A 55,401-nucleotide genomic window follows, 5' to 3' on the forward strand; every position below is an offset into this window, starting at 1 on the left:
GACAGCGCCAGCCGCGTCCCCCGCCTTCCCCCGCCAGTAGGCGAGGTTGTTCCGGGTGGTGAGGGTGTCGGGGTGGCCGGGCCCCAGTACCCGCTCCTGATCCGCCAACAGCTGCTCAAAGGCGGTGACAGCGCCAGCCGCGTCCCCCGCCTTCCCCCGCCAGTAGGCGAGGTTGTTCCGGGTGGTGAGGGTGTCGGGGTGGCCGGGCCCCAGTACCCGCTCGCGGTCCGCCAGCACCTGCACAAAAGCGGTGACAGCGCCAGCCGCGTCCCCCGCCTCCCCTCTGAAGCCTGCGAGTTGGTGTCGGGTGTCGAGGGTGTCGGGGTGGTCGGGCCCCAGTACCCGCTCCTGGTCCGCCAACAGCTGCTCAGAAGCGGCTGCTGCGCCGTCCGCATCGCCCGCCTTCCCCCGCCAGTAGGCGAGGTTGTTCCGGGTGTTGAGGGTGTCGGGGTGGTCGGGCCCCAGTACCCGCTCCTGATCCACCAGCACCTGCTCAAAGGCGGTGAGAGCGCCAGCCGCGTCCCCCGCCTTCCCCCGCCAGTAGGCGAGGCCCTTCCGGGTGGTGAGGGTGTCGGGGTGGTCGGGCCCCAGTACCCGCTCCTTATCCGCCAGCACCTGCTCAAAAGTGCTTACCGCGCCAGCCGCGTCGCCCGCCTCCCCCCGCCAGTAGGCGAGGTTGTTCCGGGTGGTGAGGGTGTCGGGGTGGTCGGGCCCCAGTACCCGCTCCTGATCCGCCAGCACCTGCTCAAAGACGGTGACAGCACCGGCCACGTCCCCCGCCTTCCCCGTGAAGCTAGCGAGGTTATGCCGGGCGGCGAGGGTGTTGTGGTGGTCGGGCCCCAGTACCCGCTCTAGGTCCGCCAGCACCTGCTCAAGAGCGGCTGCTGCGCCGGCCGCGTCCCCCGCACTCCCCCGCCAGTAAGCGACGTTGCCCCGGGCGAAGAGGGTGTGGGGGTGGTCGGGCCCCAGATGGTGCTGGGTGTCGTTGGCTAGCTGCTGGAAGTACTGGCAGGCAGCCGTGGCCTGGCCAGCCTTGCCGAGACTTGTACCAGCGTAGCTGAGCACCACATGGGCATCGGGCTGGTACAGGGCGTCTTTGGCGTGGAGGGTCAGGATTTCGAAGTTGGCGCGCAGAGCCTGGGCAAGGGCAGTGTCGCGTTCGATCTCGGGCCACGCGGCCATCAGGGCATCGGCGGCGGCACGGGCAAGTTGGTTGTGCTGGTCATTGGGGAGAGGGTCACGGATGGCGCGTTGTAGGAGCTGGTGGACGCGGACAGTGCGGTGTGGGCTGCTGGGGGTGTGGTCGATCAGGCTCAGCCGGTGGAGCGCACGCAGAGCTTCTATGGCTTCTGGGGCCGTGATCTCTCCGGCGTGGGTTTGTCCTGGGGCAGCGATTTGGGGGTGGGCGAGGTGGTTTAGAGCTGGCAGGCTTGTCAAGACGGCGGCGGGGATGCCGTTGGGGTCGAGCATTGCGGCGAGCTGCAGCATGGGACGGGCCAGACCCGCTGGGGGGAGCTGGTTCGCGCACTCAATGGACAGGGACCAGGTGGCCGCGACGTTGTTTGCCTGATCATCGGGGAGTCCCGAGGGGGTGGGCAGCACGTTGGTGAGGGCGCTCGCGCGGTCGGCCAGTCGATGCCGGTAGGTGACACAGTCCAGGCCAACGTCGAGGAGGTACGCGGCGGCCTGGGACAGCGCCAGCGGAAGGTATCCCAGGTCGTCGGCGAGATCGGCGAGGCAGCCGGGGGATTCGTGCCGGCCGTGTGCGGTCAGGGTTGTGGTGAGGTAGGCGGTTGCCTCGTCGGCGGTAAACAGGCCCACAGGCACAAGTTGGCGGCCGTGGCCGGTGAGAGCGGCGTCGCGGCGGCGGGTGGTGACAAGGGTGCGACCGTGGATACTGGCGGCAGGCCACAGATTACGCAGGTCGGCTGGGTCGGCAAGGTCGTCGAGTACGACCAGCCAGCGGCGCATAGTGCCGGGTTTGGGCTCCAGCCAGGCCAGGAACCCCCGTGCGGCGGTCTCCGGGTCGGTGGGGTCAGCGCCGAGGATCTCGACTGCGGCTTGGGCGTAGCCGGTGACGACCGCGTCGCGGGTGGCGGCGGTGACCCAAACCAGCAGGTCCAGCTTCCCGGCCTGCCACAGGGTTCGAGCGTAACGGGCTGCGAGCTGGGACTTGCCTACTCCGCCGAATCCGGTCAGTACCTGGGCGTGCACGGCGGCGTCCTCGCCGTCTGCCGCGTGCTCCAGCTGCTGGGCGGTGGCACGGTCTTGGAAGCAGTCGGCCTGCCGGGGCAGCACGCCGACCAGGTGTGGCCAGGTCACCGGGGAGCGCGGCGCGGCGTGATAGTTGACCTTGTCGATTCGGCCGGCGGCGATGCTGTGACCGACGGCGGTGACACTTCCCGGTGCGCCGACGTAGCCGAGCGTCTGGTCGAGGCTGGCCGGTCCGCTCAGTCCTTGGGCGAATCCGGCCTCGGAGGTGATGTGCGCACCCCCTCCGATGGCCTGGGCCGCGATTGAGCTGTGCTCGGCATGGATGCTCACATTGTAGGCTGCCGCCAGTCCGCCGCTCACTCCGCCCTGCGAGGCGTACTCGGTTAGCAGAGCACGCAGCTGATCAGCGGCTTGCCTGCGGTCTGCCGCGTCCAAGTTCTCCAGCATGGCTTCGATGCGGGCCTGCCAAAATGCCTCCTGGCTGATCCGCGCTCTCTCTGCGTCGGCAGGGTTGGTGGCGGCCTGCAGGGAGGTCGCGGTCTGGGCCAGGCGCTCCAACGCTGCCTGCTCTCGCTGGGCATCACCCCGCCCGAACCAGCGCGCAACCGCCCGCCGAAACGCATTCCATGCATCAGTACCGGCAGTCTGCGCCACCGCGGTGCCGCCAGCTGTAGCTAGCTCTACCAGGGTCTCAGCCAGCATCTTCTGGCCTCCTCACCTGAGTGGCCCCTCAGGCTGTATCGCCACACCAGACGGACTGCAGGCAGCGCCTTGTGGGGATCAACCCTCAACCTCATTCTCCGACGTTGTCTGTTTGTGGGCATCCGCACCTGCCACGCGATCTTCACCACCTTGCTCGTTTGCGGTTGCTGGCAGGGTTCTTACCGGCACCCCGACTACTCGCAAAAGCACCGCCGCCACGGTGTGAACGTGCAGGTCGTGACCGACCCAACCGGGCACGTGCTGTGGTCTCGCCAGCTTTGCCGGGCCGGTGCCACGACCTGCCCGCGGCTCGCACTCATCGGATCATCCGGATCTGCGAACGCCAGGGCGTCCCCATCCTGGCCGACCGCGCCTACACCGGCGCCGGACCCTGGGTCACCACCGGGCGCAAACACCCACCCGGCGGACAGCTGACCCCGGCAGAACGGACGGTCAACCGGGCACTGGCCACATCCCGAGCGCCCGTCGAACGCGGGCATGACACGACTCAAGTCCTGGCGGATCTTCCGAAGATCGCGATGCAGCCCGAATCGAATGACGTCAATCGCCAAGGCCGTCCTCACCCTGGAGCAGCAGCGCTGAAAACACTCAGTCAACCCTTCGCTGAGAATCGGTCAACCATCGGTGAGACGAGACAGGGAGCACCAAAGGGCTAGATCGGCTACTCAGCCCCGCCAAGTCGCTTGCTCAGTCCGCCAGATCGGCTGCTCAGTCTCACCCGGACATGGCCGAGCGCTCCGGTCGGCCCGCTCGGCCGACCGGAGCGCTCGGTCTCGGTCACATCGTGCTAGCGGAGCGGGTGGCGGACCCAGACGTTCGGCTCCACGTAGACCGCGTAGCCCTGTTCCGGGTGGCAGTGGACCGGGGCGAGGGCGCCCGGGACGTGGACCGGGCCGGGCGCGTCGAAGGGCAGGCCCGTCCAGTCGCGCCACTGCGCGAGCGAGCCGTTGATCGTCATCGAGAGCGGAGCCACGGAGTCGATGGCGCCGCCCGCCCGGACGTGGACGCGCAGCCAGGGGTCGTACGGGAGGCCGTCCGCGCGGGTCCGGTACGCATACTCGTGGATGGAGGTGTCCGGCTCGGCCGGTTTTCCGCTGGGCCGGACCGGCGCCACCGCCTCGACGAAACCGCGGGCACGGGCGTTCTCCCGCATCACGGCCAGCATCCGGCCGGACAGGCCCTCGCCCTGCCGGTCGGCGGCGACGCTGATCTCGATCGCGCTCACCGTGTCGGGCACGGTCCCGCGGCGCAGGTCGGAGAAGGCCCACATCAGGATCCGGTCCCAGCCCTGCGCCGGCAGCACTCCGTCGCGGCCCGGTGCGTGCTGCGCGAAGGGCACGCTGAAGCCCCGGGCGACCACCGCGTCGCCGTCCGTGGCGATCAGGACGTACTCCGGGAATTCCGCCACCATCCGCGGATACAGCAGCCAGGCCAGCGCGTCGTGCTGGGCGAACTCGGGCCACGAGTCCTGCATGTCCCAGAGCCGCGCCGTCAGTTCCGGCCGCTCCGCGAGCGTGGTGATCATGATTCCGGTCATCCCCGCAGGCTAAGAGCGAGCCCGGCCGGACTCAATCGAATTACACGGGGGCTTGGAGGGAGAGGTGCCAGCGCCCCGACCACCCCGTCAGGGTGATCGTGGACAGCGGCCGCACGTCCACGTTCCAGTAGGTCAGCGGCGGCGCCTTCAGCGCGTACACCAGGGCGGCCCGGACCACGGAGGGCTCCGCCACCGCCACGATCTCGCCCCCGTCGTCGGCGGGCCGGGTATCCAGCCAGCCGCCGATCCGGGCGATGAAGGCGAGCAGCGACTCCCCACCGTGCGGAGCGGCGCACGGGTCGGTGAGCCAGAGGTCCACCGCCCCGGGTTCGTGGGCGGTCACCTCGGCCAGGGTCAGCCCCCGCCAGCGGCCCATGTCGCACTCGCGGAGCGCGGGCTGGGCGAGCGGTGCGTACCCGAGGGCCTCGCCGGTGGCCCGGCTGCGCGGGGTCGGCGAGCAGTAGCGCAGCTCGGCCGCGCCCAGCGGTACGAGCCCCCGGGCGGCGCACTCGACCGAACGCCAGCCGGGGCCGTCCAACGGCCGGTCGTCGTCGAAGCGCTCGGCGAGCAGCGAGGAACTGCGGGCTGCGGCGACGAGCGAAACCCGAACATGCATGCGGCGATGGTGAGCCGCGCGCCGCGCGGGGTCAAGCGTCCGGACCGAGGCCGCCCGCGAACCCGTCCGCCGACCCGTCAGCCGACCCGCCCTTCAGCCGCCGGACCGCCTCCACCAGTTCGCCGGGGCCCGAAACCCCGGCGAAGCTCAGCCGTAGGTACGGGCCCGGAGGTTCGGCGCAGAAGTACGGGCGGCCGGGCGCGACCGCGACCCCGGCGCGCAGGGCCGCCGCCGTGAAGGCGGCGTCGTCCTCCCCGCCGGCCGGCCGCACCCACAACTGGTAGCCGCCGGAGGGCAGGTGCGACAGTTCCAGCCCGGGCAGCTCCCGCCGCAGAGCCCCCGCGAGCACGTCCCGCCGGTGGCGCAGCTCGGCGGCCACGGTCCGCAGGTGGCGCGGCCAGGCGGGTGCGCCGACCAGCTCCAGGGCGGCTTCCTGGAGCGGCCGGGGCACGAAGAAGCTGTCCACGACCTGGATCGCGCGCAGCCGGTCCACCACCGGCCCCCGGGCGGCGAGGGCGCCGACCCGCAGGCTGGGCGAGGTGGCCTTCGTCAGGGACCGGACGTGCACCACCACCCCGTCCGCGTCCTCGGCGGCCAGTGTCGCGGGAAGCGGTCCCGCGTCCTCGTGTGCCAGGGCGCGGGCGTAGTCGTCCTCGACCACGAAGGCCCCGGCGGCACGGGCGATCCGCAGCACCTCGGCCCGCCGCGCGGGGGCCAGCACCGTCCCGGTCGGGTTCTGGAACAGCGGCTGGCACACGAAGACCCGCGCCCCGGTGGCTTCGAAGGCGGCGGCGAGCAGCTCCGGCCGGACCCCGTCGGCGTCCACCGGGACCGGCACGGGCCGGCAGCCGGAGGCACGGGCGATGGCCAGCAGCCCGGGGTAGGTCGGGGACTCCACCAGGATCGGCGCACCCGGCGGCGCGAGCGCCCGCAGGGCGGTGGACAGCGCGCTCTGCCCTCCCGCGGTGACCAGCACGTCGGCGGCCCCGACGGATCCTCCGATCTCCCGGGCGAACCAGTCGCGCAGCTCGGGCAGTCCCTCGACGGGCGGCCGCCCCCATGCCCCGGGCCGCCGCCCGGCCCGGGCCAGCGCGGCGGCCATGGCCCGCTCGGGCTGGAGGGAGGGGTGCAGGTAGCCGCTGTTGAGCTCGATCACCCCGGGCGGCTGCGCGGCCAGCGTGGTCAGCACCCCGGTGGCGTCCACGGAACGCGGGACGACCTCCCCGGCCCCTTCCGCACTGAGGGCGACCTCCTGCCAGGACGTGTCCCCGGGCGCGGGGGCCGACGTACGCGGCCGGGCGCGGAAGACCCCGGCGCCGGGCCGGGTGACGACCAGGCCCTCGGCGGCGAGCTGGGCGAGGGCCCGGGAAACGGTCACGGGGCTGACCCGGTAGTGCTCGACCAGGGCTCGGCTCGACGGGAGCTTTCCACCCACCGAGTAGCGGTTGAGTTCAGACCTCAGGGAATCGGCCAGTTCTGCCACACTGCTACGCTCGTACATGACAGCACAGAATAGCGCTACCGCACCGATGACGATAGCGGTTGAGGGTTCTTCGGCCCGGCCGTCCGGGAGCCGCACCTCCGAGGGTTCCGCGTCCGCGGGCTACGTGTCCGAGGCCTCCGCGTCCCGGAGCCGCCCCTCCGGCCGCCGCGGTACCGCCCTCGCCCTGCTCGGCGTGATCGCCTTCTCCCTGACCTTCCCCTCCACCGCCTGGGGCCTGGAGAGCTTCGGGCCCTGGTCGCTGGTGGCCCTGCGCAGCGCCCTCGCGGCCGTCATCGCCGGCGCCTTCCTGCTGGCGCGCCGGGTCCCGCTGCCCGCACGCGAGCACTGGGCCGGGCTGGCCGTCGTCGCCGCCGGGGTGGTCGTCGGCTTCCCCCTGCTCACCACCCTCGCGCTGACGACCTCCACGACCTCCCACGCCGCCGTGGTGGTCGGGCTGCTTCCACTGACCACGGCCGCCCTCTCGGCGCTGCGCACCGGGGCCCGGCCATCCCGCCGCTTCTGGGCCGCGGCCCTGGCCGGGGCCGCCGTGGTCCTCGGCTTCACCGTGGCGCAGAGCGGTGGTTCGCTTTCCGCCGGCGACGCCTACCTGTTCGGGGCCCTGCTGGTGTGCGCCGCCGGGTACACCGAGGGCGGCCGCCTCGCCCGGACGCTGCCCGGCTGGCAGGTGATCGGCTGGGCGCTCGTGCTGTGCCTGCCGCTCAGCCTGGCCGGCTCCGCGCTGGGGCTCGCGTACGAGCCGGTGCACCTCACCGGCCACGGTGTGGCGGGCCTGGTGTGGGCGGCCGCCGGATCCACCTTCCTCGGCCTGTACGTCTGGTACCGCGGGATGGCCGAGATCGGCGCGCCGCGGGCCAGCCAGCTCCAGCTCGCCCAGCCGCTGCTGACCCTGGTCTGGTCGGTGGCACTGCTCGGCGAGCGGCTCTCGCCCGCCGCCCCGGTGGCCGCCTGCGCGGTCCTCATCTGCATCGCAGTGACCCAACGGGTCAAATAGGGCGCGAACGACCTAAACTGCTAGCACCGGATCGGACCGCCACCGAGGAGGTCAGTTATGCGCGCGACCGAGGGCGACCAGCTGGTGCAGCACGGCAGGATCGTCGGACAGCACGACAAGGTGGGCGAGATCACCCAGGTCCTGGGCGAAAACGGGACTCCCCCGTACCGGGTCCGCTTCCAGGACGGCCACGAGGCCCTGATGGCTCCCGGACCCGACTGCACGGTCCGCCACCCCTCAGAGCCCGAGCACTGAACGAGCTCGTGGCACCGGGTCAGCGCGGAGGCACCGCCGAGCCGTAGTGGTCGGCCACCACCCGGGCCATCGCTCCGTTGGGGTCCGCGGCCACCTGCTTCGCCGAGAAGTAGACGTGGCCGCGGACCTCCGGGTATCCGCGGGCCAACCGCAGGTGCTTCGAGAGCTCCGCCGGGTCGCGCCAGGCCGCGGTGGGGCTGTCCGCGTCGCAGCGGTACAGCGCCTCCCCCACGTACAGCTGTACCTTCGTGCCCGCGACGGTCCGAGCCCACCAGGGAACGAGGTCGGCGTAGTCGGCGGTCGGGTGCCCGATCTGCCAGTAGGCCTGCGGCACGATGTAGTCGATCCAGCCCTCGATGACCCACTTGCGGGTGTCCGCGTACAGGTCGTCGTACGTCCCGAGGCCCGCCCGCGTGGCCGAACCGAGGGGGTCACGGTCGGCGTTGCGCCAGACCGCGAAGGGGCTGACGCCGAACCGGACCGCGGGCCGGAGCTGCCGCAGCCGCGCGGACATCTCGCTGACCAGGGTGTCGGTGTTGTGGCGGCGCCAGTCGGCGCGGGAGCGGAAGTCCGCCCCGTGCTCCTCGTAGGCGTCGTCGTCGTCGAACTCCTCCCCCTCGACCGGGTACGGGTAGAAGTAGTCGTCCCAGTGCACCCCGTCCACCGGATAGCGGGTGACGGCGTCGAGCATGGCCTCCTGGACGAAGAGCCGCACTTCGGGCAGACCGGGGTTGTAGAAGAGCTTGCCGCCGTACTCGACGGTCCAGTCGGGATGGAGCCGGGCCGGGTGCTCGGGCGCCAGCAGGTCGAGGTCCGTGTGGTTGGCCACGCGGTACGGGTTGAACCAGGCGTGCAGTTCCAGCCCGCGGGCGTGCGCTTCGGTGACGGCCGTGCCCAGCGGGTCCCAGCCCGGATCCACCCCCTGCTCCCCCGTCAGCCACTGCGACCACGGCTCCAGCCGTGAGGGCCACAGCGCGTCGGCCGCCGGCCGGACCTGGAGGATCACGGCGTTGAGCCGTCGCCTCACCGCCGTGTCCAGGAGCCCGAGCAGCTGCGCCCGCTGCTCCTGGGCCGACAGCCCGCTCTCGGAGGGCCAGTCCACGTTCGCCACGGAGGCGATCCACATCCCCCGGAACTCCGCGGCCGGTGCTTCGCGGGCTCGCGCGGGCGCCGCCGCCCACGCGAGCCCCGCCCGGCCCGATGCCGCCGAGGCCAGCGCCCCAGCGGCCCCTGCCAGCAGCCCCCGCCGCCCGATGTACGCCATGTGACGACTCCGTTCCGTTGCGTGACATTGCCCTGTGTGCGCCCAGCATGCCCGCCCCGGCCCGCCACCGGGGGCAAGGTCGGGGGTAACGTCGGGGGGCGTGGCGGGCGCCGGAACGCAGTTACCACTGTCAGGCCCGGGGGACCCGCGATGGATGAGCAGCGAAAGGCACGAAGTGACGGACCTCTCTACCCTCCCGACCGACATCACACGGGTCGGCGTAGTGGGCTGCGGCCAGATGGGCGCGGGCATCGCGGAGGTGTGCGCCCGCAGCGGTCTTGAGGTGAAGGTCGCCGAGACCACCGGCGAGGCCCTGGAGATCGGGCGCACCCGGCTGCACAACTCCCTGACGAAGGCCGCCGAACGCGGCAAGATCAGCGAGGAGGAGCGGGACGCCACCCTGGCCCGCCTCACCTTCACCACCGACCTCGGCGAGTTCGCCGACCGCGACCTCGTCATCGAGGCTGTCGTCGAGAACGAGCAGGTCAAGACGGAGATCTTCCAGGTCCTCGACCAGGTGATCACCCGGCCGGACGCGATCCTGGCCTCCAACACCTCCTCGATCCCGCTGGTCAAGCTGGCCGTCGCGACCTCGCGGCCCGACCAGGTCATCGGCATCCACTTCTTCAACCCGGCCCCCGTGCAGCAGCTCGTGGAGCTGATCCCGGCGCTGACCACGAGCGACGAGACCATCAAGCGGGCCGAGGCCCTGGTCGGGAAGGTGCTGGGCAAGCACGCGATCCGCGCCCAGGACCGGTCCGGCTTCGTGGTCAACGCGCTCCTCATCCCGTACCTGCTGTCCGCGATCCGGATGTTCGAGTCGGGCATCGCGAGCCGCGAGGACATCGACAACGGCATGGAGCTGGGCTGCGCCCACCCGATGGGCCCGCTGAAGCTGGCGGACCTGATCGGTCTGGACACGGTGGCCTCGGTGGCCGACTCCATGTACGCCGAGTTCAAAGAGCCGCTGTACGCCGCTCCCCCGCTGCTCCAGCGGATGGTCGACGCGGGCCGCCTGGGCCGCAAGACGGGCGCGGGCTTCTACCCGTACGGATGAGCCCCGGGGCCGGCTCCCAGGACCGGGTCCCACCGCTGGGTCCCGCGCCCGGGTCTAAGGCCGGCCCAGCCTGAGGTGATGCAGGAGCAGCAGCCCGGCCGCCATGTTGGCGGCCGGGATCTCCCCCCGCGCGATCATGTCCGGCACGAGCTTGAGCGGGACCCATTCGCGGCGTGAGGACTCGAAAGCGTCCTCGGGAGGGCCGGTGTACGTGGCTCCGTCCGCCCAGTAGAGGTGGTGGCGGGCGTCGGTCAGCCCGTTGGACGGCTCGACGGTCATCAGGTGGTGGAGCGGCCCGGGGCGCCAGCCCGATTCCTCCTCCATCTCCCTCGCGGCCGCGGTCTCCACGGACTCCCCGTCCTCGACCACCCCGGCGGGCAGCTCCCACCCCCAGCTGTCGGTGATGAAGCGGTGCCGCCACAGCAGCAGCACCTCGTTGGCCTCGTTGACGGCCGTGGCGACGGCGACCGGACGCAGCCGGATCACGAAGTGGTCGAGGTGCCGGCCGTCGGGGAGTTCCACATCGGCCAGATTCACGTCGAACCAGCGGTTCTTGTACACAGTCTGCTCACTCAGGTTCGTCCACTGCACGGCTGTGCCACCTTCCGTTCGGTTGGGTGGCAACATGGCAGCAGTTCGAGCCGTCAGAGGGGAACGCGCAGCGCCCCGTCGATGAGCTGGGCGGTCTCCTCCGCGCCCGAACAACCGCTGGTCAGCAGCTGTTCGCGGACCGCCCGCAACCGGTCGCGCAGCCGCAGCGACTCCATCCCCTTGGCCCGCTCGGCCATTTCGGCCGCTGCCGCCACCGCCCGGTCCGCCTCTCCCTGGCGCAGCTGGATCTCGCACAGCATCGCCAGCCGGTGCACCCGGCCGCGATCGTGGGCGGGGGTGCCGACGGCCGCGGTCGCCTGTTCGTGCGCGGCGGCAAGGTCTCCCAGGCCGAGCAGCGCCTCGGCGACCTGGACGTTGACGAGTCCCGGCTGTACGTACCCGGTCTCGTCCGGTTCGGTGCCCGGCCTGATCCGCTCGGCCGCTGCCTCCGCGTTCCCGATGCAGGCCAACGCCGCCCGGGTGTCGCCGAGTTGGGCGTACGCCTTGGCCTGCATGGCGTACAGGTCCGCGGCCAGCGCCGGGGTGGTGTGCCGGCCCGCGGCGCGCAGCGCCGCCTCGGCGAAGGCCACGGCCTGGCGGTACTCGCGCAGGTGCAGGGACTGATTGACGATCAGCGCGATGACGTACGCCCCGAGGCCGCGGTCCCCGCTCGCCTTGGCCAGCCGCAGGGCCTGGTGGAAGTAGCGCTGGGCGAGCCCGTGGGCGTCCGAGTCGTACGCGCAGATCCCCGCCACCGCCACGAGGGACCCGGTGGCCCGGTGCAGCCGCCGGCCGAGGGCATCGGGGTAACTGCCGCGCAGCATGGGCGCGGTCTCCGTGCCGAGGAAACGGACGATGCGGTCCCGGGTGGCCACCCCGCCGGCCCGGCGGTACATCAGCTCGTAGTGCGCGCGGGCGGCCCGCAGGATCTCGATGTGCTCGGGCCCGATCCGGTCCGGGCCCTCGCGGGAGACGTCGGCGTCCTCGGGCGGGTTCTCCCACTCCCAGACCGGGATGACGGCGGGGGTCCCGGTGACCGCCCCGGCGGTGAGCAGCTGGGGCCGGGCCTGCCCGTCGGACCGCCACAGGGCCGCGGCCCGGTCCACGAAGCCGCTGAGCGGGGAGGCCTGCGCGGAGGCTGCCCCGCCCGGCACGCCGAGCCCGATGTCGTCCAGCCCGACGGGCCGCCGCAGCCGGCCGCCGAGCACCTCGCAGATCAGGTCGGGGACCTGGCCGCGGGGGCGCTGGCCCTTCAACCACCGGGCGACGGCGGTGTGTTCGTAGCGCAGGGCGAGACCGCGGGTGCGGCCTGCCTGGTTCACGTACGCGGCGAGTCCGGCGTGGGACATTCCCGCCTCGGCGAGGAGGGCGTCGAGCAGGACATTGGGCTGCATGGGCCGCTCCAAGGGCTCGTCGGTCTCAGGCTAGTGGGTGCGCGGTTCACACGGGGTGTGAACCAAGTACGCGCATAAATGCGATGCGCACTCTGCCGCGCGGGCACTGGGGGGCGCTTCACTTAAGGGCCTCGCCAAGAGGCAGCTCGGGTCGTCGGCTCCCCCTCGTACAGTGCGACGACCCGCACCGCGCCGCCCGTCCTGCTGTCTGCCCGACACTCCACGGCAGGCGGGCGGCGTCCCGGTTCCGCCGGCGCCCGGTTGGTCGCCGGCCCGGCGGAACCGGCCGGCTGCCCGGGCTTCCCGGGGCTCCGCCCCACACTCCCCCCAGGCTCCGCCTCCGACGCCGGCGGGCCGCACGGGCGGACGGTATCAGCCGGAATACAGCCCCGCCGGCGTTCGAGGCGCGGGGGCTGCGGCGGAGCCCCGGCTGCGCGCAGCGCGGTCACCCGAACGGATGAGGGGCGCATCCGGTGATCCGGATGCGCCCCTCATACAGGCCTTGCAGGCGGCGGCTACGCGCCCCGGAGCACCGCCCCGGTCCGCTCGCCCGCCAGGGCCACGGCCGCGTCACGGGCCGCCGTGGACTCCTCCGCCGTCAGCGTGCGGTCCGCCGCGCGGAAGCGCAGCGCGTACGCCAGGGACTTCTTGCCCTCACCGACCTGCTCGCCGGTGAACACGTCGAACAGCCGCAGCGATTCGAGGAGTTCACCCGCGCCCTTGCGCAGCGCCGCCTCGACGGAAGCCGCCGGAACCGACGCGTCGACGATCAGCGCGACGTCCTGGGTCGCCACCGGGAAGGAGGAGATCCGGGGCGCCTGGAGGGCCTCGCCACCGGCCGCCGCGAGGCGGTCCAGGTCGAGCTCCATCGCGCTGGTGCGGGCCGGCAGGCCCATCGCCTTGACGACGCGCGGGTGCAGCTCACCTGCGTGGCCGATGACCGTCTCCACCCCGTCCAGGGTGACGACCAGCTCGGCGCAGCGGCCCGGGTGCCAGGGACCGTACTGGCCCTGGCGGACGACGAGCTCGGCGCCGGCCTCGACGGCCAGCGAGCGCGCGGCCTGGACCGCGTCCGCCCAGTCGGCCGGGCGGCCCTTGCCCCACCAGCCGGCCTGCTCGCGCGCACCGGCCAGCACGACCGCGGCATACCGCGGCTGCGCGGGCAGGGCCGCGTTCAGGGTGGCGATCTCCTCGTCCGTGGGACGCCGGTCGACGGGCAGCCGTACGGCGACACCCGGCTGCGCGGCGGCCCGGAAGACCGAACCGGTCTCGAAGAGCGCGAGGTCGTGGCTGCCCCGGCTGTCGTTTCGGCGCAGCGCGCCCAGCAGACCCGGCAGCAGCGTGGTGCGCAGCGCCGGCTCCTCGTCGGAGATCGGGTTGACCAGCTTGACGACCTGGCGCGTGGCGTCGTGCGCCGGCAGCTGGAGCTGGTCGAAGACGCCCTCGCCGATGAACGGGTAGCTCAGCGCCTCGACGTAGCCCGCGCCGGCCAGCGCGCGGCCGACCCGGCGGTGCAGCAGCTGCCGCGCCGTCAGACCGCGGCCGGAGGGCACCTGAGGAAGGGTCGACGGGAGGTTCCCGTAGCCCTCCAGCCGGATGACCTCTTCGGCGAGGTCGTTGGGCTCGGCGAGGTCGGGCCGCCACGAGGGGACGGTGATGACGAGCTCGTCCTGGCCGTAGACGTCGCAGCCGATCTCCTGGAGGCGGCGTACGACGGTCTCGCGGCCGTAGTCCATGCCCGCGACCCGGTCCGGGTGGTCCGCGCTCATCGCGATGGTGCGCGGGGCGCCCGGGGCGAGGAACTCGGTGACGCCCGCCTCGGCGGTGCCGCCCGCGAGGAGCACGAGCAGGTCGACGGTCCGCTGCGCGGCCGCGGCGGCGGCCAGCGGGTCGACGCCCCGCTCGAAGCGCTTGGAGGCCTCCGAGGAGAGCTTCAGGCGGCGGGCGGTGCGCGAGATCGACACGGAGTCGAAGTGCGCGGCCTCGATGACCACGTCCGTGGTCCCGGTGACGGCGCCCGTCTCGGGGTCGGTCACGGAGTCGGCGATCTCGGTGTCGGCGCCGCCCATGACACCGGCGAGCCCGATCGGCCCGCTGTTGTCGGTGATCACCAGGTCCTCGGCGTCGAGCGTGCGCTTGACCCCGTCGAGGGTGGTGAACTTCTCGCCCTGCTCGGCGCGGCGGACACCGATGGCGCCGTCGATCCGCGAGCGGTCGTAGGCGTGCAGCGGCTGGCCGAGTTCCAGCATCACGTAGTTGGTGATGTCGACGGCGAGCGAGATCGGGCGCATGCCGGCCTTCTGGAGGCGGCGGGTGAGCCAGATCGGAGACCGCGCCTCGGGGTCGAGGCCGGTCACGGTTCGGGCGGTGAAGCGGTCGCAGCCGGCCGGGTCGTCGACCTCGACCGGGTAGCCGTACGAGTTCGGCGCCGGGACGTCGAGCAGCGCCGGGTCGCGCAGCGGCAGGCCGTACGCGGTGGCCGCCTCGCGGGCGACACCGCGCATGGACATGCAGTAGCCGCGGTCCGGCGTGATGTCGATGTCGAGGACCTCGTCGACGAGCTGGAGCAGCTCGATCGCGTCGGTGCCGACCTCGTACTCGGGCGGCAGCACGATGATGCCGTGCGTGCCGTCGTCGCCCATGCCCAGCTCGTCGCCGGAGCAGATCATGCCGTGCGAGGTACGGCCGTACGTCTTGCGCGAGGCGATCGCGAAGTCGCCGGGCAGCACCGCGCCGGGCAGGACCACGACGACCTTGTCGCCGACGGAGAAGTTCCGGGCGCCGCAGACGATCTCCTGCGGCTCGCCGGTGCCGTTGGCCTGGCCGACGTCGACCGTGCAGAAACGGATCGGCTTGCGGAAGCCCTCGAGCTCCTCGATGGTCAGCACCTGGCCGACGACGAGCGGGCCCTCGAGCCCGCCGCCGAGCTGCTCGACGGTCTCGACCTCGAGGCCGGCGTCGACGAGCTTGGCCGCCACGTCACGACCGGTTTCGCCCGCGGGGAGGTCGACGTACTCCCGCAGCCAGGAAAGCGGGACGCGCATCAGATCTCACTCCCGAACGGCCGGGTGAAGCGAACGTCACCTTCGACCATGTCTCGCATGTCTTCAACGTTGTGACGGAACATCAGCATCCGCTCGATGCCGAACCCGAAGGCGAACCCGCTGTACTTCTCCGGGTCGACACCGCAGGCGATGAGCACCTTGGGGTTGACCATGCCGCAGCCGCCGAGCTCGATCCAGCCCTCGCTGGAGCAGGTGCGGCACGGGCGGTCGGGGTTGCCCACCGACTCGCCGCGGCACACGTAGCACTGCATGTCCATCTCGGCGGACGGCTCGGTGAAGGGGAAGAAGTGCGGGCGCAGGCGCGTGGTCGTGCCCTCGCCGAAGAGCTCCTGGACCATGTGGTCCATGGTGCCCTTGAGGTCGGCCATGGTCAGGCCCTCGTCCACGGCGAGCAGCTCGACCTGGTGGAAGACCGGGGTGTGCGTCGCGTCGAGCTCGTCGGTGCGGTACACCCGGCCCGGGCAGACGATGTAGACGGGGGGCTTGCGCTCCAGCAGCGAGCGCGCCTGCACCGGGGAGGTGTGGGTGCGCAGCACGACACCGGACTCGTCGCCCTCGGTGCCTTCCGGCCCCTGGACGAAGAAGGTGTCCTGCATCTGGCGCGCCGGGTGGTCGGGCGTGAAGTTGAGGGCGTCGAAGTTGAACCACTCCGCCTCCACCTCGGGCCCCTCGGCGACCTCGTACCCCATGCCCACGAAGATGTCCGCGATGCGGTCCATCAGCGTGGTCAGGGGGTGCCGTGCGCCGGCGGGTACGCGGTCGTAGGGCAGCGTGACGTCCACGGCCTCCTCGACCAGCACCCGCTCGTCGCGCTCGGCTTCGAGCTCGACCGTGCGGGCCCCGAAGGCCTTGTTCACGGCGCCGCGGGCCTGGCCCACGCGCTTGCCCGCCTCGGCCTTGGCCTGGGGGGGCAGCGCGCCGATCTCGCGGTTGGCGAGCGCCAGGGGCGAGCGGTCGCCCATGTGCGCGGTCTTCGCCTCACGCAGCGCGTCGAGGTCGCCGGCGGACGCGAAGGCGGCGAGCGCCTCGTCCCGCATGCGCTCGATCTCTTCCGGTTTCAGTGCCTCGACCTCGACAGGGTCGTACGACTTGTTCGGTGCCGACATCTCTTCCCGTACTTCCGATGGCTGGCTGGTGGATCCCCGCGCGGCGCGCTCGACCGACACGCTCGCCACGAGGACACAAAGGTGCCAAAGGACGAGTCTAAAGGTCGCTGGGGGTGAAGGAGGCCCGTGGGCCGCCTGGCGAGACGCTCCGCAGTGCTACTGCGTGAGGTACGCCGGGGCGCTCACGGGCAGGATAAATCGGAACTCGGCGCCGCCGCCGGGGCCGCGGCCGACCGTGATGGTGCCGCCGTGCGCCTCCACGATGCCCTTGACGATGTACAGGCCCAGGCCGGTGCCGCCGCGCTTGCTCCCCCGCCAGAAGCGGGTGAAGACGCGGCCCATCGACTCCTCGGGGATCCCGGGGCCTTCGTCGGTCACGGTGACGGCGGTTCCCTTCTCGTGCGGCGATACGTCGATGGTGACCGTTCCCTCCCCGTGGCGCACCGCATTTTCGAGAAGGTTGCCGAGGATCTGGTCGATCTTGTCCGGATCGGCCCACAGGTCGGGGAGCGGGCGGCCGACCCGTACGAGGAAGCGCTCGGGGGCCTGGCCGTTCGCGGTGAGCGCCTGGACGTGGCGGCCGACGGCGGTGGCGATGTCGACGGGCTGGCGGCGCACCTCCAGGCGGCCGGAGTCGATGCGGGAGATGTCGAGGAGCTCGGCGATGAGCCGGGTGACGCGGTTGGCGTCGGCGTCGACGGTCTCCAGCATCAGCCGCTTCTGGTCGTCGGTGAACCGCTCCCACTTCGCGAGCAGCGTCGCGGTGAACCCCTTGACGGAGGTCAGCGGGGAGCGCAGCTCGTGGGCGACGGTGGCGATCAGCTCGGCATGGCTGCGCTCGGTGCGGCGGCGGGCCTCGGTGCCGCGCAGGGTGATGACGAGGCGGCGCAGCGGGCCGGTGGGGTGGGTGCGGACGTACCGGGCGGAGACCAGCACCTCGCGCCCGCCGGGGAGCAGGAGGTTGCGCTCGGGCTGCCCGCGGCGGGTGGCGAGGCCGCCGTACGGATCGGTCAGCGCCCACCAGCGGCGGCCTTCGAGGTCCTCCAGCGGCAGCGCGGCGTCGATGCGGGCGCCGAGCGCCTGGTCCGGCGACAGGGCTGTGATCCGTGCGGCGGCGGAGTTGAAGCAGATCACGCGCCCGGTGTCGTCGGCGACGACGAGCCCGTCGGGCAGGTCGTCGGGGTCGACCCCGAAGCTGAGCCCGTCACCGGGGGTGTCGCCGCCCGGGACCGCGCCACGGGCCGCCGGCAGGACGCGGCCGGCCGGGGCCTGGGCCTGCGGCGGGACGCCGGCGAGGGCATCGCTCACCGGCGGGGCCTCTCGGCCGCCGGTTCCGGCCGGGGCCGCCGTGACGGCCCCCGGTGAGCTGTTCGTACCGACGGTCATGTCCCCGTACCCCACATCTCCGAGTAGCGCAGTGGGCCCCCGGGCCGCCACATTACTAGCTGGGGGTCACGGAGCGGCACCCTCCGGGCGCCCGCTGTGCACGCGCGGAGGCGTACAGGCAGACCGCGGCGGCCGTCGCGAGGTTCAGGCTCTCCGCCTTGCCGTGGATCGGGACCCGTACGACGGCGTCCGCCAGGGCCCGGGTCTCCTCCGGCAGACCCCAGGCCTCGTTGCCGAAGACCCAGGCGGAGGGCCCGCCCATGGTGCCCGCGTCCAGCTCGGCGTCGAGGTCGTCCTCGCCCGCCCCGTCGGCCGCGAGGATCCGTACGCCCGCCGCGCGCAGGCCCTCGACGGCCCGCTCGACCGGGACGCCGACCGCCACCGGGAGGTGGAAGAGGGAGCCCACGGAGGCCCGTACGGACTTGGGGTTGTAGAGGTCCACGGAGGCGTCGGTCAGTACCACCGCGTCCGCGCCGGCGGCGTCCGCGCAGCGCAGCACCGTACCGGCGTTGCCGGGGTCGCGGACGTGCGCGAGGACGGCGACGAGCTTCGGCCGGGCCGCCAGGACGTCCTCGAAGGGCGAGTCCAGGAAGTGGCAGACGCCGACGAGACCCTGCGGGGTGACGGTCTGCGAGACCTCGGCGAGCACCTCGTCGGAGGCGTAGTGCACGCGGGCGCCCGCGTGCAGGGCGGCTTCGACGATCTCGGAGTACCGCTCGGCGGCCTCGACGGTGGCGAACAGCTCGATCAGGGTCGGCGTACCCCCGGTCCCGCGGTGCTCGACGGCCTCGCGGACCGCCTGCGGGCCCTCGGCGATGAACCGGCGCTCCTTGGTGCGGAAGTTCCGCCGCGCCAGTCGCCTGGCGGCGGCCACCCGCGGGGATCGGAGGGAGATCAGCTCGGCGGGGGTGCGCATGGTCTCAGGGGTTCTCTCTCGGGTTCCGGAGCGCCGCTCCGGACGGCCACGGGCGGGCGATCGCCGTGCGGGGGCGGAGCGCGCGGGGCTGGCGGGTCGCGGGGGCGTGGGGTCGCGGGGGTGCCCCGACGGGGGCGGGGCGAACGCACACGGACCCGCAGGCAATCGCCTGCGGGTCCGTGGGTGCCGACTGCTTCAAGCCGCCGGCAAAGCCTTACGCAGCAGCCTTGGGGGCGTTGACGTCGGCCGGGAGGGCCTTCTGCGCGACCTCGACCAGCGCGGCGAACGCGTTGGCGTCGTTGACGGCCAGCTCGGCGAGGATCTTGCGGTCCACCTCGATGTTGGCGGCCTTCAGACCCTGGATGAGGCGGTTGTACGTCATGCCGTTCTGGCGGGCAGCGGCGTTGATGCGCTGGATCCACAGCTGACGGAAGTCGCCCTTGCGCTTCTTGCGGTCGTTGAAGTTGTAGACCAGCGAGTGGGTGACCTGCTCCTTGGCCTTGCGGTACAGGCGCGAACGCTGACCGCGGTAGCCGGAGGCCGCCTCGAGGATTGCCCGGCGCTTCTTGTGGGCGTTTACTGCCCGCTTGACGCGTGCCACTTTTTAACTCCTTGTAGCGGGGCCGTGGGTGTCTTCACACGGCCCGAATTCGATGGGGTCCCGGTCTTGACGTCACCGCTCCCGCCAGGGGGAGCGGAGGACGTCACTTGCCGAGAAGCTTCTTGATCTTCGCGGCGTCGCCGGGGGCCATCTCCGCGGTGCCGGTCAGGCGGCGGGTGACACGGGACGACTTGTGCTCGAGCAGGTGGCGCTTGCCGGCGCGCTCACGGAGCACCTTGCCGGAGCCGGTGATCTTGAAGCGCTTCTTGGAACCGCTGTGCGTCTTGTTCTTCGGCATAGCGCCGTTATCTCCTCGTCGGTGGCGCTCCCACCGGTCCAGTACCGGACCGGCTCGCGGGAGCGTCATGTTGTTTCGGTGATCCGAGGCGGGCTGCCCCGGAATCAGGCCTCGGTGTTCGGCTCCTTGGCGGGCGCCTCTTCGGCGGCAGCCTCGGTGACCTCGTCCTCGGCGACCTCGGTGGCCTCGGCCTCGACCTCGACGGTCTCCGCGGAAGGAGCCTCGTCGTCGGTGAGGGCGACACCCTGGCGCTCGGCCTTGCGGGCGGCCTGCGCCTCGCGGGCTTCGGCCATCGCCTCGGTCTTCTTCTTGTGCGGACCGAGGACCATGATCATGTTTCGGCCGTCCTGCTTCGGGTTCGACTCGATGAACCCGAGGTCCTCGACGTCCGAAGCGAGACGCTGCAGCAGTCGGTAGCCGAGTTCCGGCCGGGACTGCTCGCGACCACGGAACATGATCGTGATCTTGACCTTGTCGCCCTGCTTGAGGAACCGAACGACGTGACCCTTCTTGGTGTCATAGTCGTGCGGGTCGATCTTCGGCCGGAGCTTCATTTCCTTGATGACCGTGTGCGCCTGGTTCTTGCGCGCCTCACGGGCCTTCATGGCCGACTCGTACTTGAACTTGCCGTAGTCCATGAGCTTGCAGACCGGCGGGCGTGCGGACGCCGCGACCTCGACCAGGTCGAGGTCGTACTCCTGCGCGAGCTCAAGCGCCTTGGCAAGCGGCACGATGCCGACCTGCTCGCCGCTGGGACCGACGAGTCGTACCTCGGGAACGCGAATCCGGTCGTTGATGCGGGGCTCGGTGCTGATGGATCCTCCTCGGTAGCACCACACGGCTGCCTGGCAGACAGCCGCTGACGTGTATTTCCGTCAGACCGACCGCAGCGGGAGAATGAAAAAAGCCCCGCCGGGCACAGGCAGGGGCTCCAAAACGACCGGAGCACCGCCGCGTGCGAACCGCGGGGCGCAGACTCGGGCAGCTTTCCATCGTCCGTACGGAACGATGGATGCCACCTGACCGGTGACCCGCCTCCCCGGAGGGTGGTCGGGTGGGAGATCGGAGCCTCCACTTGTGGGCCGGGGACATACGTCTCCGGCCGGTCGTGACCCAATATAGCATTCCGCGCCGGAGCCGCTCACCCGGTACTCCGGTCGGGGACGACCCCCGACCGGCTTATCGTGTGGAGCATGACTGACGCGACCTCCCCCGCCGACCCCACTGCCGACGGCACCCCCGACTACGACGCCATGACCCGCGACATCGCGGACGTCCCCGCCGTCGAGGTGATCACCACGGTGGCCGTGCACCTGCTGAGCGCCGCGGCGGTCAACCTGGGCCTCGACAAGCCGGACTCCGAGCACAAGGACCTCGACGAGGCCCGCAAGCTGATCACGGCTCTCGCCGGCCTGGTCACCGCGAGCGCCACCGAGATCAGCTCCTTCCACGCCGCCCCGCTGCGGGACGGCCTGAAGTCGCTCCAGCTGGCCTTCCGCGAGGCCTCGATCGTCCCGGACGAACCGGGCCAGGGGCCGGGCGAGAAGTTCACGGGGCCGGTCTTCGGCTGAGTCACCGCCGCACGGCGAAAAGGGTGGTACCGGGAATGCTCCGGTACCACCCTTCGTCGTTCCTGCTCGTTCAGCGGGTGAACAGCGCCTCGCCGGGCGGGCGCTCGTTCAGCGGGTGAACAGCGCCTCGCCGGGCGGGGCCGGGGCGTCCGACGGCAGCAGCGCCAGGTCCAGCCCGCGCACCAGCCGGGCCCGCAGGGTCTCGTCCGCCGCCAGGGCCTCGGCGACCCGGCGGGCCGCCGCGGGTGCCTGGCCGTCCGCGGCCGGCACGATCGCGAGGGTGCCGTCGGAATCCGCGGAGCCCGGGCCCAGGTAGGCGCGGAGCACGGCCTCCTCCGCCGCCACCGCGGCCCGTACGGCCTCCCGTACGGCGGGGTCGGCCAGCGGGTCCGCGTCCGTGCGGCCCTCGGCCAGCGCGAGCAGCGCGGAGCCGGTCAGCTGGTAGGTGACCGGACCGGCCAGGTCCAGGACCAGGGTGTCGGCCTTCTCGTGCGCGGCGGCCGCCAGGGCCTGGTGCAGCGGGACCGCCACCGGCCGTGCGGCCGGGTCCCAGAGCGCGAGCGAGGCGGTCGAGGTGAAGGCGGGCAGCGCCCGCCGGTCGCCCGCCCGCAGCGTCGGGACGGCCATGTCGCTGGTCTTCTCGCGCTTGAGGCCCGTCTCCGGGTCGGTCTCCACCTCGCCGAGGACGGCGACGACCGGGACCAGCAGGCGGGCCTCCTTCAGGGCCGCCAGCACCCGGGGCTCGTTCGTCCGGTCCTCGGCCCACGCGGCCAGGGCCGCGCTCAGCCGCGGGTCGGCCGAGCCGTCGTCGTCGGAGAAGCCCGGGTCGGGAATGTTCTTGTTCGCCATGTTCGCCACAGTTACCCGACCCTACTGTGCCGCGCGGTGGGATCGGCCCCGGGTGCCCCGCCGTGGGCGCCGGGCCAGTACGGCGGCCAGCACGAGCAGCGCCACCCCGGCGGCCGCGGCTTCCGGGGCGCCCAGCCGGGCGTCCCGCTCGGCCGGGCGCGCCGGGTCGGGCCCGGGGCCGAAGTACGGGCTCCGCGCCGCGGCGGGCGCGGGGGCCGGCGTCTCCGGCTGCACGGCCTCCGCGACCTGGAGGGCGGCGACGGGGTCCACCATCCCGTGGCCGCGGGCGTCGTCGCGGCCACCGGGCGGGCTGTCGGAGGCGGTGTCCTCCAGCAGCTTCTTGATCTGGGCCGGCGAGAGGTCCGGGTGGGCGGCCTTGACGAGGGCCGCGGCGCCGGACACGAAGGCGGCCGCGGCGCTGGTGCCCCAGCCCTCGTAGTACGAGCGGTCGGGGTCGGCGATGACGACGTCGACGCCGGGGGCGCTGACGGTGGCGTACCAGTTGCGGGTCGAGAACTTGGCCTTCTTGCCGCGGCGGTCGACGGCGGTGACGGCGATGACCCCCGGGTAGGCGGCCGGGTAGGAGACCCGGTCGCCGCTCTCGCCGCCGTTGCCCGCGGAGGCGACGACGATCACTCCCTTGGTGAGGGCGTACTGGACGGCCTCGTCCTCCCCCGCCTCGTGGTGGGCGGAGTCGCTGTCGTCGCCGAGGGACAGGTTGATCACGTCGGCGCCGTTGTCGGCGGCCCAGCGGATGCCTTCGGCGAGGGCGCCGCCCTTGCTGTCGCGGGCCTGGGCGCGGCCCGGGTCGCCCTCCTCCAGGATCACCCGGACCGGGAGGATCTTGGCCTGCGGAGCGATGCCGAGGACGCCCTGGCCGCGTCCGGCGCCGTGGCCGTGCCCGGCGATGATGCTCGCCATGGCGGTGCCGTGGCGGGCCCAGGAGCGGTCGCCGCGGCCGGCGCCCATGCCGATGAGGTCGGTGCCGCCGAGGACTTGGCCGGCCAGGTCGGGGTGGGAGTCGTCGACGCCCGTGTCGAGGACGGCGACGGTGACGCCGTCGCCGCGGGTGGTGCCCCAGGCCTCTTCGGCACGCAGGGCCAGGAGGCCCCACTGGCGGTCGCGTATGGCGTCGGCGGCGGCCGGGGGCGCGGTGGCCGCCGTGAGGGCGGCGGCGAGGGCCAGTGTGGCGGCGGCGCGGGTGGCCGCGGAACGCAAGGTGCCGCGGCGCCAGGCCCGTCGGGACGTCATCGGGCCTCCGGGGCGGGCGTGGTGGGCGGGGCGGCGAGGGCGGCCAGACCGTCGCCGATGCGGTCGGCGACCGCCTTGGCCTCGTGGCCGAGGCCCGCCTGGGCCACGGCTCCCGTGGCGTCCTTCCTCATCACGTCCTCCGCGGGGCGGGGCGCGTCCAGGAGACGGCCGTCGGCGAAGGCGGAGACGGTGTAGACGACGGCGGGGGCCTCGCCGCGCACCGAGGCGGTCCAGGCGGCGCGCTGGGTGTCGGCGAATCCGTAGGCGGGCGGGGCGGAGAGCCGGCCGGTGAGGGCCTGCATCGCGGGGGCGTCGGCGGGTGTGAAGACCAAGCCGACGGTGACGAGGAAGCTGCGGGTGGCGTCGGTGTAGGTGGCGCGCAGCACGCGGGTGCAGCCGGTGTCGGCCAGCAGGCGCTGCCAGTCGGGGGCGAGGGCGGCGGGGCAGTCTGCGTCCGGGGCGAGCGCGATGCGGGTCCAGGTGCGGTTCGAACCGCCGGGGCCGGCCGCGGGGCCGGCGAGGACGGGCGGGAAGAGGGTGTCCACGGGGGCGGACCGCCAGAGCGACTCGGCCTTGCGGTAGGCGGCGTCGGCGGGCAAGGGGCGGTGTGCGGCCCGGTGTTCGAACCAGGCGTCGGCTCCGGCGCCGCCGAGGAGGCCGGTGCCGAGGAGGCCGCAGAGCGCGGCGGCGACGACCCGTCCGGGGTGGCGGCGGGGGTGTGCGGCCGGGGGCGGCGGGGTGGGCGGCGGGGGCGGATCGGGCTCGCCCAGGACCGCGGTCCGCGGTGTCGACGTGGTCATCCGGCGGCTCCGCCCCCCGTTCCGTACGGCTGCCTGCCCGTACTCTACGGGGTCCCCGGGCGGGGGCCGGGCGGTGTCCCTGCCGGGGCCTGGCTGGCGCCGGGGCCGGAACCCCTACCCATCGGTAGAAGGGTCTGGCAAGCTCCCGCCATGAACTCCGCAGCCGCCGATCGCGCCCGGTACGACCGGGCGACCGCGCACCTGGACGCGCCGCTGGCCATCGTGGATCTCGACGCGTTCGACGCCAACGCCGACGACCTGGTGCGCCGGGCCGGCGGGAAGCCGGTGCGTGTCGCCAGCAAGTCCGTGCGGTGCCGTGCGCTCCTCGAACGGGTCCTGGCCCGGCCCGGGTTCGCCGGGATCATGTCGTACACGCTCGCCGAGTCGCTGTGGCTGGCCCGGTCCGGGTTCGAGGACGTGCTGCTCGCCTATCCGTCCGCCGACCGGGCCGCGTTCGCCGAGCTGGCGGCCGATCCCAAGCTGGCCGCCGCGGTCACCGTCATGGTGGACGATCTCGCGCAGCTGGACCTCATCGAGCGGTCGCGGGACGGTGGCGCGGAGGAGATCAGGGTCTGTCTGGAACTGGACACCGCCCTGCACCTGCTGGGCGGGAGGGTGCGGGTCGGGGCGCGGAGGTCGCCCCTGCGGGAGCCGGGTCAGCTGGCCGGGCTGGCCCGTGCGGTCGGTTCCCGGCCCGGATTCCGGGTGGTCGGGCTGATGGCGTACGAGGGGCACGTCGCCGGGGTCGGGGATGCGCCGGCGGGCCGGCCGCTGCGCTCCCGGGCCATCCGGCTCATGCAGAGCGCTGCCCGCAAGGAACTGGCGGCACGGCGGGCCGCTGTGGTGCGGGCCGTGCGTGCGGTGGTGCCCGACCTGGAGTTCGTCAACGGGGGCGGGACCGGCAGCGTGCAGCAGACGGCCGCGGAGGACGCGGTGACGGAGATCGCGGCCGGGTCCGGGCTGTATGTGCCCCGGTTGTTCGACAACTACACCTCGTTCAGCGGGCGTCCGGCCGCCCTCTTCGCGCAGCCGGTCGTGCGCCGGCCCGGGGTGGGTGTGGTGACGGTACTGGGCGGCGGCTATCCCGCCTCCGGCGCGGCCGGCGCGGACCGGCTGCCGGTCCCGTACCTGCCCGAGGGCCTGCGCTACGACCCGCAGGAGGGCGCCGGCGAGGTGCAGACCCCGCTGCTCGGCAGCCCGGCCGACGATCTGCTGATCGGCGACCGGGTGTGGTTCCGTCACGCGAAGGCGGGCGAACTGTGCGAGCGGTTCGACACCTTGCACCTCGTCGAGGGCGACAGGGTGACGGCGGGCGTCCCGACGTACCGGGGTGAGGGCCGCACGTTCCTCTAGGTCCTGTCCGGGCAGGACCCGGGGACCTAGTAGACCGAGTCCGTCTGGTCCGGGATGACGCTCCTGTCACCCCGGACGACCGGGCCCTTGGTTCCGTCGTGGTCGACGTAGCCCGTCGTGGAGCACGGGTAGGGGCTGGTCTTCTGCTTCTTGGGCTCGATGAACATCGGGTTCACGATCCACCGGCCGTCGCTGTCGTCGTACGCCCGGCACATCAGCTCGTTCTTGTTCCGGTTGACGACGAGGCGCAGGGCGGTCGCGTCGCGCAGGAACGAGATGTCCGTGTCGGAGTCTCCGGCGGCGAACACCTGGCGGCGGGCGGCCGGCTGGACCTTCTCGGCGGCCGCGCCGCGCACGCCGAAGACCTCCTTGTTGATCCAGCAGCGCTTGCCGTCGATGTACGTGATCATCGTGTCGGCACCCTCCTCGACGGATCCGCAGCCCTGGAGGTGGGCGGTGAACTTCCCGCCGTACGTGGTGGTGTTGCGGATGCCGATGACGTGCTGCGCGTCGATGCCCACGCCCTCGGCCCACACCTCGACGACCGGCTGTGGGGAGGCCGAGCTGATCCAGACGTCGAAGCCGGCCTTCCGGAGGGCGGCGATCAGGTCCTTCTGCTGGTCGTAGTAGCGGACCCAGCCGGTGGCGGTGGTGGTGGTGCCGACCTGCTGCGTGGTGCCGATGGGCGCGGCGAGGTTCTCGGTGCGGGCGGCGGCGGCGAAGCCGCGGACCTCGCGGGCGGTCCAGCCCTGCATGAGCTGGGGGAGCCAGGCGTAGGCGGGTTCGGTCGTACGGCGGTCCCAGCCGGCGAAGGCGGCGGCGCCGGCCCTGGTCGCGGCGGTGCCGTAGACGGCGTTGATCTCGTCGGCGCAGCCGGAGCCTTCCGGGGTCCCGGTCGGCAGCGGGGCGCCGGCGCGGGCGAGGCTGCCGCAGGCGCCGGCCAGCGCGGTGGCGGCGGCCGGGGTGAGGTGGCGGCTGGTGGTGGACCAGTCCCCGCGGGCGGGCTGGCGGATCTTGCCGTTGCGCAGCAGCCAGAACATCGTGGCGTCGCCGACGTCGTTCTTGACGACGGTGTTGTCCCAGTCGAAGACGGCGACGGGTTTGGTGCGGCTCGGCCGGTACGGGCTGCAGCTGCCGTACCGGTCGATGAGCTGCTGGAGGCGGGCCTGGTTGTCCCCGTGCCAGCCGGCTCCGACGGCCGGGCGGGGGCAGGTGCTCTGGCCCGCCTGGGCCGGCGGCGCGAGCAGGAGTCCGGAGCTGGTGAGCGCCATGAGGGCGAGGGGGGCCGCCCACTTTCTCTGCATGCTGCTCCTCGGGTGATCGGAAAAGGGACAGCCGGGCACCTTGCGGCGCCCGGCTGGCGTGGCGGTGGACGGGGAAGGCGGAGGGCCTACAGGGGGGTGACGTAGGCGCCCGAGATGCCGCCGTCGACGAGGAAGTCGGTGGCGTTGATGAAGGAGGAGTCGTCGCTGGCGAGGAAGGCGACGGCGGCGGCGATCTCGGTGGGCTCGGCGAACCGGCCCAGCGGGATGTGCACGAGGCGGCGGGCGGCGCGCTCCGGGTCCTTGGCGAAGAGCTCCTGGAGGAGCGGGGTGTTGACCGGTCCCGGGCACAGGGCGTTGACGCGGATGCCCTCGCGGGCGAACTGGACGCCGAGTTCGCGGGACATGGCGAGGACTCCGCCCTTGGAGGCGGTGTAGGAAATCTGCGAGGTGGCGGCGCCCATGATGGCCACGAAGGAGGCGGTGTTGATGATCGAGCCGCGGCCCTGGCGCTGCATGTAGGGGAGGGCGGCCTTGCAGCACAGGTACACGGAGGTGAGGTTGACGTCCTGGACGCGGCGCCAGGCGTCGAGCCCGGTGGTGAGGATCGAGTCGTCGTCCGGCGGCGAGATGCCGGCGTTGTTGAAGGCGATGTCGACGGAGCCGTAGGTGTCGAAGGCCGTCTTGAAGAGGGCGTCGACCTCTTCCTTGTCGGTGACGTCGACCTTCACGAAGGTGCCGCCGACCTCCTCGGCGGCGGCCTTGCCGGCGGTCTCGTCGATGTCGGCGCAGACGACGTTGGCGCCCTCGGAGGCGAGCCGGCGCGCGGTGGCGAGACCGATGCCGCTGCCGGCTCCGGTGATGACGGCGGTGCGGCCGACCAGTCGGCGGCAGATGATCTCTTCAGTGGACATGTGCTTCAGGCCTCCGTGCTGATGAAGACGTTCTTGGTCTCGGTGAAAGCGGTGAGGGCGTCGGGTCCGAGCTCGCGGCCGAGGCCGGACTGCTTGTAGCCGCCGAAGGGGGTCCAGTAGCGGACGCTGCTGTGGGAGTTGACGGACAGGTTGCCGGCGGCGACGGCGCGCGAGACGCGCAGCGCGCGGCCGATGTCGCGGGTCCAGAGGGAGCCGGAGAGGCCGTACTCGGTCGCGTTGGCCAGGCGTACGGCGTCCTCCTCGTCCTCGAAGGGCAGGACGACGGCGACCGGGCCGAAGACCTCCTCGGCGGCCACGGGCGCGGTGGGGGCGACGTCCGTGACGAGGGTCGGCGGGTACCAGAAGCCGGGTCCGTCGGGGGCGGTGCCGCGGATCGCGGTGAGGTCGTCGGTGACGTAGGACCGTACGCGCTCCAGTTGCGGCCGGGAGATCAGCGGCCCCATCTGGGTCTTCTCGTCGGACGGGTCGCCGACCAACACGGATGCGATGGCGGGGGCGACCAGCTCCAGGAAGCGGTCGTACACGGAGCGCTGTACGAGGATCCGGGTGCGGGCGCAGCAGTCCTGGCCGGTGTTGTCGAGGAAGGCCATGGGGGCGGCGGCCGCGGCGGCTTCAAGGTCGGCGTCCGCGAAGACGATGTTGGGGCTCTTGCCGCCGAGTTCGAGGGTGACGCGCTTCACCCGGTCGGCGCACTTGGCCATGATCTGCTTGCCGACGCGGGTGGAGCCGGTGAAGACGATCTTCGCGACGCCCGGGTGCTCGACGAGAGCGTCGCCCGCGACGGCCCCGTGGCCGGGGAGCACCTGGAAGAGGTGCTCGGGGATCCCGGCTTCGAGGGCGAGTTCGGCGAGGCGCAGCGCGGTCAGCGGGGTGGTTTCGGCGGGCTTGAGGATGACGGCGTTGCCGGCGGCGAGGGCCGGGGCGAGGCCCCAGGCGGCGATCGGCATGGGGAAGTTCCACGGGGCGATCACGCCGATGACGCCGAGGGGTTCGAGGAAGGTGACGTCGATGCCGCCGGCGACGGGGATCTGGCGGCCGGAGAGCCGTTCCACTCCCCCGGCGGCGAATTCGAGCAGGTCGCGTACGTTGCCCGCCTCCCAGCGGGCGTTGCCGATGGTGTGCCCGGCTTCGCGGACCTCCAGCTGGGCCAGTTCCTCGACGTGCCCGTCGACGGCCGCGGCGAAGCGGCGCAGCAGCCGGGCCCGGTCGGCGGGGGCGGCCGCCGCCCAGCCGCGCTGGGCAGCGGCGGCTCGGGCGACGGCGGCATCGACATCGTCCCGTGTGGCGGCCGGGACGATGGCGACGGTTTCCTCGGTGGCCGGATTCAGCACTCTCAGATCGAGTGGGGCCAGCGCATCGGACACGTGGTGCCTCTCAGACTTTCGGTAGGGGCTTACAGGCGTTCGAAGGAGCGGCGCAGCTCCCAGTCCGTTACGGCGGAGTCGTAGGCGTCCAGCTCGACGCGCGCCATGTTCCGGTAGTGGGCGACCACTTCCGGGCCGAACGCGGCCTTGGCGATCTCGCTGTTCTCCCAGAGTTCGGCGGCCTCGCGCAGGGTCGCGGGGACGTGCGCGTAGTCGGCGGTGTACGCGTTCCCGGGGCACGCCTCCGGCAGTTCCAGGCGGTTCTCGATGCCGTAGAGCCCGGCCGCGACCAGGCCGGCGACGGCGAGGTACGGGTTGACGTCACCGCCGGGGAGGCGGTTCTCGAAGCGCATGGAGCGGCCGTGGCCGACGACGCGGAGTGCGCACGTCCGGTTGTCCACGCCCCAGGCGACGGCGGTCGGCGCGAAGGATCCCGGCCGGAAACGCTTGTACGAATTGATGTTCGGGGCGTAGAGAAGGGAGAAGTCGCGCAGCGCGGCCAGCTGACCGGCCAGGAAGTGTCGCATCACCGGTGACATTCCGCCTGGTCCGTCGCCGGCCATCGCGTTGCATCCGTCGGCGTCGCCGAGCGAGAGGTGGATGTGACAGGAGTTGCCCTCGCGCTCGTCGAACTTGGCCATGAAGGTGAGCGAGACGCCCTCCTGCGCGGCGATCTCCTTGGCCCCGGTCTTGTAGACGGAGTGCTGGTCGCAGGTGGTGAGCGCCTCGTCGTAGCGGAAGGCGATCTCGTGCTGGCCGAGGTTGCACTCCCCCTTCGCCGACTCGACGATCAGGCCCGCGGCCTGCATCTCGTTGCGGATGCGGCGCAGCAGGGGTTCGATGCGCCCGGTCCCGAGGACGGAGTAGTCGATGTTGTACTGGTTGGCGGGGGTAAGGCCGCGGTAGTTGGCGCTCCAGGCCTGCTCGTAGGTGTCCTGGAAGACCATGAACTCCAGCTCGGTACCGACCATCGCGGTGTACCCGTGCTCGGCGAGGCGCTCCAGCTGGCGGCGCAGGATCTGCCGGGGCGCCGCGACGACGGGCGAGCCGTCGTTCCAGGAGAGGTCGGCGAGGAGGAAGGCGCTGCCGGGGTTCCAGGGGATGCGGCGCAGGGTGGCGAGGTCGGGGTGCATGGCGAAGTCGCCGTAGCCCCGGTCCCAGGAGGACATCTCGTATCCGTCGACGGTGTTCATGTCGGTGTCGACGGCGAGGAGGTAGTTGCAGCCCTCGGTGCCGTGCGCGAGGACCTCGTCGAGGAAGAACTGTGCGGCGAACCGCTTGCCCTGGAGGCGTCCCTGCATGTCGGGGAAGGCCAGGACGACTGTGTCGATCTCACCGCTTGCGACCAGGGAGCGGAGCTCCTCGGGCGCGAGCGGGGGCTTGCGGTCTACCACGGGAATCTCTCCTTCGGTGAGCCGAGTGGGCCTAAGGTATTGAATAGAACCATTGCTTGGGAAGGGGAGGAGCCGAGATGACCGACACGGCGAGCGAGGGCGGCGCGATCGCGCGGCTGAATCCCGTGCTGCGGCAGGTGCGGGCGGGCAACGGTTTCGAGGAGGCACTGGAGCAGATCCTCCAGGTGGTCCGGCTGGGCCTGGTACCGGCCGGCGAACGGCTGCCGCCCGAGCGCGAGTTGGCCGAGCGGATGGGGATCAGCCGGGTCACGCTGCGCGAGGTGCTGAAGGTACTGCAGGACCAGGGCCTGGTGGAGGCGCGGCGCGGGCGGTACGGCGGAACGTTTGTGCTGCCCCGGCCCGACACCCCGGCGGGCGTCGCCGAGGAGGAGCTGCGCCGGCGGGTCGCGGGCGTGGACATCGAGGACGCCCTGCGGTTCCGCGAGGTCCTGGAGGTGGGGGCGGCCGGCCTGTGCGCCTCCCAGGGCCTGACCGAGGAGGGCACCGAAAGGCTGCTCGCCGCGCTCACCGCCACGCACGACGCCCCGCTCGCCGATTACCGCCGCCAGGACACCCTCTTCCACCTGACCCTGTGCGAGCTGGCCGGGTCCGCCACCCTGACGGCCCAGTACGCGGCGGTCCGGGCCACCGTCAACGACCTGCTGGACTGCATCCCGCTCCTGGTGCGCAACCTGGAGCACTCGCAGCAGCAGCACACCTCGCTGGTCGAGTCCGTGCTGGAGCGGGACGCGGCCGGGGCGCGCGAGACGATGCGCGAGCACTGCTGCGGCACGGCGGCGCTGCTGCGGGGCTTCCTGGCCTGAGACGGGGAGGGATTCGTAACTTCTGTTTAACGCAGAGGTCTTGCGCACTCCCCTGCAATCCGGCAAAGGTACGCCCCACAACCATTGCCCTGAGGCAGGAGCGCCCGATGGCCGACGACACCGAGGCACGGCTGACAGCCGTGCCCGCACCCCCCACGTTCCCCGAGGCCGGCGACACGTCCGCCGACTACCTGGAACGCCGCACCCTGCGCCGTGGCAGCGCCGGCTGGCTGCTCCTCACCGGTCTCGGCGTCGCGTACGTGGTCTCCGGGGACTTCTCCGGCTGGAACGTCGGCCTCGACAAGGGCGGCTTCGGCGGCCTGGCCATCGCCACCGTCCTCATGGGCGCGATGTACGCCTGCCTGGTCTTCTCCCTGGCGGAGCTGTCCACCATCCTGCCGACGGCGGGCGGCGGATACGGCTTCGCCCGCCGCGCGCTGGGCCCGTGGGGCGGCTTCCTCACCGGTACCGCGATCCTCATCGAGTACATCCTGGCCCCGGCCGCGATCGTCATCTTCATCGGCGACTACGTCGAGTCCCTCGGCCTCTTCGGCCTCACCTCCAGCTGGCCCGTCTACCTCGGCTGCTTCGTCGTCTTCATAGGAGTCCACCTGTGGGGCGTCGGTGAGGCCCTGCGCTTCAGCCTCGTCGTGACCGCCATCGCCGTCGCCGCGCTGCTGATCTTCGCGGTGGGCGCCTTCACCGACTTCGGCGCCGACCGCCTCAACGACATTCCGGTCGACGCGGGCGCATTCGGCTCGAACTCCTGGCTGCCGCTGGGCGTGCTGGGCATCTGGGCCGCTTTCCCCTTCGGCATGTGGTTCTTCCTGGGGGTGGAGGGCGTACCGCTGGCGGCCGAGGAGGCCAAGGACCCGGTCCGCTCCATGCCGAAGGCGCTGTCCATCTCCATGGGCATCCTCGCCCTGCTGGCGCTGATCACCTTCTTCGCGGCGACCGGCGCGCAGGGCGCGGACGCCGTCAAGTCGGCGGGCAACCCGCTGGTCGTGGCGCTGGAGGGGGACGGCGGCCCGACGGCGCTCAGCCGCTTCGTCAACTACGCGGGCCTCGCCGGGCTGGTGGCCTCGTTCTTCTCCCTCATCTACGCGGGCTCGCGCCAGCTCTTCGCCCTCTCCCGGGCCGGCTACCTGCCCCGCTTCCTCTCGCTGACCTCGAAGCGCAAGGCCCCGTACCTGGGTCTGGTCATCCCCGGCGCGATCGGTTTCGCGCTCGCCGCCGCCACCGGAGACGGCGCGCGGATGCTGAACATCGCGGTGTTCGGCGCGACGATCTCCTACGCCCTGATGGCCCTCTCGCACATGGTGCTGCGCCGCCGGGAGCCGGACCTGGAGCGCCCGTACCGCACCCCCGGCGGAATCCTGACCTCCTCGGTGGCCTTCGTACTCGCCCTGTCGGCCCTGGTCGCCACCTTCCTGGTGGACAAGGACGCGGCTTTCATCGCCCTGGCCGTGTACGCCGTCGCTCTCGCCTACTTCGCGATCTACAGTCGGCACCACCTCGTGGCCTCGGCTCCCGAGGAGGAGTTCGCGGCGTTGGCGGAAGCCGAGGCGGAGCTGGACCTCGACTGAAATCCTGACCCTGCCTCACATCCCGACCCCCGGAGGTAACGACCGTGGCACGGCCGCTCATCGGCATCACCACCTACGTGGAGGAATCCACCCACTACCGGGTGTGGGACCTCGCGACCGCCCTCGTACCCACCGGGTACTACGAACTCGTCCAGGCGGCGGGCGGTGCGGCCGTACTGCTCCCGCCGGACGGACCGGGAGCGGCGGCGGAGGTGCTGAGCCGGGTGGACGGCCTGATCGTCGCGGGCGGCCCGGACATGGACCCGGTCCACTACGGCGCCGCCCGCGACTCCCGTACGGGTCCCCCCGCGACGGTCCGCGACGAGTGGGAACTGGCCCTGATCACGGCCGCGCTGGAGGTGAACATGCCGGTGCTCGGCATCTGCCGGGGCATGCAGGCGCTGAACGTGGCCCTGGGCGGCAGCCTGGTCCAGCACATCGACGGCCACGTCGAGACGCCGGGCACCTTCTCCTGGCACCCCGTCAGCCCGGTCCCGGGCACCCGGTACGCGGCCCTGGTCCCGGAGGAGGCGGACGTCCCGACCTACCACCACCAGGCCGTCGAGCGCCTGGGCAAGGGCCTGGTCGTCTCGGCGCACGCGGTCGACGGCACGGTGGAGGCGATCGAACTCCCCGACCGGGACCGGTGGGTCGTGGGCGTCCAGTGGCACCCGGAACGCGACAAGGACACCCGCGTGATGGCGTCCCTGGTCGCAGCCGCCGCTGCCCGCGCGGCGGTCCCGGTTCCGTAACCGCTGCGCGGGGCTCCCCGGGCTCCGCCGCGCGCCCGATTCGCCGGCGGGCCGGATCGTGCGCCTCGATCGCCGGCGGGGCTGACCGGTGCGGCGGCCCCTCCGCCCCGTACCCGCCCCTCCGGCGCGGGTACGCCCTCGAGCGCCGGGCGGACCGGACTTGCGCTCCGCGCAAAACAGCGGTGCCAGGCGGCCGGCACCAGCCGAATCCAGCCCCGCCGGCGTTCGAGGCGCACGACCCGGCCCCGCCCGGTGCATGGCGCTGGGGTCCCCCCTGACGGAGTCCGGGGGAGCCCCGGGCAACGGCGCGGCGCTCTTTCCAGCCCCGCCGGCGATTGAGGCCCGGGGTCCGTTGGCGGAGCCCCAGCAGCGGCGCCTGAGGCGCGGGGTCCGGGGCGGAGTTACGGCAGTGGTGCCGGGCTTAGGAGGTGCCCCGGGTCAGCGACAGCAGGTCACGGGCCGGGCCCGCCGGCCGGGCCCCCGCCGGCCAGACCGCCCGCAGGGCCCGCCCGAGGACGGCGCCGGACACCGGCACCTCCACCAGCCGCCGCGCCGCCAGCTCATCCACCACCGCCAGCTCCGACAGCACGCACGGCCCCGCCCCGCTCAGCGCCGCCGCCTTCACCGCGGTGGTCGACGCCAGCTCCAGCAGCGGCACGGCCAGCCCTCCGCTCCCGGCCAGCGCCGCGTCCAGCACCTGCCGCGTCCCCGAACCGCGTTCGCGCAGGATCAGCGGCGCGGCCGCCAGCTCCGCCACCTCCACCCCCCGCGAGCGCCGCGCCCACGCGTGGCCCGGCGCCACCGCCACCACCAGCCGGTCCTGTGCGATCACCGCCGAGTCCAGCCCGTCCGGAACCGTCAGCCCCTCCACGAAGCCCAGGTCCGCCTCGTGCGCGAGGACCCGTTGCGCGACCACCGCCGAGTTCCCGGCGTGCAGCGACACCGCCGTGTCCGGCCGCTGCCCGCGCAGGGCGATCAGCCACCCCGGCAGCAGGTACTCCGCGATGGTCATGCTGGCCGCCACCCGCAGCCGCGAGTCCCGCTGCCCGCGCAGCGCCTGCGCACCCGCGTCGAAGGCCTCGGCCGCCTCCACCACCCGCCGGGCCCAGTCGGTGACCAGCGCGCCTTCCGCCGTCAGCGTCGACCCGCGCGGCGAGCGGTCCACCAGGGCCACTCCCAGCCGCGTCTCCATCGCCCGGATCCGGCTGCTCGCCGCGGGCTGGGTGATGCCCAGCCGCCGGGCCGCACCGCTCAGGCTGCCGACGCGCGCGACCGCGAGCAGCAGTTCCAGCGCGCCCAGGTCCGGCACCCGGTGTGCCAGCGGCACCCACTCCTCATCACCCATAACATCAGTTTATGGCCTCATAGGGAGATGCCCTCTGCCGCCCGTGCCGCCGGGACACGAAGGTGAAGCCATGGCCACCACCCTCGTGCGACCCCGCACCACCTCCACCCCCGAGACCGCGCGGGCCCACAAGGCCCTGCGGCACCTCGGCCCCAACTGGTACGCCTCCGTCATGGGCACGGCGATCGTCGCCAACGCCGGCGCGACCCTCCCGTACCAGGTCCCCGGCCAGCGCGTGGTCTGCCAGATCATCTGGGCGCTGTCCGCCGCCGCCCTCGCCGTGCTGCTCACCGCCCGCGCCGGCCACTGGATCCACCACCGCGACCAGGCCCGCGCCCACCTCCTCGACCCCGCCGTCGCCCCCTTCTACGGCTGTCTCGCGATGGCGCTGCTGGCCGTCGGCGGCGGCACCCTCATCGTCGGCAAGGACCTCATCGGCACCGGCGCCGCCGTCGCAGTGGACGCCGTACTGTTCACCGTCGGCACCGCGGTCGGCCTGGTCATGGCGGTGGCGGTGCCGTACCTGATGGTCGTCCGCCACAAGGTCGAGGCGAGGCAGGCCACCCCGGTCTGGCTGCTTCCCCTCGTCGCCCCCATGGTCTCCGCCGCGCTCGGCCCGCTGCTGATACCCCACCTGCCCGCCGGACAGCCCCGCGAGGCCCTGCTTCTCGCCTGCTACGCCATGTTCGGCATCAGCCTGTTCGCCACCCTGCTGATGCTCCCCCTGGTCTTCGGCCGGCTGATCGTGAACGGCCCGCTCCCCCTGGCCCTCACGCCGACCCTCTTCCTGGTTCTCGGCCCCCTCGGCCAGTCCACCACCGCCGTGAACCAGCTCGCCGACATGGCCCCCCAGTCGATCGGCGCCCCCTACGCCGGTGCGCTCGGCGCGTTCGCCGTCGTCTACGGGGTCCCCGTGATGGGCTTCGCCCTGCTGTGGCTGGCCCTCGCCGCGGCCATGCTGGTCCGGGCCGCCCGCGAGGGCATGGGCTTCGCGATGACCTGGTGGGCGCTGACCTTCCCCGTCGGCACCTGTGTCACCGGCGCCGCCGGCCTGGCCCGCCACACCGGCCTGACGGCCTTCGCCTGGCTCGCCTCGGCCCTCTTCCTGGCCCTTCTGGCCGGCTGGCTCCTCGCCGCCGCCCACACCCTGCGCGGCCTGGCCGCCGGCCGGCTCCTCGCCGCCCCTCGCTAGCACCGCGACCGGCCCGGTGTGCCGGCCACCGCACTAGAGGACCGCGCGCAGGGCCCCGGCCAGTACGGCCGGGGCTTCGGCCAGTGAGGGTCCGTACCAGGTGAGGTGACGGCCGCTGACCAGTGCGGCGGGCAGTCCGGGGAAGGCCTCCGGGCCGTCATCGGCGGTGAAGCGGTACGGCTCGTCCGGGAGCACCACCAGATCGCAGCCGGCGGCGGCGAGCTCTTCCACCGGGATCCGCGGATACCGCTCCTCGTGCCCGGCGTAGCCGTTGCGGACGCCCAGCCGCGCGAGCAGGTCACCCGCGAAGGTGTCCCGGCCCAGCACCATCCACGGCCGCCGCCACACCGGCACGAAGGCCCGGAACGGACCGACCGGTTCCACCCGCGCCCACGCGGCCTCCGCGTCCGCCAGCCACCCGGGCCTCTCCAGCCCCAGTGCCCCCACCAGCACCCGGTCCAGCTCCCGCAGCGCCTGCGGCAGGTCCCGGATCTCGGTGACCAGCACCTCCACCCCGGCCGCCCGCAGTGCCGCCAGGTCCGCGGCCCGGTTCTCCTCCTCGTTGGCGATCACCAGGTCGGGGCGCAGCCCGACGATCCGCCGCACGTCGGGGTTCTTCGTCCCCCCGATCCGCACCGCGTCGCCGAGGTCCGCCGGGTGGGTGCACCAGTCCGTGACCCCGGCCAGCACCCCGGGCGCGCTCACCGCCACGGCCTCGGTCAGCGAAGGCACCAGCGAGACGACCCGCCGCCGCCGCACTCCGCTCACTGCCCGGGGGACGGCGGCTCGGACGTCGCGTGGATGTGTTCGCCCACCGCGACGACCAGGAGCCGGGTGTCCTCGCTGACGGCCCGCCAGCGGTGGCGTACGCCGCCCGACAGGAACAGCGCGTCGCCGCTCTCCAGCCGGTACGCCCGCCCCTCCGCCTCCACCTGGCAGGCGCCGGCGACCACGTACATCAGCTCGTCGTTGCGGTGCTGGTACTCGCGCCCTGCGTCCTGGTCCCCGGTGAACTCCAGCGCGTGCAGCTGGTGGTGCCCGCGTACGAGGGGCCGTACGCCCGGGACCGGGGTGAGCCCGGATTCGTCGCCGGCCCGTACGAGGTCCACCGTGCGCGCGGTGTCGGACGCGGCCAGCAGTTCGACGGCCGTGGTCTCCAGCGCGTCCGCGACCCGCTCCAGGGAGCGCATGCTGGGCCGGGCCCGCTCGTTCTCTATCTGGCTCAGGAAGGGGACCGACAGGCCGCTGCGCGCCGACACCGCGGCAAGGGTCAGGTGGAGAGCACGACGCCGCTTGCGCACGGCCACGCCCACACGGAGCGGCTCCTTGCCGTCCTTGTCCTTGCCCTTGTCGTCCTTGTCGTTCATTTCGGGGCTGCCCTCCCCATGTCCGTCGCACATCGGTGTGCTGTAAGCACCTTACGCAGCAACCGCCTCCGGTTTCGCGTGCACGGGGCTTCCCGTACCGGTCCGCTCACTGTCCGTGGCGGCCGCCGCCGGCCGGGTTTCCGCGTTGCGGCATCATCGTCTGCGTGACGACACGACGCCTGATGCTCCTGGACACCGCCTCCCTCTACTACCGCGCCTACTTCGGTGTGCCGGACTCCGTGAAGGCCCCGGACGGCACTCCCGTCAACGCCGTGCGCGGACTGCTCGACTTCATCGGCCGCCTGGTCCAGGACCACCGCCCCGACGATCTGGTGGCCTGCATGGACGCCGACTGGCGGCCGCACTGGCGGGTGGACCTGATCCCCTCGTACAAGGCCCATCGGGTCGCGGTGGAGACGTCGAGCGGCCCGGACGTGGAGGAGACCCCCGACACGCTCGCCCCGCAGGTGCCGATCATCGAGGCGGCGCTGGACGCCTTCGGCATCGCGCGCGTGGGCGTCGCCGGTTACGAGGCGGACGACGTGATCGGTACGCTCACCGCCCGCGCGACGGGACCGGTGGACATCGTCACGGGCGACCGGGACCTGTACCAGCTGGTCGACGACGCCAGGCAGCGGCGCGTGCTCTACCCCCTCAAGGGCGTGGGCTCGCTCCAGATGACGGACGAGGCGTGGCTGCGCGAGAAGTACGGGGTGGACGGCCCCGGATACGCGGACCTGGCACTGCTGCGCGGGGACCCGAGCGACGGCCTGCCGGGCGTCCCCGGGATCGGCGAGAAGACCGCGGCGAAGCTCCTCGACGCCTACGGAAGCCTCGCCGGGATCATCGCGGCGATCGACGACCCGAAGTCGAAGCTGACCCCGGCCCAGCGCAAGCGGCTGGACGAGTCCCGGGGATATCTGGCCGTGGCCCCGAAGGTGGTCCAGGTGGCCTCGGACGTCCCGCTCCCGCAGTTCGATCCGGCCCTTCCGACGACCCCGGCGCAACCGGAGCTGGTGGACGCGCTGGCCCATCGGTGGGGTCTGGGTGGAGCAGTGTCACGGCTGAGGAGTGCGCTGCGCCCTTGAGATGCTAACTTAGGTAAGGCTAAGTTTCTGGGGAGTCAGGGGAGACACCGTGGCAGAAGGACGCGCCCGCACCGTCGGCACCGCCGTCGTCGTACGTACCGAGCGGCTGACACCGCACATGGTGCGCGTCGTGCTGGGCGGCGACGGTCTGGCCGGATTCGGCGCGGGCGAGTTCACCGACCACTACGTCAAACTCCTCTTCCCGCCGGAGGGTGTCACCTACCCGGCGCCGTGGGACCTGGAACGCATCCGCGCCGACTTCCCCCGGGCCCAGTGGCCGCGCCAGCGCGCGTACACCGTACGGAGCTGGGACGCGGCGCACCAGGAGCTGGCCCTCGACTTCGTCGTCCACGGCGACGAGGGCCTGGCCGGCCCCTGGGCGGCGCGGGTCCAGCCCGGTGAGGTCGTACGCTTCCTCGGCCCGGGCGGCGCCTACGCCCCGGACCCGGCGGCCGACTGGCACCTGCTGGTGGGTGACGAGAGCGCGCTGCCGGCGATCGCCGCGGCGATGGAGCGGATGCCGGCGGGTGCGCGGGTCCACGCCTTCGTGGAGGTCGAGGGCCCGCAGGGCGAGCAGAAGGTCGCCACCCCGGACGGGGTCGTCCCGGTCTGGCTGCACCGCGGCGACCGCCCGATCGGCGAGGCCCTGGTGGAGGCGGTCACCTCCCTGGAGTTCCCCTCCACGGACGTGCACGCCTTCGTCCACGGCGAGGCGGGTTTCGTGAAGGACCTCCGCCGCCACCTCCGCCTGGAACGCGGCATCCCGCGCGAACGCCTGTCGATCTCGGGCTACTGGCGGCTGGGCGAGACGGACGAGGGCTGGCGCGCGATCAAGCGCGACTGGAACGCCGCGGTCGAAGCCGAACAGGACCACGCCGCGGCCGCATAGCCCCCGGCGTCGGCTCACCTCAAAGATCGGGGCTCCGCCCCGTACCCCGCGCCTCGCAACGCCGGCGGGGCTGGCTGTGGCCGCTGCCTTCCTCCTGGGCACCTTCACCCAGCAGTAGCCGCATAGCCTGTCCCCCGATGAGACGCAGAACCCAGCCGCCCCCCTCGCCCCTCCCCCAGCGCGCCGGCATCGACCCGGTGCGGCTGCGGCTGCCCCCCGACCCCGACGGCAGGTGGCCGGACCTCGGCGGCTACCTCGCCGCGCACTACGCCGGCGGCCCCGGCTCCGAGGTCATCGCCCGGCTGCTGCGCGCCGGGCGGGTGCTCGGCCCCGGCGGACGCGTCCTGAGCGCGCAGGACCCGTACGAGCCGGGCGCCTACCTGTGGTTCCACCGGGACCTCGTCGCGGAGCCGCCCGTGCCCTTCCCGGTCCCCGTCCTGTACCGCGACCCGCACCTGCTGGTCGTGGACAAGCCGCACTTCCTGGCGACCACACCGCGCGGCAGCCACGTCACCCAGACCGCCCTGGCCCGGCTCCGCGAGGAGCTGGACCTGCCCGCCCTGAGCCCGGCGCACCGGCTGGACCGGCTGACCGCGGGACTGGTGATGTTCAGCATCCGGCCCGAGGACCGCGGGGCGTACCAGCTCCTCTTCCAGCAGCGCCGGGTGGACAAGGAGTACGAGGCGCTCGCGGCCCACGACCCGTCGCTCACCTTCCCGCGCACCGTCCGCAGCCGGATCGAGAAGACCCGCGGGGTCATCGCGGCGGCCGAGGTCCCCGGCGAGCCCAACGCGGAGAGCCTCGTCGAACTCACCGGTGTCCAGGGCGGACTGGGCCGCTACCGGCTGACCCCGCACACCGGCCGCACCCACCAGCTGCGGGTGCACATGAACGGCCTGGGCCTGCCCATCCTCGGCGATCCCGTGTATCCGCAGGTCACCGACCCCGCTCCGGACGACTACCGGCGGCCGCTGCAACTCCTCGCCCGGGTACTGGAATTCACCGACCCGGTCACCGGAGCCGCCCACCGCTTCGAGAGCGCCCGCACCCTGCAGGCCTGGCACGACCGCGACGGCTGGGAGGCCGGGACCGATGGCGAGGACGGCTGAAGGGCGCTAAGCGGGCCGGGGCTCGCCCCCGGCGGCGCCGACGCCCGCGATCCGCAGTGCGGCGTCGGCGGTGGCCTCCGCGAAGACCGTGACCGGCCGGCCCGGATCGGCGCGGTGGATCAGCATGACGCCCTCGATCAGCCCGAAGACCAGGTCGTTGCGGAGCGCCAGGGCGGCGCTGTCCCCGGCCAGTTCGGCGCCCACTCCGGTCCCGTGCAGCAACACCCGGTAGGCGTCCTTCAGTTCGCCGCGCGTGCGGCGGAACTGCGCGAAGCGCGCACCCCTCACCTCGGGCAGCAGGTAGAGCGCCCCCAGGTTGTACGGACCCCCGCACAGCAGCAGCACGTCGGAGCGGCACAACTCCCACAGCCGCCGCGCGGCGGACCGCCCGGTATCGGCGAGCAGTTGCCGGGCCAGCACCAGCGAGGGCGCCACCGTGGACTCCAGCAGCTCGGCGAGGAGGTCCTCCTTGCCGCCGAAATAGTGGTACATCGTGGCCTGGCGCATTCCGGCCCGTTCGGCCACCGCCCGCGTGGTGGTGGCCGCGTACCCCTGCACCGTGAACAATTCGGCCGCCGCGCAAAGGAGTTCCTCGCGCGGCGGCCGACCACTCACCGGCCTCAGCTGGTCGGCGCGTGGCCGACCGACCCGTCTCGGCCCTTCGTCTGCTCCGCCGCTCATGGCCCGATCGTCGCACACAGCACGCCAATTCGATCATGGCAAGAGATCAGATCAGGCCAGCCCCGCTCTCGGAGGAAGCCCCAAAAACGCCTAGCCGACCGAACTGTAGGCCACTACGCCCCGCAACAGCGCGTCGACGGCCTTCCGGGCATTCCGGGCCACCGTGCTCCCGCTCTCGCCGGAGGACGAGGGAGCCGCCGCCGCGATCTGCCCCAGCACGTCGATGACCTGCTTGCACCAGCGCACGAAGTCACCGGCCGGCATCTCCGCCTCGCGCAGCACCTCGTCCAGGCTCTTGTCGGAGGCCCACTGGTACGCCGCCCAAGCGAAGCCCAGGTCCGGCTCGCGCTGGCCCACGCCCTCCGCCTGGTTGATGCGGTGCTCCTCCTCCAGCGCGTCGAGCCGGCCCCAGATGTGGACCATCTCGCCCAGCGCCGCCTTCGCCGCGCCACCCGGCACCTTCGGCGCGACGGCGTCGTCGGACTGCCGCGCCTCGAAGACCAGCGCCGAGACGCAGGCGGCCAGTTCGGCCGGGCTCAGGCCCTCCCAGATGCCCGCGCGCAGGCACTCGGAGGCCAGCAGGTCCAGCTCCCCGTACAACCGGGCGAGCCGCTTGCCGTGCGCGGTGACCTCGTCCTCGCGCAGGTAGTCCAGCTCGGTGAGGAGGGCGTGGATCCGGTCGAAGGTGCGGGCGATGGTGTTCGTCCGCCCCTCGATCCGCCGCTCCAGCTGCACCGTGTCCCGCTTGAGGCGGTGGTAGCGCTCCGCCCAGCGGGCGTGGTCCTCGCGCTCGTCGCAGCCGTGGCAGGGGTGCGCCCGCAGCGCGGCCCGCAGCCGGGCGATCTCGCGGTCGTCGGCCGCCGCGGCCCGGCCGCGCGCCCGTCGCTCCGGCGTGATGTGCCCGGCCTTGGTCCGCAGCTGGGACGCCAGGTCCCGACGGGACTGCGGGGAACGCGCGTTGAAGGACTTGGGGATCCGCATCCGGTCGAGGGCCTCCACCGGAACCGGGAAGTCGATCGCGGCGAGCCGCTTGACCTGCCGCTCGGCGGTGAGGACCAGTGGACGCGGGCCTTCCGCGTACTCGTACCCGCGGTGCCCGTTGACCCGCCCGGCCGGCACTCCCGGGTCCAGGACCAGCGCGAGCCCGGCGAACTTGCCTGTCGGCACGTGGATGATGTCGCCCGGCTTGAGCTTCTCCAGCGAACTGGCCGCCTGCACCCGCCGCTGGGCAGCACCCTGCTTGGCCAGCTCCGTCTCGCGGTCCTTGAGGTCACGGCGCAGCTGCGCGTACTCCTCGAAGTCGCCCAGGTGGCAGGTCATGCCCTCCCGGTAGCCCTCCAGGCCCTCCTCGTTGCGCTGCACCTGCCGGGAGATCCCGACGACGGAGCGGTCGGCCTGGAACTGCGCGAAGGAGGTCTCCAGCAGCTCGCGCGAGCGGTGCCGCCCGAACTGGCTGACGAGGTTCACGGCCATGTTGTACGAGGGCTTGAAGCTGGAGCGCAGCGGATACGTACGGGTACCGGCGAGCCCGGCGAGCGCCGCCGGGTCCATGGCCCGCTGCCACAGCACCACCGCGTGGCCCTCGACGTCGATGCCGCGCCGTCCGGCCCGGCCGGTCAGCTGGGTGTACTCGCCCGGCGTGATGTCGGCGTGCTGCTCGCCGTTCCACTTGACCAGCTTCTCCAGGATCACCGTGCGCGCGGGCATGTTGATGCCCAGCGCCAGGGTCTCGGTGGCGAAGACGGCCTTCACCAGGCCGCGTACGAAGAGCTCCTCGACGACCTCCTTGAAGGTGGGCAGCATGCCCGCGTGGTGCGCGGCGATGCCCCGCTCCAGGCCTTCGAGCCACTCGTAGTACCCGAGGACGTGGAGGTCCTCTGTGGGAATGGAGGCGGTCCGCTCCTCGACGATCTCGCGGACCCTCAGGCGCGCGGAGTCGTCGTTGAGCCGCAGGCCGGCGTACAGGCACTGCTGGACGGCGGCCTCGCAACCGGCGCGGCTGAAGATGAAGTTGATGGCGGGCAGCAGCCCGTCGTTGTCGAGGCGGGCGATGACCTCGGGCCGGGAGGGGGTCCAGATCCGGCCGCGGGAGCGCCGCTCGCGCTCGCGGTCCGCCTCGCGGACCATCTTGCCGCGCCGCCGGTCCTTCGGACTGTACGTGCGGCTGTTCTCCTCGCGTGCCATGCGCAGCAGGTCGGGATTGACCTCCCGGCGGGCGGAGCCGCGGCCGCCGTGGTCGGACTCCTCCTCGAACAGGTCGTAGATCCGCCGGCCGGCCATGACGTGCTGCCACAGCGGGACGGGCCGCTCCTCGGAGACGATCACCTCGGTGTCGCCCCGTACGGTGTCCAGCCAGTCGCCGAACTCCTCGGCATTGGACACGGTGGCCGACAGGGAGACCAGGGTGACCGAATCGGGGAGGTGGATGATCACTTCTTCCCAGACGGCTCCGCGGAACCGGTCGGAGAGGTAGTGCACCTCGTCCATCACCACGTAGCCGAGGCCGCGCAGCGACTGCGAGCCCGCATACAGCATGTTGCGGAGCACCTCGGTGGTCATCACGACCACCGGCGCCTCGCCGTTGACGCTGTTGTCGCCGGTCAGCAGGCCCACCTTGTCGGCGCCGTAGCGCTTGACGAGGTCGGCGTACTTCTGGTTCGACAGGGCCTTGATCGGCGTCGTGTAGAAGCACTTGCGGCCCTGCTGGAGGGCCAGGTGCACGGCGAACTCGCCGACGATCGTCTTGCCCGAGCCGGTCGGGGCGGCCACGAGGACGCCCTTGCCCGCCTCCAGTGCCTTGCAGGCCTCGACCTGGTACGGATCCAGGTCGAATTCGTACATCTCGCGGAAGGGCGCCAGGGCGGTGGCCTCTTCGACGGCGCGGATCCGGGCAGCGGCGTACCGCTCGGCGGGTGAGAGTTCTTCGGTCATCTTGAGATCGAGCCTACCCGTCACCTCTGACAACAGTCGCGATCATTTAAGCGGAGCGCGATGACGCGCTACGTGAGGATCCGGGCGGCCCCGGGTACGCACTCTGCGGTCACCGGCAGCGGTCCGAGCGGCTCCCCGTCGGCGTACGCGGTGATTCCGGCCGCCTCCAGCGCGACCTTCCGCGCCCGGTGGACGGTCACCTTCGGGTGGCTGAGGTGCGTCCCCTTGTAGACCTGGGGGAAGACCTTGAGCAGGGTGCCCCGGCTGCAGTCGCCGACGACCGTGATGTCGAAGAGCCCGTCGTCGGGGACGGCGTCCGCGCAGATGCGCATGCCCCCGCCGTACGAGGATCCGTTGCCGACGGCCACCAGCGTGGCCTCGGTCTCGATGGCCGGGCCGTCGTCCAGGGTGATCCGGTACGGGAAGGGCCGGAAGGCGGCCAGCTCCGCGATCATCGCCAGGTCGTACTTGAACCGGCCCGCCGGCAGCCGCATGCGGTTGCCGCGGTCGTTGACCTTCGAATCGAAGCCGGAGCACAGCACGGTCCCGTACCAGGTGTCCTGCACGCGGCCGAGGTCGACCTCCCGGATCCGCCCCTCCTTGAGGGCCTCGGCGGCCATCCGTCCCGCCCGCGCGGGCTCCCGTACGGGCAGCCCCAGGGCCCGCGCGAAGTCGTTCCCGGTGCCCACCGCGATGACCCCGAGGGGCACGAGCGTCCCGGCCAGGGCCTGGAGCGCCAGGGAGACCATGCCGTCGCCGCCCACCGCGATCACCGCGCCGGTGCCCTCGCGGACGGCGGTGCGCAGCCGGGCCAGCGCGTCGGGACCGTCGGTGCCGACGACGGTCCGGACCGAGAAGCCCGCCGCCCGCAGAGCGGAGGCGGCCGGCTGCGCGGCGTGCGCGCCCCGGCCGCGGCCCGCGGTGGGATTGACGAAGAGGGTGATCTCAGAGCTCACGCTGCGGTAGCTGGGGGAGTACCTGTCAGGTCGCGTCGTCGTAACCATTGATCCGCTGACGTCCGCCGTCCGCCTGGCCGGGCAGCTCGGCGGGGGCCGGGACCGGCTCCATCGCACCGATCGGCGCCGGGGTGAGGTCCAGGTCGGCGGCTTCGTCGTCGTCGAGGCCCGCGTCGGGGTCGTTGCGCTTGCGCCTGCGGTCGTTGACCAGGCAGACGGCGAGCGCGACGAAGTACAGGGCCACGATCGGGGCGGCCAGCGACAGCATGGTGAGCGGGTCACCGGTGGGCGTCGCGAACGCGGAGAAGACCGTGATGCCCAGCACCATGGCGCGCCACCAGCTCGCCAGTCGCTTCGCGGTGAGCACCCCGGTGAAGTTGAGGAGGATCAGCAGCAGCGGCAGCTCGAACGCCAGGCCGAAGACGACGACCATGCGCGTGACCAGGTCGAGGTAGTCGTCGACAGGGAGCAGGTTGCGCGCGTGCTCGGGGGTGAAGTCGAGAAGGATCGTCGCGGTCTGCGGGAGGATCTTGTACGCGAGTACCGCGCCGGCGCCGAACAGCGGAGCGCCGACCGCGACGAAACTCGTCGCGTACTTCTTCTCGTGGCTGTGCAGGCCGGGGGCGGTGAACGCCCACAGCTGGTAGAGCCACACCGGCGCGGAGAGCACCACACCGGCGGTGAGCGAGACCTTCAGGGCGATCGAGAACGGGGCGATCAGGCCGTTCACGGTCATGTCGGCGCAGGGCCGGCCGTTGCGCTGCGAGACCACCCCGTCGGTGCAGCCGACGGAGTCCAGCATCGGCTTCAGCATGAAGTCGATGAGGTCCTTGTAGAAGAAGGCCGCCACGACGGTGATCACGATGATCGCCAGGACCGACTTCAGCAGACGGTTTCTCAGCTCACGCAGGTGCTCGACAAGAGGCATCCGCCCTTCGGCGTCCTTGTCCGCTTTCTCCTGCTTGCGGGCAGACTTGAGCAACCCACGTCCCTTGGCTCGATGCAGATGACTGGCGTGTCCGGCTTGTCTCAGCCCTGGGTGGTGCGGTTCGGCTCGCTGACGGGCCGGGAGCTGGTCACGTCACCGGGCGCGGCCTGGATGGTGCGCGGGGCGACGGGCTGCTGCGGGGCCTGGTCGGCGACGGTGGCAGCGGCAGCCGCGTCCTCCGCTTCGCCGTCCTTCTTCATGGCCTTGGCCTCGCTCTTGAGGATGCGGGCCGACTTGCCGAGCGAACGGGCCATCTCGGGGAGCTTCTTGGCGCCGAACAGCAGCACGATCACAGCGATGATCAGAAGGATCTCAAGGGGCTTCAGATTGCCGATCATGTGTGTCTTCCTTCTCACCGAAACGGCTGGTTGTGGTGGCTCTGGACGGACTCGGACAGAAATCCGGTGACCGCTCAGGCAAGGATCGTAACCCCCGGGGGTTAACGCCCGGCAATCCCCCGGGGTACCCCCGCTTATGCGCGAGCCGGTTGTTCACGCCCCGGTCATCCGCATTCGTCCCGCTTCACGGTCGCACGCCGCGGCCCGCCCGGGCCAGATCGGCCGCGGCCCGTTCAAGATCCTCCGAGGCGGCGGTGATCCGGCGGCTGGCCAGCGCGACCTGCCCGGAGAGCCTGCGGACCTCCACATAGACGCGGACCGCCGCCGCGGCGAGGACGGCGATCCCGAGGAAACCCAGGGCAATTGCGAGCATCGGCCACAGCATGGGAAGAGCCTAGGCCACTGCGGGGCTCACACGCTGCGCAGGGTGCTCACGCCTCCGCCGGTCAGGAGTTCCACGATGCGCTCCCCCGCCGGTTTGCGGACGGCCGTGCCGCACTGGGGGCAGGTGAAGGAGTAGAAGGTGGTCCGCCGGCTGCCGCCGATGACCAGACGCAGGGCGCCCGCGTCCAGCTCGAAGCGGGCGTGGCAGTCGGGACAGGCCGCCTTGAAGGCGACGGGCCCTGGCGTAGGCGACATCGACCGCTGCTCCCCTCAGACCTGTTCCCCGTACCCCGCGAGTGCTTCCCGGGCCGCGCTGCGCGCACTGTCCGCCAGCTCCACGGGAGCGACGATCCGCCCCTCGCGGCCCAGCCGCAGCGCGAGCCGGCGCAGCGAGGCCGGGTCCGGGCTGCGCAGTGTGATCCGCAGCCCGCCCCCGTCCAGTTCCTCGGCTCTGTCGTGCGGGTAGTACTCGGCGACCCAGCGCCCGCCGGGCCCCACCTCGACGACGACCTCCGGGTCCTCGGCCGCCGGCTGGACCAGGCCCTCGGACAGGTCGCGCGGCTCGATGGCGGGCGGCTCGGCCCGCTCGTCCAGCAGCCGGATCTCCGCCACCCGGTCCAGGCGGAAGGTGCGCCGGGCCTCGGAGAGGTGGCACCACCCCTCCATGTACGTGTGCCCCACCGCGAAGAGCCGGATCGGGTCGACCTTGCGCTCGGTGAGCTCGTCGCGCGCGGGTGAGTAGTAGCGCAGCCACAGCCGGCGGCGCTCCGCGATGGCCCGGTCGACGTCCGCGAAGACCCCGCCCTCGGATTCGAAGGTCACCGACAGCCTGGAGCTGGCCCCGGCGGCCTCGCCCGCCGCGGCCTCCAGCTTGGCGGTCGCCCGCAGCAGCGCGTCCCGGTCGCTCTCGCGCAGCCCGGGCAGGGTCGCCACCGCGCGGGCGGCGACCAGCAGCGCCGTCGCCTCGTCCGCGGCGAGCCGCAGCGGCTCGGCGGTGGACTCCCCCGAGGCGTCGGGGTTGCGCCACCAGATGCGCTCCCCGTCGGTGTCGATGTCGAGCAGGTCCCCGCCCCGGAAGCTGGTTCCGCACATGGGCAGCACGTCGAGGTCCGAGATCAGCTCGTCCTCGGTGATCCCGAAGGCGCGCGCGACGTCGGCGACGTGTGCGCCCGGGCGCTCGCGCAGGTACGTGACCAGGGACAGCATCCGGCGGGTCTGGTCGATGGCGTTGGCAGCCATGCTGGTACGTCTCCCCCTCAGGGCGTTGCTACTGATGTTGCGGGCCGCTGGTCTTCCGGGCGGGTGCAGTCCGGGCTGGTGGCGTCCGGGCGCTGACGGTCCGGGTGCTTACGGTCCGGGTGCTGATGTTCCGGTCAGCCCTTGGCGACGGCGCGCAGCCGGTCCACCACGTCCGCCCGCAGGTCCTCCGGCTCCAGCACGACGACGTCCGGGCCGAACTCCACCAGCCAGGCGTCCAGCCCGTGCCCGTACGGGATCTCCAGCTCGTCCCAGCCGTCGCCGCCCTCGCGCACGGCGGTGGCCTTGGCCCGCAGCGGGTAGCCCGCCCCGGCGCGAAGCCGGATGCGCGCGGAGCGGTCCGCGCTCTCCCCGGCCCAGCTCGCCACCGTCTCCCGTACGGTCACCACGTCCGGTACCCCGGCGGTGTACTTCCCGGCGCGTGAACGGACCTTGCCGGTGATCCGGGAGAGCCGGAACACCCGCTCCGCCCCGCGGTCGCGGTCGAAGCCGGCCAGGTACCAGTGGCCGCGCCAGCACTCCAGGGCCCACGGCTCCACCTGGCGGGTCTCGGGCCGGGCCGCGGTGGACTTGCGGTAGTCGAAGACCACCGGCCGGCGGTCCCGGCAGGCCAGCATCAGCGGCTCGAAGGCCGCCTCGTGGACGGGGATGCGCGGCTCGATGGCACTGTGCTGGCCCTCGTACGGGTCCCCCGCCTCCGGCATCCCGCCGGCGCGCAGCTTCTGCAGGGCGCCGCTGGCCGCGCCCGCGAGACGGGCCTGCTGCCAGACCTTGGCCGCGAGGCCCAGGGCCGCAGCCTCCTCGGCGTCCAGGGAGACGGGCGGCAGCCGGTTGCTGTCGCGGCGGGCCAAGTAGCCGGTCTCGCCCTCCAGGTTCTCCACCGTCTCGATGACCAGGCCGAGTTCACGCAGATCGTCCTTGTCCCGCTCGAACATGCGGTTGAAGGACTCGTCGTTGCCGGCTTCCAGGTAGGCCTCGATGGAACCGCGCAACTCGCGCTTGCTGAGCGGCCGGCGGGTCCCCAGCAGACACAGCGCCAGATTCATCAGCCGCTCGGCCTTGGCAATCGCCATCGACGCCGTTCCCCCGCTCTCGACACACACACTCGTGACCGTTGACCGTACCGCCCCGGCGCGCCCGGACAAAAGCGAGGGGCCCCCGCCGGACGGCGGGGGCCCCTCAACCGATCGCGGAAGTCCGGATCAGCCGACCTTCACCAGGTCGCAGACGAAGATCAGCGTCTCGCCCGGGGCGATCGCGCCGCCCGCGCCGCGGTCGCCGTAGGCGAGGTGCGCGGGGATCACGAGCTTGCGGCGGCCGCCGACCTTCATGCCCTGGACACCCTGGTCCCAGCCCGCGATGACCTGGCCGACACCGAGCTGGAACTGGAGCGCGGAGCCACGGTTCCAGGAGGCGTCGAACTCCTCGCCGGTGGAGAAGGCCACGCCCACGTAGTGGACGGAGACCCGGTCGCCGGCCTTGGCCTCGGCGCCGTCGCCCACCCAGATGTCCTCCTTGACGAGGTCCTTGGGGGCCTCGCCCTCGGGGAAGTCGATCTCGGGCTTGCTGAGCTCGTTGCTCACGGAACTGCTCCTCATAGGTACGAACTGGTCAACCGGAACAGTCTTACATCACCGCGAGGATGTCGAGGCTGAACACCAGCGTCGACTTCGCCGGAATCGACCCCTGCTCCTTGTCGCCGAAGGCCATGTCCGGCGGGATGACCAGCAGGACGCGGCTGCCGACCTTCTTGCCGAGCAGGCCTTCCTTCAGACCCTTGACCGAGAGCTGCTCCATCGGCCACGTGACGGTCGTGTCGGTGGTGTAGGTGCTCTCGAAGGTCTTGTCGTCCTTCCACGTCTTGCCGTTGAACTTGACCACGACGCTGTCGGTGTCCTTCACCACGGCGCCGTCGGACTCGAGGATGTAGTTCGAGACCAGCTTGGCCGGCTCGGCGGTGTCCTTCGGGACGGTCACGGACACTTCCTTGCCGTCCGTGTTCGTGCCGACCTTGGGCAGGTCCTTGTTGTCCTGGGCGATCTCCTTGCCCGTGGCCGAGACCGGGACGGAGGTGCCCTTGACGATGTCCACGACGAAGACCAGCGTCGCGTTCGGCTTGATCTTGTCGCCCGAGCCCTGCTCGCCGTAGCCCAGGGCCGGCGGGATCACGAGCTCGACGCGGCTGCCGACCTTCTGGCCCTCCAGGCCCTGGTCCCAGCCCTTGATGACCATGCCCGCGCCGATGGTGACGTCGAACGGCTTGCCCTTGCCGAAGCTGGCGTCGAACGGCTCCTTTCCGTCCCACACCTGGCCGAGGTAGTTGACCTGGGCGATGTCGCCCTTCTTCAGCGCCGGGCCGGAGCCCTCGCTGATGGTCGTCACCTTCAGTTCCTTCGGCGGTTCGCCCTTCCCCTTCGACAGGTTCGGCGTCTCCCCGAACTTGGCGCCCTTGGTGATCGCGGGCACCCCGTTCTTCATCTGGGCGGAGTCGGAGCCGCTGTCGTCGCCACAGGCCGCTGTCGACAGCAGCAGAAGGGGTACGACAAGCAGGCCGGCAAGTCGGCGCACGTGTTCCTCAGATCTCAGACGGCAAGGCGGTCGCCCGCCACTCTAAGCCGTGAGCAGGGCCCCGTACGAGATCCGTACGGGGCCCTGGCCAAGAACAGCGCGATGTCACACCGCCCACTTGCGTACCGGGTCACATCCCGGCGATCAGCTTCTCCACCCGGTCGTCGACCGACCGGAACGGGTCCTTGCACAGCACGGTCCGCTGCGCCTGGTCGTTCAGCTTCAGGTGCACCCAGTCCACCGTGAAGTCCCGCCGCTGCTCCTGAGCCCGCCGGATGAAGTCGCCGCGCAGCCGCGCCCTCGTCGTCTGCGGGGGCACCGACTTGCCCTCGAAGATCTTGAGGTCGTTGCAGATCCGCGCCGCCTGCCCCTTGCGCTCCAGCAGGTAGTACAGCCCGCGCCGACGGTGGATGTCGTGGTAGGCGAGGTCTATCTGAGCCACCCGCGGGTTCGACATGGTCATGTTGTGCTTGCCCCGGTAACGCTCGATCAGCTGGTACTTCATGACCCAGTCGATCTCGGTCCCGATCCGGTCCAGGTCCTCGGCCTCGATCGCGTCGAGGGTGCGGCCCCACAGCTCCAGCACCTGGTCCACCACACCGGTGCGGATGCCCCGGCGCTCGGCGAAGTCCACCGCCTTGTCGTAGTACTCCCGCTGGATCTCCAGCGCCGAGGCCTCCCGGCCGCTGGCCAGGCGCACCTTGCGCTGTCCCGTGATGTCGTGGCTGACCTCGCGGATCGCCCGGATCGGGTTCTCCAGGGTCAGGTCCCGCATCACCGTGCCCGCCTCGATCATGCGCAGCACCAGGTCGGTGGCCCCGACCTTGAGCAGCATGGTCGTCTCGGACATGTTCGAGTCGCCGACGATCACGTGCAGCCGGCGGTAGCGCTCGGCGTCCGCGTGCGGCTCGTCCCGCGTGTTGATGATCGGCCGCGAGCGGGTCGTCGCGGAGCTGACGCCCTCCCAGATGTGCTCGGCCCGCTGGCTGACGCAGTAGACCGCGCCCCGGGGGGTCTGGAGCACCTTGCCCGCACCGCAGATCAGCTGCCGCGTGACGAGGAAGGGAATGAGAATGTCCGCCAGGCGGGAGAATTCCCCGTGCCGGGCCACCAGGTAGTTCTCGTGGCAGCCGTACGAGTTGCCCGCCGAGTCGGTGTTGTTCTTGAAGAGATAGACGTCGCCCGCGATTCCCTCCTCGTGCAGGCGGCGTTCGGCGTCGACGAGCAGTCCTTCGAGAATGCGCTCGCCTGCCTTGTCGTGCGTGACCAGCTCGGTCACGTTGTCGCATTCGGGAGTTGCATATTCCGGATGCGAACCCACGTCGAGGTACAGGCGGGCGCCGTTCCGCAGGAAGACATTGCTGCTGCGGCCCCATGACACAACACGGCGGAAGAGGTAGCGCGCCACTTCGTCAGGTGACAGTCGGCGCTGTCCCCTGAACGTGCACGTGACGCCGTACTCGTTCTCCAGCCCGAAAATGCGGCGGTCCATGACTGAACATTACGCCTTCTGCCCTCTTCTGAAACCGGGTTCGAGAGCGCCGTTTCGATCAGTTTCCGATCGCCGGTGCGACAGCGGGTCCGCGAACTCACCGATCAGCCCGGCGACCGGACCACGACCGGCCCGCCGAGCGCTCGCGATCAGCCCTCGGACCGGACCCCGTACGAGGCCTCGTACGCCTCGTCCGACGGCCCCTCAGCCGAGTGCGCCACCGCACGGCCGTGGCCCGCAGTTGCCAGCACCCGCTGAGTGACCGTCAGCACCAGCAGCGCCGCGCCACCGGCCGCACTCGCCACGCCGAAGCTCGCCGCCGTACCGCCCAGCTCCACGGCCGGCCCCGCCACCGCCGTACCGATCGCCGCCCCCACGCCGAAGAACGTCACCAGCCAGGAGAACGCCTCCGTCACCGTGCCCGCCGGAGCGTGCCGGTCCACGACGATGAAGGCGCACGCGAGCGCGGGCGCCAGGAACACGCCCGACAGTGCCGCGAGCGCCGTCATGGCCACGGGCCCGGGCGTCAGCATCAACGGCAGGTAGCAGACCGCCAGCAGCGCCACCAGCATCCGCAGCCGCCGCTCCGGCGCACCGGCCCACTGGCGGGCCCCGTAGAACACCCCGCCGATCAGCGCGCCCAGGCCCAGCGCCGCCATCAGCCAGCCGTAGACGGCCTGGTTCCCGTGATCGTCCGCGTACGCGACGCCCGCCACCGTGATCGAACCCAGCGCCGTCCCCACGAAGAAGAACGCACCGAGCAGCGCCAGCAGACCCCGCGACCGCAAGGCACCCAGCCAGTGCGCCTCACGCGGCGCCGAACGCCACCGCCGGGACGGCTCACTGGCCACCACGGACAACGCGCCCAGCACACCGATCGCATTGAGGGCCAGCATCGCCCCGGCCGGCGACCACAGCGCCACGAACAGCGTCACCAGCAGCGGACCGACCGTGAACATGACCTCCTGGGCCACCGCGTCCATCGCGTACGCGGCGTGCACCCGCTCCTCCTTGCCGCCCAGCACGCCCGGCCACAGGGCACGCAGCCCGCCCTCCAGCGGCGGCGTGAAGAGCCCCGCGACGACCACCGCGGCGTACGCGGCCGGCGCGGACCCGGTGCCGGACACGGCCAGCCACACCATGCCCAGCGCGGAGACCACGGCGGCCGGCAACTGGACCCGGGGCTGCCCGTACAGGTCCACCGCCCGGCCGAGCAGCGGCTGGCCCACCGCGTTCGCCAGCCCGTACGCGGCGGCCAGCGCGCCCGCGAGGCTGTAGCTGCCGCCCTGGGCCCGCGTGAACAGCACGATCGCGATCGGCGCCGTGGCGTTGGGCAGCCGGCCTATGAGCGTGCCCACCAGCAGCCTCGCGGCGTGCCGGGTCCTGAGCAGCTCCGCGTATCCCGCGGCCATGTCGGCCCCCTTCTGCCCGGATCCATCCGGGGTAATACGTATAACGTGACCCGTCATACGTACCATGGCGACAGTTCACCGGTCCACCCCGCGGACCGCCCCGACCCCGCCGACCTCGCACTTCAGGAGCCCCCTGTGACGAGACCCACCAGCCGCGACGTGGCCAGCGCCGCCGGGGTCTCCCAGGCCACCGTCTCCCTCGTCCTGGGCGACAAATGGCGCGGCCGCGTCTCCGAACGCACCGCCACCCACGTCCGCGAAACCGCCGGCCGCCTCGGCTACCGCCCCAACCTCGCGGCCCGCAACCTCCGCCTAGGCTCCACCCGCACCGCCCTCCTCGTCGTCCCCGCCCTCACCAACGAGTTCTTCGCCCGCGTCTACACCGGCGCCGCCCACGTCGCCTCCGAACACGGCTTCGGCGTCGTCCTCTACCCCTCCCCCGACGGCACCGGCCCCGCCCGCGACCCCTTCGCCTCCGCCCGCGCCGCCCTCGACGGGGTCATCGCCTCTTCCATGGCAGCCGGCGCCCTCGACGCCCTCGGCGGCGACGGTCTCCCCCTCGTGATGCTCGACAGCGACCCCACCGCCGGCAGCGCCGCCGCCCACGTCAACCTCGCCATGGCCGACGGCATGCGCCAGGTCACCGAGCACCTCCTCGCCCTCGGCCACCGCCGCTTCCTGCACCTCGCCTCCGCCGTCGACACCTGGACCTTCGAGGTCCGCGCCGAGGCCCTGGCAGCGCTCCTGGGGCCCGGCACCGAGCTGCGCACCGTACGGGCCGCCCTCAGCGTGGACGGCGCCCGTACGGCCATGGAGACCGCCCTGGCGGCACCCGGAACCCGGCCCACCGCCGTCATCTGCGACGACGACATCCTCGCCGCCGGCGCCTGCAAGGCCGCACGCCGCCTCGGCCTGCGCGTTCCCCACGACCTCTCCGTCACCGGCTTCGACGACCTCGCCCTGGCCACCGCCGTCGAACCCGAGCTCACCACCGTCCGCCTCCCCGCCGAACGCGTCGGCGAACAGGGCATGACCGCCCTCCTCGCCGTCCTCGACGGCACCCCCTGGACCGCCCCCGACATCCCCGTCGAACTCGTCGTCCGCGACTCCTCGGGCCCCGCCCCCGGCCACTGAACACGACGAGGCCCCGGCCCGCCCGCAAAGGGCGAACCGGGGCCTCACACGAACCGGCGGTACTACTCCGCGTCGTCCTCCGGAGCCTCGTCGTTCGACACGGCGTCCGCCTGCGCGGCCGCCGGAACGTCCGCCTCCAGCAACCGTGCCAGCTGCCGGCCCCGGATCCGCTTGAACTTCCGCTGCTGGGCCCGCGTCCGGTCCAGCACCGCCACCTCCAGCCGCTCCGCCGGAATCGTCTTGTCGGCGCCGTTCGCCTGGCTGGACAGCGCCTGCACCGCCAGCTTCAGCGCCTCCGACAAGGTCATCCCGTCCTGGTGCCGCTGGTCCAGGAACGTGCTGATCTGCTCCGCGTTGCCGCCGACCGCGACCGAGCCGTGCTCGTCCACGATCGACCCGTCGTGCGGAAGCCGGTAGATCTGGTCCCCGGCGGCCGTCGCACCGACCTCGGCGACGACCAGCTCCACCTCGTACGGCTTCTCACCGGCACTGGAGAAGATCGTGCCGAGCGTCTGCGCGTACACGTTCGCCAGCCCGCGGGCCGTCACGTCGTCGCGGTCGTAGGTGTACCCGCGCAGATCCGCGTAGCGCACACCACCGATCCGCAGGTTCTCGTACTCGTTGTACTTGCCGGCGGCCGCGAAGCCGATCCGGTCGTAGATCTCGCTGAACTTGTGCAGCGCGCGGGACGGGTTCTCACCGACGAACACGATGCCGTCGGCGTACTGCAGCACGACAAGGCTGCGACCGCGGGCGATGCCCTTCCGGGCGTATTCCGCCCGGTCGGCCATGGCCTGCTGGGGTGACACAT

51 protein-coding genes and 1 pseudogene (1 of these 52 cut by a window edge) are annotated in these 55,401 nt (G+C 72.3%); 14 read left to right on the top strand and 38 right to left on the bottom strand.

All coding sequences use genetic code 11. The annotated features are described in order from the left end of the window. Positions 1-2,916, bottom strand: a 2,916-nt coding sequence (gene fxsT / locus AB0D48_RS18265; protein WP_362397274.1) for an FxSxx-COOH system tetratricopeptide repeat protein, incomplete at its 3' end; no start/stop codon positions are given. 192 nt (positions 2,917-3,108) lie between these two features. On the opposite strand from fxsT, the pseudogene AB0D48_RS18270 reads away from it, so the two are divergent. Next, a pseudogene (locus AB0D48_RS18270) lies at positions 3,109-3,519 on the top strand (transposase family protein); the annotation flags it as partial. Positions 3,520-3,724: 205 nt separating this feature from the next. Here AB0D48_RS18270 and AB0D48_RS18275 read toward each other — a convergent pair. Genes AB0D48_RS18275 through AB0D48_RS18285 form a run of 3 tightly spaced genes read right to left on the bottom strand, consistent with a single transcriptional unit; the run spans position 3,725 to position 6,591 of the window. Beyond that, the gene (locus AB0D48_RS18275) at positions 3,725-4,474 is read right to left on the bottom strand and encodes an N-acetyltransferase (protein WP_362397277.1); all 750 of its coding nucleotides are present in this window, start codon (positions 4,472-4,474) and stop codon (positions 3,725-3,727) included. Positions 4,475-4,514: 40 nt separating this feature from the next. Next, positions 4,515-5,090 carry a histidine phosphatase family protein gene (locus AB0D48_RS18280; protein WP_362397280.1) on the bottom strand — a complete coding sequence of 192 codons (576 nt, stop codon included), beginning with the start codon at positions 5,088-5,090 and terminating at the stop codon, positions 4,515-4,517. Between the two features lie 31 nt (positions 5,091-5,121). Then, positions 5,122-6,591, bottom strand: a complete 1,470-nt coding sequence (locus tag AB0D48_RS18285) for a PLP-dependent aminotransferase family protein (protein WP_362397283.1) — start codon at positions 6,589-6,591, stop codon at positions 5,122-5,124. Between AB0D48_RS18285 and AB0D48_RS18290 the strand changes: the two genes are divergently transcribed. Continuing rightward, the gene (locus tag AB0D48_RS18290; protein ID WP_362397286.1) at positions 6,590-7,585 is read left to right on the top strand and encodes a DMT family transporter; all 996 of its coding nucleotides are present in this window, start codon (positions 6,590-6,592) and stop codon (positions 7,583-7,585) included. The genes AB0D48_RS18285 and AB0D48_RS18290 overlap by 2 nt on opposite strands. 57 nt (positions 7,586-7,642) lie before the next feature. Continuing rightward, positions 7,643-7,840, top strand: a complete 198-nt coding sequence (locus tag AB0D48_RS18295) for a DUF1918 domain-containing protein (RefSeq protein ID WP_319723247.1) — start codon at positions 7,643-7,645, stop codon at positions 7,838-7,840. A 19-nt stretch (positions 7,841-7,859) separates the two neighbouring features. Here the strand turns inward: AB0D48_RS18295 and AB0D48_RS18300 are convergent, their stop codons facing one another. After that, entirely contained in the window at positions 7,860-9,104 is a 1,245-nt protein-coding gene (locus AB0D48_RS18300) for a family 10 glycosylhydrolase (RefSeq protein WP_362397290.1), read from the bottom strand. 154 nt (positions 9,105-9,258) lie between these two features. Between AB0D48_RS18300 and AB0D48_RS18305 the strand changes: the two genes are divergently transcribed. Continuing rightward, positions 9,259-10,161, top strand: coding sequence for a 3-hydroxybutyryl-CoA dehydrogenase (locus tag AB0D48_RS18305; protein WP_362397293.1), 903 nt, complete (start codon positions 9,259-9,261; stop codon positions 10,159-10,161). A 54-nt stretch (positions 10,162-10,215) separates the two neighbouring features. Here the strand turns inward: AB0D48_RS18305 and AB0D48_RS18310 are convergent, their stop codons facing one another. From AB0D48_RS18310 to infC, 9 genes are all read right to left on the bottom strand, one after another. Beyond that, entirely contained in the window at positions 10,216-10,752 is a 537-nt protein-coding gene (locus tag AB0D48_RS18310) for an NUDIX hydrolase (RefSeq protein ID WP_362397296.1), read from the bottom strand. Positions 10,753-10,805: 53 nt separating this feature from the next. Beyond that, positions 10,806-12,146 (bottom strand): transcriptional regulator, encoded by a 1,341-nt coding sequence (locus tag AB0D48_RS18315; protein WP_362397299.1) that lies wholly within the window; start codon positions 12,144-12,146, stop codon positions 10,806-10,808. A 515-nt stretch (positions 12,147-12,661) separates the two neighbouring features. After that, the gene (pheT, locus tag AB0D48_RS18320; RefSeq protein ID WP_362397302.1) at positions 12,662-15,190 is read right to left on the bottom strand and encodes a phenylalanine--tRNA ligase subunit beta; all 2,529 of its coding nucleotides are present in this window, start codon (positions 15,188-15,190) and stop codon (positions 12,662-12,664) included. Then, complete coding sequence (gene pheS / locus AB0D48_RS18325; RefSeq protein ID WP_362397305.1) at positions 15,190-16,317, bottom strand: phenylalanine--tRNA ligase subunit alpha; 1,128 nt, start codon at positions 16,315-16,317, stop codon at positions 15,190-15,192. The genes pheT and pheS overlap by 1 nt, the downstream gene beginning before the upstream one ends. 156 nt (positions 16,318-16,473) lie before the next feature. Beyond that, positions 16,474-17,703, bottom strand: a complete 1,230-nt coding sequence (locus AB0D48_RS18330; RefSeq protein ID WP_362397308.1) for an ATP-binding protein — start codon at positions 17,701-17,703, stop codon at positions 16,474-16,476. 55 nt (positions 17,704-17,758) lie between these two features. Continuing rightward, positions 17,759-18,619 carry an RNA methyltransferase gene (locus tag AB0D48_RS18335; RefSeq protein WP_362397311.1) on the bottom strand — a complete coding sequence of 287 codons (861 nt, stop codon included), beginning with the start codon at positions 18,617-18,619 and terminating at the stop codon, positions 17,759-17,761. Between the two features lie 214 nt (positions 18,620-18,833). Further along, positions 18,834-19,220, bottom strand: a complete 387-nt coding sequence (gene rplT / locus AB0D48_RS18340; RefSeq protein ID WP_007263143.1) for a 50S ribosomal protein L20 — start codon at positions 19,218-19,220, stop codon at positions 18,834-18,836. Positions 19,221-19,323: 103 nt separating this feature from the next. Further along, on the bottom strand, positions 19,324-19,518 hold the full coding sequence (gene rpmI / locus AB0D48_RS18345) for a 50S ribosomal protein L35 (protein WP_030387121.1): 195 nt from the start codon (positions 19,516-19,518) through the stop codon (positions 19,324-19,326). Between the two features lie 104 nt (positions 19,519-19,622). After that, positions 19,623-20,357 (bottom strand): translation initiation factor IF-3, encoded by a 735-nt coding sequence (gene infC / locus AB0D48_RS18350; protein ID WP_362397313.1) that lies wholly within the window; start codon positions 20,355-20,357, stop codon positions 19,623-19,625. Positions 20,358-20,711: 354 nt separating this feature from the next. On the opposite strand from infC, the gene AB0D48_RS18355 reads away from it, so the two are divergent. Continuing rightward, positions 20,712-21,089 carry a DUF1844 domain-containing protein gene (locus AB0D48_RS18355; protein ID WP_362397316.1) on the top strand — a complete coding sequence of 126 codons (378 nt, stop codon included), beginning with the start codon at positions 20,712-20,714 and terminating at the stop codon, positions 21,087-21,089. Between the two features lie 108 nt (positions 21,090-21,197). Here the strand turns inward: AB0D48_RS18355 and AB0D48_RS18360 are convergent, their stop codons facing one another. The 3 genes from AB0D48_RS18360 to AB0D48_RS18370 are packed head-to-tail and all read right to left on the bottom strand — an operon-like array spanning position 21,198 to position 23,989. Then, entirely contained in the window at positions 21,198-21,938 is a 741-nt protein-coding gene (locus tag AB0D48_RS18360) for an SseB family protein (protein ID WP_362397319.1), read from the bottom strand. Between the two features lie 21 nt (positions 21,939-21,959). After that, positions 21,960-23,189: a type VII secretion-associated serine protease mycosin gene (mycP, locus tag AB0D48_RS18365; protein ID WP_362397321.1), complete on the bottom strand. Its 1,230-nt coding sequence runs from the start codon at positions 23,187-23,189 to the stop codon at positions 21,960-21,962. After that, positions 23,186-23,989 (bottom strand): hypothetical protein, encoded by an 804-nt coding sequence (locus AB0D48_RS18370; RefSeq protein ID WP_362397324.1) that lies wholly within the window; start codon positions 23,987-23,989, stop codon positions 23,186-23,188. The genes mycP and AB0D48_RS18370 overlap by 4 nt, the downstream gene beginning before the upstream one ends. Before the next feature lie 150 nt (positions 23,990-24,139). On the opposite strand from AB0D48_RS18370, the gene AB0D48_RS18375 reads away from it, so the two are divergent. After that, complete coding sequence (locus tag AB0D48_RS18375; protein ID WP_362397326.1) at positions 24,140-25,342, top strand: amino acid deaminase/aldolase; 1,203 nt, start codon at positions 24,140-24,142, stop codon at positions 25,340-25,342. A gap of 26 nt (positions 25,343-25,368) precedes the next feature. On the opposite strand, the gene AB0D48_RS18380 is transcribed toward AB0D48_RS18375, so the two are convergent. From AB0D48_RS18380 to AB0D48_RS18395, 4 genes are all read right to left on the bottom strand, one after another. Next, complete coding sequence (locus AB0D48_RS18380) at positions 25,369-26,646, bottom strand: haloacid dehalogenase-like hydrolase (protein ID WP_362397329.1); 1,278 nt, start codon at positions 26,644-26,646, stop codon at positions 25,369-25,371. A gap of 86 nt (positions 26,647-26,732) precedes the next feature. Next, positions 26,733-27,518, bottom strand: a complete 786-nt coding sequence (locus AB0D48_RS18385; protein ID WP_362397332.1) for a 3-oxoacyl-ACP reductase — start codon at positions 27,516-27,518, stop codon at positions 26,733-26,735. 5 nt (positions 27,519-27,523) lie between these two features. Continuing rightward, positions 27,524-28,903 (bottom strand): aldehyde dehydrogenase family protein, encoded by a 1,380-nt coding sequence (locus AB0D48_RS18390; RefSeq protein ID WP_362397335.1) that lies wholly within the window; start codon positions 28,901-28,903, stop codon positions 27,524-27,526. A gap of 29 nt (positions 28,904-28,932) precedes the next feature. Continuing rightward, a complete protein-coding gene (locus AB0D48_RS18395; RefSeq protein WP_362397338.1) occupies positions 28,933-30,297 on the bottom strand; it encodes a glutamine synthetase family protein in 1,365 nt (454 codons plus the stop codon). A gap of 77 nt (positions 30,298-30,374) precedes the next feature. Between AB0D48_RS18395 and AB0D48_RS18400 the strand changes: the two genes are divergently transcribed. From AB0D48_RS18400 to AB0D48_RS18410, 3 genes are all read left to right on the top strand, one after another. Beyond that, positions 30,375-31,121 carry an FCD domain-containing protein gene (locus AB0D48_RS18400; RefSeq protein ID WP_362397341.1) on the top strand — a complete coding sequence of 249 codons (747 nt, stop codon included), beginning with the start codon at positions 30,375-30,377 and terminating at the stop codon, positions 31,119-31,121. Between the two features lie 107 nt (positions 31,122-31,228). Further along, positions 31,229-32,707: an ethanolamine permease gene (gene eat, locus AB0D48_RS18405; RefSeq protein ID WP_362397344.1), complete on the top strand. Its 1,479-nt coding sequence runs from the start codon at positions 31,229-31,231 to the stop codon at positions 32,705-32,707. 44 nt (positions 32,708-32,751) lie between these two features. Further along, positions 32,752-33,459, top strand: a complete 708-nt coding sequence (locus tag AB0D48_RS18410) for a gamma-glutamyl-gamma-aminobutyrate hydrolase family protein (RefSeq protein ID WP_362397347.1) — start codon at positions 32,752-32,754, stop codon at positions 33,457-33,459. A 421-nt stretch (positions 33,460-33,880) separates the two neighbouring features. Here AB0D48_RS18410 and AB0D48_RS18415 read toward each other — a convergent pair whose 3' ends face one another. Continuing rightward, a complete protein-coding gene (locus tag AB0D48_RS18415) occupies positions 33,881-34,804 on the bottom strand; it encodes a LysR family transcriptional regulator (protein WP_362397350.1) in 924 nt (307 codons plus the stop codon). Between the two features lie 70 nt (positions 34,805-34,874). On the opposite strand from AB0D48_RS18415, the gene AB0D48_RS18420 reads away from it, so the two are divergent. Continuing rightward, the gene (locus AB0D48_RS18420) at positions 34,875-35,996 is read left to right on the top strand and encodes a TDT family transporter (protein ID WP_362397353.1); all 1,122 of its coding nucleotides are present in this window, start codon (positions 34,875-34,877) and stop codon (positions 35,994-35,996) included. Positions 35,997-36,029: 33 nt separating this feature from the next. Here AB0D48_RS18420 and AB0D48_RS18425 read toward each other — a convergent pair whose 3' ends face one another. Together AB0D48_RS18425 and AB0D48_RS18430 are read right to left on the bottom strand one after the other, a co-directional pair. Beyond that, positions 36,030-36,764 (bottom strand): helical backbone metal receptor, encoded by a 735-nt coding sequence (locus AB0D48_RS18425; protein WP_362397356.1) that lies wholly within the window; start codon positions 36,762-36,764, stop codon positions 36,030-36,032. Then, the gene (locus AB0D48_RS18430; protein WP_362397359.1) at positions 36,761-37,363 is read right to left on the bottom strand and encodes an XRE family transcriptional regulator; all 603 of its coding nucleotides are present in this window, start codon (positions 37,361-37,363) and stop codon (positions 36,761-36,763) included. The genes AB0D48_RS18425 and AB0D48_RS18430 overlap by 4 nt, the downstream gene beginning before the upstream one ends. Before the next feature lie 182 nt (positions 37,364-37,545). On the opposite strand from AB0D48_RS18430, the gene AB0D48_RS18435 reads away from it, so the two are divergent. The 3 genes from AB0D48_RS18435 (at position 37,546) to AB0D48_RS18445 (ending at position 40,449) form a co-directional block, all read left to right on the top strand. Next, a complete protein-coding gene (locus AB0D48_RS18435; protein ID WP_362397445.1) occupies positions 37,546-38,451 on the top strand; it encodes a 5'-3' exonuclease in 906 nt (301 codons plus the stop codon). 49 nt (positions 38,452-38,500) lie between these two features. Beyond that, entirely contained in the window at positions 38,501-39,340 is an 840-nt protein-coding gene (locus AB0D48_RS18440; RefSeq protein ID WP_362397362.1) for a siderophore-interacting protein, read from the top strand. Positions 39,341-39,477: 137 nt separating this feature from the next. Next, positions 39,478-40,449 carry a pseudouridine synthase gene (locus AB0D48_RS18445; RefSeq protein ID WP_362397365.1) on the top strand — a complete coding sequence of 324 codons (972 nt, stop codon included), beginning with the start codon at positions 39,478-39,480 and terminating at the stop codon, positions 40,447-40,449. Between the two features lie 6 nt (positions 40,450-40,455). On the opposite strand, the gene AB0D48_RS18450 is transcribed toward AB0D48_RS18445, so the two are convergent. The 13 genes from AB0D48_RS18450 to AB0D48_RS18510 form a co-directional block, all read right to left on the bottom strand. Then, positions 40,456-41,130, bottom strand: coding sequence for a TetR/AcrR family transcriptional regulator (locus AB0D48_RS18450; RefSeq protein ID WP_362397368.1), 675 nt, complete (start codon positions 41,128-41,130; stop codon positions 40,456-40,458). A gap of 90 nt (positions 41,131-41,220) precedes the next feature. Next, positions 41,221-44,061, bottom strand: coding sequence for a DEAD/DEAH box helicase (locus AB0D48_RS18455; RefSeq protein WP_362397371.1), 2,841 nt, complete (start codon positions 44,059-44,061; stop codon positions 41,221-41,223). A 68-nt stretch (positions 44,062-44,129) separates the two neighbouring features. Next, positions 44,130-45,017, bottom strand: coding sequence for a diacylglycerol kinase (locus AB0D48_RS18460; RefSeq protein ID WP_362397373.1), 888 nt, complete (start codon positions 45,015-45,017; stop codon positions 44,130-44,132). A gap of 25 nt (positions 45,018-45,042) precedes the next feature. Then, the gene (gene tatC, locus AB0D48_RS18465) at positions 45,043-45,999 is read right to left on the bottom strand and encodes a twin-arginine translocase subunit TatC (protein WP_362397376.1); all 957 of its coding nucleotides are present in this window, start codon (positions 45,997-45,999) and stop codon (positions 45,043-45,045) included. A gap of 47 nt (positions 46,000-46,046) precedes the next feature. After that, positions 46,047-46,343, bottom strand: a complete 297-nt coding sequence (gene tatA / locus AB0D48_RS18470) for a Sec-independent protein translocase subunit TatA (RefSeq protein WP_362397379.1) — start codon at positions 46,341-46,343, stop codon at positions 46,047-46,049. A gap of 184 nt (positions 46,344-46,527) precedes the next feature. Then, positions 46,528-46,728, bottom strand: a complete 201-nt coding sequence (locus tag AB0D48_RS18475) for a hypothetical protein (RefSeq protein ID WP_362397381.1) — start codon at positions 46,726-46,728, stop codon at positions 46,528-46,530. Between the two features lie 26 nt (positions 46,729-46,754). Further along, the gene (locus AB0D48_RS18480; protein ID WP_362397384.1) at positions 46,755-46,982 is read right to left on the bottom strand and encodes a hypothetical protein; all 228 of its coding nucleotides are present in this window, start codon (positions 46,980-46,982) and stop codon (positions 46,755-46,757) included. A gap of 15 nt (positions 46,983-46,997) precedes the next feature. Next, entirely contained in the window at positions 46,998-47,966 is a 969-nt protein-coding gene (locus tag AB0D48_RS18485) for a WYL domain-containing protein (protein WP_362397387.1), read from the bottom strand. A 134-nt stretch (positions 47,967-48,100) separates the two neighbouring features. Next, positions 48,101-49,057, bottom strand: a complete 957-nt coding sequence (locus AB0D48_RS18490; protein WP_362397389.1) for a WYL domain-containing protein — start codon at positions 49,055-49,057, stop codon at positions 48,101-48,103. 129 nt (positions 49,058-49,186) lie between these two features. Continuing rightward, positions 49,187-49,582, bottom strand: coding sequence for an FKBP-type peptidyl-prolyl cis-trans isomerase (locus AB0D48_RS18495; protein WP_362397391.1), 396 nt, complete (start codon positions 49,580-49,582; stop codon positions 49,187-49,189). Positions 49,583-49,610: 28 nt separating this feature from the next. After that, positions 49,611-50,552: an FKBP-type peptidyl-prolyl cis-trans isomerase gene (locus tag AB0D48_RS18500; protein WP_362397394.1), complete on the bottom strand. Its 942-nt coding sequence runs from the start codon at positions 50,550-50,552 to the stop codon at positions 49,611-49,613. A 130-nt stretch (positions 50,553-50,682) separates the two neighbouring features. Continuing rightward, on the bottom strand, positions 50,683-52,044 hold the full coding sequence (pafA, locus tag AB0D48_RS18505) for a Pup--protein ligase (RefSeq protein ID WP_030655944.1): 1,362 nt from the start codon (positions 52,042-52,044) through the stop codon (positions 50,683-50,685). Positions 52,045-52,193: 149 nt separating this feature from the next. Then, positions 52,194-53,456, bottom strand: a complete 1,263-nt coding sequence (locus AB0D48_RS18510) for an MFS transporter (protein WP_362397397.1) — start codon at positions 53,454-53,456, stop codon at positions 52,194-52,196. 135 nt (positions 53,457-53,591) lie between these two features. Here AB0D48_RS18510 and AB0D48_RS18515 point away from each other — a divergent pair, with 135 nt between their 5' ends. Next, positions 53,592-54,590, top strand: a complete 999-nt coding sequence (locus AB0D48_RS18515; RefSeq protein ID WP_362397400.1) for a LacI family DNA-binding transcriptional regulator — start codon at positions 53,592-53,594, stop codon at positions 54,588-54,590. A 62-nt stretch (positions 54,591-54,652) separates the two neighbouring features. On the opposite strand, the gene prcA is transcribed toward AB0D48_RS18515, so the two are convergent. After that, positions 54,653-55,401: the 3' portion of a proteasome subunit alpha gene (prcA, locus tag AB0D48_RS18520; RefSeq protein ID WP_362397403.1), read on the bottom strand. Its footprint extends 16 nt past the window's final position; the window shows 749 of its 765 coding nt (coding positions 17-765); its start codon lies beyond the right edge, outside the window — the gene reads right to left on this strand; its stop codon occupies positions 54,653-54,655.

Source organism: Streptomyces sp. NPDC048269 (assembly GCF_040652395.1).
Lineage (GTDB): Bacteria > Actinomycetota > Actinomycetes > Streptomycetales > Streptomycetaceae > Streptomyces.

Excerpts from the sequence above, each read along its gene's own strand:
- AB0D48_RS18275 (WP_362397277.1), bottom strand. The coding sequence starts at position 4,474 with ATGACCGGAATCATGATCACCACGCTCGCGGAGCGGCCGGAACTGACG.
- AB0D48_RS18280 (WP_362397280.1), bottom strand. The coding sequence starts at position 5,090 with ATGCATGTTCGGGTTTCGCTCGTCGCCGCAGCCCGCAGTTCCTCGCTG.
- AB0D48_RS18290 (WP_362397286.1), top strand. The coding sequence starts at position 6,590 with ATGACAGCACAGAATAGCGCTACCGCACCGATGACGATAGCGGTTGAG.
- AB0D48_RS18285 (WP_362397283.1), bottom strand. The coding sequence starts at position 6,591 with ATGTACGAGCGTAGCAGTGTGGCAGAACTGGCCGATTCCCTGAGGTCT.
- AB0D48_RS18295 (WP_319723247.1), top strand. The coding sequence starts at position 7,643 with ATGCGCGCGACCGAGGGCGACCAGCTGGTGCAGCACGGCAGGATCGTC.
- AB0D48_RS18300 (WP_362397290.1), bottom strand. The coding sequence starts at position 9,104 with ATGGCGTACATCGGGCGGCGGGGGCTGCTGGCAGGGGCCGCTGGGGCG.
- AB0D48_RS18305 (WP_362397293.1), top strand. The coding sequence starts at position 9,259 with ATGAGCAGCGAAAGGCACGAAGTGACGGACCTCTCTACCCTCCCGACC.
- AB0D48_RS18315 (WP_362397299.1), bottom strand. The coding sequence starts at position 12,146 with ATGCAGCCCAATGTCCTGCTCGACGCCCTCCTCGCCGAGGCGGGAATG.
- pheT (WP_362397302.1), bottom strand. The coding sequence starts at position 15,190 with ATGCGCGTCCCGCTTTCCTGGCTGCGGGAGTACGTCGACCTCCCCGCG.
- pheS (WP_362397305.1), bottom strand. The coding sequence starts at position 16,317 with ATGTCGGCACCGAACAAGTCGTACGACCCTGTCGAGGTCGAGGCACTG.
- AB0D48_RS18330 (WP_362397308.1), bottom strand. The coding sequence starts at position 17,703 with ATGACCGTCGGTACGAACAGCTCACCGGGGGCCGTCACGGCGGCCCCG.
- AB0D48_RS18335 (WP_362397311.1), bottom strand. The coding sequence starts at position 18,619 with ATGCGCACCCCCGCCGAGCTGATCTCCCTCCGATCCCCGCGGGTGGCC.
- rpmI (WP_030387121.1), bottom strand. The coding sequence starts at position 19,518 with ATGCCGAAGAACAAGACGCACAGCGGTTCCAAGAAGCGCTTCAAGATC.
- AB0D48_RS18355 (WP_362397316.1), top strand. The coding sequence starts at position 20,712 with ATGACTGACGCGACCTCCCCCGCCGACCCCACTGCCGACGGCACCCCC.
- AB0D48_RS18360 (WP_362397319.1), bottom strand. The coding sequence starts at position 21,938 with ATGGCGAACAAGAACATTCCCGACCCGGGCTTCTCCGACGACGACGGC.
- mycP (WP_362397321.1), bottom strand. The coding sequence starts at position 23,189 with ATGACGTCCCGACGGGCCTGGCGCCGCGGCACCTTGCGTTCCGCGGCC.
- AB0D48_RS18370 (WP_362397324.1), bottom strand. The coding sequence starts at position 23,989 with ATGACCACGTCGACACCGCGGACCGCGGTCCTGGGCGAGCCCGATCCG.
- AB0D48_RS18375 (WP_362397326.1), top strand. The coding sequence starts at position 24,140 with ATGAACTCCGCAGCCGCCGATCGCGCCCGGTACGACCGGGCGACCGCG.
- AB0D48_RS18380 (WP_362397329.1), bottom strand. The coding sequence starts at position 26,646 with ATGCAGAGAAAGTGGGCGGCCCCCCTCGCCCTCATGGCGCTCACCAGC.
- AB0D48_RS18385 (WP_362397332.1), bottom strand. The coding sequence starts at position 27,518 with ATGTCCACTGAAGAGATCATCTGCCGCCGACTGGTCGGCCGCACCGCC.
- AB0D48_RS18400 (WP_362397341.1), top strand. The coding sequence starts at position 30,375 with ATGACCGACACGGCGAGCGAGGGCGGCGCGATCGCGCGGCTGAATCCC.
- eat (WP_362397344.1), top strand. The coding sequence starts at position 31,229 with ATGGCCGACGACACCGAGGCACGGCTGACAGCCGTGCCCGCACCCCCC.
- AB0D48_RS18415 (WP_362397350.1), bottom strand. The coding sequence starts at position 34,804 with ATGGGTGATGAGGAGTGGGTGCCGCTGGCACACCGGGTGCCGGACCTG.
- AB0D48_RS18420 (WP_362397353.1), top strand. The coding sequence starts at position 34,875 with ATGGCCACCACCCTCGTGCGACCCCGCACCACCTCCACCCCCGAGACC.
- AB0D48_RS18430 (WP_362397359.1), bottom strand. The coding sequence starts at position 37,363 with ATGAACGACAAGGACGACAAGGGCAAGGACAAGGACGGCAAGGAGCCG.
- AB0D48_RS18435 (WP_362397445.1), top strand. The coding sequence starts at position 37,546 with ATGCTCCTGGACACCGCCTCCCTCTACTACCGCGCCTACTTCGGTGTG.
- AB0D48_RS18445 (WP_362397365.1), top strand. The coding sequence starts at position 39,478 with ATGAGACGCAGAACCCAGCCGCCCCCCTCGCCCCTCCCCCAGCGCGCC.
- AB0D48_RS18450 (WP_362397368.1), bottom strand. The coding sequence starts at position 41,130 with ATGAGCGGCGGAGCAGACGAAGGGCCGAGACGGGTCGGTCGGCCACGC.
- AB0D48_RS18455 (WP_362397371.1), bottom strand. The coding sequence starts at position 44,061 with ATGACCGAAGAACTCTCACCCGCCGAGCGGTACGCCGCTGCCCGGATC.
- tatA (WP_362397379.1), bottom strand. The coding sequence starts at position 46,343 with ATGATCGGCAATCTGAAGCCCCTTGAGATCCTTCTGATCATCGCTGTG.
- AB0D48_RS18475 (WP_362397381.1), bottom strand. The coding sequence starts at position 46,728 with ATGCTGTGGCCGATGCTCGCAATTGCCCTGGGTTTCCTCGGGATCGCC.
- AB0D48_RS18480 (WP_362397384.1), bottom strand. The coding sequence starts at position 46,982 with ATGTCGCCTACGCCAGGGCCCGTCGCCTTCAAGGCGGCCTGTCCCGAC.
- AB0D48_RS18485 (WP_362397387.1), bottom strand. The coding sequence starts at position 47,966 with ATGGCTGCCAACGCCATCGACCAGACCCGCCGGATGCTGTCCCTGGTC.
- AB0D48_RS18490 (WP_362397389.1), bottom strand. The coding sequence starts at position 49,057 with ATGGCGATTGCCAAGGCCGAGCGGCTGATGAATCTGGCGCTGTGTCTG.
- AB0D48_RS18495 (WP_362397391.1), bottom strand. The coding sequence starts at position 49,582 with ATGAGGAGCAGTTCCGTGAGCAACGAGCTCAGCAAGCCCGAGATCGAC.
- pafA (WP_030655944.1), bottom strand. The coding sequence starts at position 52,044 with ATGGACCGCCGCATTTTCGGGCTGGAGAACGAGTACGGCGTCACGTGC.
- AB0D48_RS18510 (WP_362397397.1), bottom strand. The coding sequence starts at position 53,456 with ATGGCCGCGGGATACGCGGAGCTGCTCAGGACCCGGCACGCCGCGAGG.